At 64.8% G+C, this 57,179-nt stretch carries 52 protein-coding genes and 1 pseudogene (2 of these 53 running past the window's edge); 35 read left to right on the forward strand and 18 right to left on the reverse strand.

The genetic code is table 11. The features are described 5' to 3' along the window. From flgG to RFM40_RS01105, 8 genes are all read right to left on the reverse strand, one after another. On the reverse strand, positions 1 to 512 hold the 5' portion of the coding sequence (gene flgG, locus RFM40_RS01070; protein ID WP_126087856.1) for a flagellar basal-body rod protein FlgG. 277 nt of this gene lie to the left of the window's left edge; 512 of the gene's 789 nt are visible here — the first part of the coding sequence; it begins with the start codon at positions 510 to 512; the stop codon falls past the left edge of the window. A gap of 9 nt (positions 513 to 521) precedes the next feature. After that, positions 522 to 851: a flagellar hook-basal body complex protein FliE gene (fliE, locus tag RFM40_RS01075; RefSeq protein WP_320224848.1), complete on the reverse strand. Its 330-nt coding sequence runs from the start codon at positions 849 to 851 to the stop codon at positions 522 to 524. Continuing rightward, positions 851 to 1,267, reverse strand: coding sequence for a flagellar basal body rod protein FlgC (flgC, locus tag RFM40_RS01080; protein ID WP_320224849.1), 417 nt, complete (start codon positions 1,265 to 1,267; stop codon positions 851 to 853). Before flgC ends, fliE begins: the two co-directional genes overlap by 1 nt. A gap of 2 nt (positions 1,268 to 1,269) precedes the next feature. Then, complete coding sequence (flgB, locus tag RFM40_RS01085; protein ID WP_320224850.1) at positions 1,270 to 1,650, reverse strand: flagellar basal body rod protein FlgB; 381 nt, start codon at positions 1,648 to 1,650, stop codon at positions 1,270 to 1,272. Between the two features lie 103 nt (positions 1,651 to 1,753). After that, positions 1,754 to 2,410, reverse strand: coding sequence for a hypothetical protein (locus RFM40_RS01090; protein ID WP_320276999.1), 657 nt, complete (start codon positions 2,408 to 2,410; stop codon positions 1,754 to 1,756). Further along, entirely contained in the window at positions 2,391 to 3,812 is a 1,422-nt protein-coding gene (fliI, locus tag RFM40_RS01095) for a flagellar protein export ATPase FliI (protein WP_320224852.1), read from the reverse strand. The genes RFM40_RS01090 and fliI overlap by 20 nt, the downstream gene beginning before the upstream one ends. Before the next feature lie 4 nt (positions 3,813 to 3,816). Next, positions 3,817 to 4,539: a flagellar basal-body rod protein FlgF gene (gene flgF / locus RFM40_RS01100; protein WP_320224853.1), complete on the reverse strand. Its 723-nt coding sequence runs from the start codon at positions 4,537 to 4,539 to the stop codon at positions 3,817 to 3,819. Between the two features lie 7 nt (positions 4,540 to 4,546). After that, positions 4,547 to 5,323, reverse strand: coding sequence for a DUF1217 domain-containing protein (locus RFM40_RS01105; protein ID WP_320224854.1), 777 nt, complete (start codon positions 5,321 to 5,323; stop codon positions 4,547 to 4,549). Between the two features lie 145 nt (positions 5,324 to 5,468). On the opposite strand from RFM40_RS01105, the gene motA reads away from it, so the two are divergent. The 6 genes from motA to RFM40_RS01135 are packed head-to-tail and all read left to right on the forward strand — an operon-like array spanning position 5,469 to position 10,356. Further along, on the forward strand, positions 5,469 to 6,344 hold the full coding sequence (gene motA, locus RFM40_RS01110) for a flagellar motor stator protein MotA (RefSeq protein WP_126087864.1): 876 nt from the start codon (positions 5,469 to 5,471) through the stop codon (positions 6,342 to 6,344). Between the two features lie 34 nt (positions 6,345 to 6,378). After that, positions 6,379 to 7,314 (forward strand): FliM/FliN family flagellar motor switch protein, encoded by a 936-nt coding sequence (locus RFM40_RS01115; RefSeq protein ID WP_320224855.1) that lies wholly within the window; start codon positions 6,379 to 6,381, stop codon positions 7,312 to 7,314. 30 nt (positions 7,315 to 7,344) lie between these two features. Beyond that, entirely contained in the window at positions 7,345 to 7,731 is a 387-nt protein-coding gene (gene fliN / locus RFM40_RS01120) for a flagellar motor switch protein FliN (protein ID WP_126098123.1), read from the forward strand. Positions 7,732 to 7,771: 40 nt separating this feature from the next. Beyond that, entirely contained in the window at positions 7,772 to 8,791 is a 1,020-nt protein-coding gene (locus tag RFM40_RS01125) for a flagellar motor switch protein FliG (RefSeq protein WP_320224856.1), read from the forward strand. Positions 8,792 to 8,815: 24 nt separating this feature from the next. Continuing rightward, entirely contained in the window at positions 8,816 to 9,898 is a 1,083-nt protein-coding gene (gene flhB / locus RFM40_RS01130; protein WP_320224857.1) for a flagellar biosynthesis protein FlhB, read from the forward strand. Between the two features lie 20 nt (positions 9,899 to 9,918). Further along, positions 9,919 to 10,356, forward strand: coding sequence for a hypothetical protein (locus RFM40_RS01135; RefSeq protein ID WP_320219711.1), 438 nt, complete (start codon positions 9,919 to 9,921; stop codon positions 10,354 to 10,356). 30 nt (positions 10,357 to 10,386) lie between these two features. Here RFM40_RS01135 and RFM40_RS01140 read toward each other — a convergent pair whose 3' ends face one another. The 3 genes from RFM40_RS01140 to RFM40_RS01150 form a co-directional block, all read right to left on the reverse strand. After that, positions 10,387 to 11,157 (reverse strand): helix-turn-helix transcriptional regulator, encoded by a 771-nt coding sequence (locus RFM40_RS01140; protein ID WP_320224858.1) that lies wholly within the window; start codon positions 11,155 to 11,157, stop codon positions 10,387 to 10,389. Next, complete coding sequence (locus RFM40_RS01145; RefSeq protein WP_126098128.1) at positions 11,154 to 11,864, reverse strand: helix-turn-helix transcriptional regulator; 711 nt, start codon at positions 11,862 to 11,864, stop codon at positions 11,154 to 11,156. The genes RFM40_RS01140 and RFM40_RS01145 overlap by 4 nt, the downstream gene beginning before the upstream one ends. Positions 11,865 to 12,401: 537 nt before the next feature. Continuing rightward, positions 12,402 to 13,433: a histone deacetylase family protein gene (locus tag RFM40_RS01150; protein WP_320224859.1), complete on the reverse strand. Its 1,032-nt coding sequence runs from the start codon at positions 13,431 to 13,433 to the stop codon at positions 12,402 to 12,404. Between the two features lie 170 nt (positions 13,434 to 13,603). Here RFM40_RS01150 and RFM40_RS01155 point away from each other — a divergent pair, with 170 nt between their 5' ends. From RFM40_RS01155 to RFM40_RS01190, 8 genes are all read left to right on the forward strand, one after another. Then, positions 13,604 to 15,262, forward strand: a complete 1,659-nt coding sequence (locus RFM40_RS01155) for an amidohydrolase (RefSeq protein WP_320273655.1) — start codon at positions 13,604 to 13,606, stop codon at positions 15,260 to 15,262. 145 nt (positions 15,263 to 15,407) lie between these two features. Further along, complete coding sequence (locus RFM40_RS01160) at positions 15,408 to 16,508, forward strand: ABC transporter ATP-binding protein (protein ID WP_320224861.1); 1,101 nt, start codon at positions 15,408 to 15,410, stop codon at positions 16,506 to 16,508. Further along, positions 16,508 to 17,455, forward strand: a complete 948-nt coding sequence (locus RFM40_RS01165) for an ABC transporter permease (protein ID WP_320277000.1) — start codon at positions 16,508 to 16,510, stop codon at positions 17,453 to 17,455. Before RFM40_RS01160 ends, RFM40_RS01165 begins: the two co-directional genes overlap by 1 nt. Further along, positions 17,448 to 18,260, forward strand: a complete 813-nt coding sequence (locus RFM40_RS01170; RefSeq protein WP_320224863.1) for an ABC transporter permease — start codon at positions 17,448 to 17,450, stop codon at positions 18,258 to 18,260. Before RFM40_RS01165 ends, RFM40_RS01170 begins: the two co-directional genes overlap by 8 nt. 46 nt (positions 18,261 to 18,306) lie before the next feature. Beyond that, positions 18,307 to 19,335, forward strand: coding sequence for an extracellular solute-binding protein (locus tag RFM40_RS01175; RefSeq protein WP_320277001.1), 1,029 nt, complete (start codon positions 18,307 to 18,309; stop codon positions 19,333 to 19,335). 120 nt (positions 19,336 to 19,455) lie between these two features. Then, positions 19,456 to 20,652 carry a serine hydrolase domain-containing protein gene (locus RFM40_RS01180; RefSeq protein WP_320224865.1) on the forward strand — a complete coding sequence of 399 codons (1,197 nt, stop codon included), beginning with the start codon at positions 19,456 to 19,458 and terminating at the stop codon, positions 20,650 to 20,652. Positions 20,653 to 20,680: 28 nt separating this feature from the next. Next, on the forward strand, positions 20,681 to 21,859 hold the full coding sequence (locus RFM40_RS01185; RefSeq protein ID WP_320224866.1) for a serine hydrolase domain-containing protein: 1,179 nt from the start codon (positions 20,681 to 20,683) through the stop codon (positions 21,857 to 21,859). A 122-nt stretch (positions 21,860 to 21,981) separates the two neighbouring features. Beyond that, on the forward strand, positions 21,982 to 24,297 hold the full coding sequence (locus RFM40_RS01190; protein ID WP_320224867.1) for a Tex family protein: 2,316 nt from the start codon (positions 21,982 to 21,984) through the stop codon (positions 24,295 to 24,297). Here RFM40_RS01190 and RFM40_RS01195 read toward each other — a convergent pair whose 3' ends face one another. Then, positions 24,298 to 25,209, reverse strand: a complete 912-nt coding sequence (locus RFM40_RS01195; RefSeq protein ID WP_320224868.1) for a LysR family transcriptional regulator — start codon at positions 25,207 to 25,209, stop codon at positions 24,298 to 24,300. A 106-nt stretch (positions 25,210 to 25,315) separates the two neighbouring features. On the opposite strand from RFM40_RS01195, the gene RFM40_RS01200 reads away from it, so the two are divergent. The 8 genes from RFM40_RS01200 to amaB all read left to right on the forward strand — a co-directional run bounded on the left by RFM40_RS01200 (position 25,316) and on the right by amaB (position 37,950). Beyond that, entirely contained in the window at positions 25,316 to 26,506 is a 1,191-nt protein-coding gene (locus RFM40_RS01200) for an acyl-CoA dehydrogenase (protein WP_320224869.1), read from the forward strand. A gap of 105 nt (positions 26,507 to 26,611) precedes the next feature. Next, complete coding sequence (locus RFM40_RS01205) at positions 26,612 to 29,962, forward strand: transglutaminase family protein (RefSeq protein ID WP_320224870.1); 3,351 nt, start codon at positions 26,612 to 26,614, stop codon at positions 29,960 to 29,962. A 6-nt stretch (positions 29,963 to 29,968) separates the two neighbouring features. Then, the gene (locus RFM40_RS01210; protein ID WP_320277002.1) at positions 29,969 to 32,380 is read left to right on the forward strand and encodes a circularly permuted type 2 ATP-grasp protein; all 2,412 of its coding nucleotides are present in this window, start codon (positions 29,969 to 29,971) and stop codon (positions 32,378 to 32,380) included. Continuing rightward, positions 32,381 to 33,256, forward strand: a complete 876-nt coding sequence (locus RFM40_RS01215; RefSeq protein WP_320224872.1) for a transglutaminase family protein — start codon at positions 32,381 to 32,383, stop codon at positions 33,254 to 33,256. A 148-nt stretch (positions 33,257 to 33,404) separates the two neighbouring features. Then, entirely contained in the window at positions 33,405 to 34,496 is a 1,092-nt protein-coding gene (locus RFM40_RS01220; RefSeq protein ID WP_320224873.1) for a DNA topoisomerase IB, read from the forward strand. A gap of 110 nt (positions 34,497 to 34,606) precedes the next feature. Further along, positions 34,607 to 34,981: a YciI family protein gene (locus tag RFM40_RS01225; protein ID WP_320224874.1), complete on the forward strand. Its 375-nt coding sequence runs from the start codon at positions 34,607 to 34,609 to the stop codon at positions 34,979 to 34,981. After that, positions 34,978 to 36,252: an RNA polymerase sigma factor gene (locus tag RFM40_RS01230; protein WP_320224875.1), complete on the forward strand. Its 1,275-nt coding sequence runs from the start codon at positions 34,978 to 34,980 to the stop codon at positions 36,250 to 36,252. Before RFM40_RS01225 ends, RFM40_RS01230 begins: the two co-directional genes overlap by 4 nt. A 183-nt stretch (positions 36,253 to 36,435) precedes the next feature. Then, positions 36,436 to 37,950, forward strand: a complete 1,515-nt coding sequence (gene amaB / locus RFM40_RS01235) for an L-piperidine-6-carboxylate dehydrogenase (RefSeq protein WP_320224876.1) — start codon at positions 36,436 to 36,438, stop codon at positions 37,948 to 37,950. A 54-nt stretch (positions 37,951 to 38,004) separates the two neighbouring features. Here amaB and RFM40_RS01240 read toward each other — a convergent pair. Then, positions 38,005 to 38,868: pseudogene (locus RFM40_RS01240) on the reverse strand (hypothetical protein). Positions 38,869 to 38,985: 117 nt separating this feature from the next. Next, a complete protein-coding gene (locus RFM40_RS01245) occupies positions 38,986 to 39,852 on the reverse strand; it encodes a hypothetical protein (protein ID WP_320224877.1) in 867 nt (288 codons plus the stop codon). A 295-nt stretch (positions 39,853 to 40,147) separates the two neighbouring features. Between RFM40_RS01245 and RFM40_RS01250 the strand changes: the two genes are divergently transcribed. From RFM40_RS01250 to RFM40_RS01260, 3 genes are all read left to right on the forward strand, one after another. Next, entirely contained in the window at positions 40,148 to 40,981 is an 834-nt protein-coding gene (locus RFM40_RS01250; protein ID WP_320277003.1) for a GNAT family N-acetyltransferase, read from the forward strand. A gap of 118 nt (positions 40,982 to 41,099) precedes the next feature. Further along, positions 41,100 to 41,870, forward strand: a complete 771-nt coding sequence (locus RFM40_RS01255; RefSeq protein WP_320277004.1) for an SDR family NAD(P)-dependent oxidoreductase — start codon at positions 41,100 to 41,102, stop codon at positions 41,868 to 41,870. A 37-nt stretch (positions 41,871 to 41,907) separates the two neighbouring features. Next, the gene (locus tag RFM40_RS01260; protein ID WP_320277005.1) at positions 41,908 to 42,669 is read left to right on the forward strand and encodes an SDR family NAD(P)-dependent oxidoreductase; all 762 of its coding nucleotides are present in this window, start codon (positions 41,908 to 41,910) and stop codon (positions 42,667 to 42,669) included. Between the two features lie 34 nt (positions 42,670 to 42,703). Here the strand turns inward: RFM40_RS01260 and RFM40_RS01265 are convergent, their stop codons facing one another. The 4 genes from RFM40_RS01265 to RFM40_RS01280 form a co-directional block, all read right to left on the reverse strand. Then, complete coding sequence (locus RFM40_RS01265) at positions 42,704 to 43,807, reverse strand: alcohol dehydrogenase family protein (protein ID WP_320277006.1); 1,104 nt, start codon at positions 43,805 to 43,807, stop codon at positions 42,704 to 42,706. An 8-nt stretch (positions 43,808 to 43,815) separates the two neighbouring features. Continuing rightward, positions 43,816 to 45,195 (reverse strand): aspartate aminotransferase family protein, encoded by a 1,380-nt coding sequence (locus RFM40_RS01270; protein WP_320277007.1) that lies wholly within the window; start codon positions 45,193 to 45,195, stop codon positions 43,816 to 43,818. A gap of 34 nt (positions 45,196 to 45,229) precedes the next feature. Next, positions 45,230 to 46,723, reverse strand: coding sequence for an NAD-dependent succinate-semialdehyde dehydrogenase (locus RFM40_RS01275; protein WP_320224883.1), 1,494 nt, complete (start codon positions 46,721 to 46,723; stop codon positions 45,230 to 45,232). A 138-nt stretch (positions 46,724 to 46,861) separates the two neighbouring features. Then, a complete protein-coding gene (locus RFM40_RS01280; RefSeq protein WP_320273636.1) occupies positions 46,862 to 47,353 on the reverse strand; it encodes an Lrp/AsnC family transcriptional regulator in 492 nt (163 codons plus the stop codon). 82 nt (positions 47,354 to 47,435) lie between these two features. Here RFM40_RS01280 and ehuR point away from each other — a divergent pair, with 82 nt between their 5' ends. The 10 genes from ehuR to doeB all read left to right on the forward strand — a co-directional run. Further along, positions 47,436 to 48,821, forward strand: a complete 1,386-nt coding sequence (gene ehuR / locus RFM40_RS01285) for a MocR-like ectoine utilization transcription factor EhuR (RefSeq protein ID WP_320224885.1) — start codon at positions 47,436 to 47,438, stop codon at positions 48,819 to 48,821. A 137-nt stretch (positions 48,822 to 48,958) separates the two neighbouring features. Then, positions 48,959 to 49,744 (forward strand): ectoine/hydroxyectoine ABC transporter ATP-binding protein EhuA, encoded by a 786-nt coding sequence (ehuA, locus tag RFM40_RS01290; RefSeq protein ID WP_320224886.1) that lies wholly within the window; start codon positions 48,959 to 48,961, stop codon positions 49,742 to 49,744. 109 nt (positions 49,745 to 49,853) lie between these two features. Beyond that, a complete protein-coding gene (ehuB, locus tag RFM40_RS01295) occupies positions 49,854 to 50,705 on the forward strand; it encodes an ectoine/hydroxyectoine ABC transporter substrate-binding protein EhuB (protein WP_126098160.1) in 852 nt (283 codons plus the stop codon). A 209-nt stretch (positions 50,706 to 50,914) separates the two neighbouring features. After that, on the forward strand, positions 50,915 to 51,574 hold the full coding sequence (gene ehuC / locus RFM40_RS01300) for an ectoine/hydroxyectoine ABC transporter permease subunit EhuC (protein ID WP_320273634.1): 660 nt from the start codon (positions 50,915 to 50,917) through the stop codon (positions 51,572 to 51,574). A gap of 16 nt (positions 51,575 to 51,590) precedes the next feature. Next, a complete protein-coding gene (gene ehuD / locus RFM40_RS01305; RefSeq protein WP_320224888.1) occupies positions 51,591 to 52,250 on the forward strand; it encodes an ectoine/hydroxyectoine ABC transporter permease subunit EhuD in 660 nt (219 codons plus the stop codon). A 5-nt stretch (positions 52,251 to 52,255) separates the two neighbouring features. Continuing rightward, the gene (gene eutA, locus RFM40_RS01310; protein ID WP_320224979.1) at positions 52,256 to 53,032 is read left to right on the forward strand and encodes an ectoine utilization protein EutA; all 777 of its coding nucleotides are present in this window, start codon (positions 52,256 to 52,258) and stop codon (positions 53,030 to 53,032) included. A gap of 184 nt (positions 53,033 to 53,216) precedes the next feature. Next, entirely contained in the window at positions 53,217 to 54,209 is a 993-nt protein-coding gene (eutB, locus tag RFM40_RS01315) for a hydroxyectoine utilization dehydratase EutB (protein WP_320224889.1), read from the forward strand. After that, the gene (locus tag RFM40_RS01320; protein WP_320224890.1) at positions 54,206 to 55,198 is read left to right on the forward strand and encodes a cyclodeaminase; all 993 of its coding nucleotides are present in this window, start codon (positions 54,206 to 54,208) and stop codon (positions 55,196 to 55,198) included. The genes eutB and RFM40_RS01320 overlap by 4 nt, the downstream gene beginning before the upstream one ends. 134 nt (positions 55,199 to 55,332) lie before the next feature. Next, positions 55,333 to 56,511 carry an ectoine hydrolase DoeA gene (gene doeA / locus RFM40_RS01325; RefSeq protein ID WP_320224891.1) on the forward strand — a complete coding sequence of 393 codons (1,179 nt, stop codon included), beginning with the start codon at positions 55,333 to 55,335 and terminating at the stop codon, positions 56,509 to 56,511. A gap of 5 nt (positions 56,512 to 56,516) precedes the next feature. Further along, a protein-coding gene (gene doeB / locus RFM40_RS01330; protein WP_320224892.1) for a N(2)-acetyl-L-2,4-diaminobutanoate deacetylase DoeB crosses the window boundary here: on the forward strand, positions 56,517 to 57,179 show its 5' portion. Its footprint extends 339 nt past the window's final position; 663 of the gene's 1,002 nt are visible here — the first part of the coding sequence; it begins with the start codon at positions 56,517 to 56,519; the stop codon falls past the right edge of the window.

The following is a 57,179-nucleotide window of genomic DNA, read 5'->3' on the forward strand; positions in this document are numbered from 1 at the left end:
CCGAGAAGCTGCAGGTCGGTCTGGCCGTCGATGCGGGCAAAGACCTGGCCGGTCTTGTTGACGATGACCTCGACCGCGTCGGTCGGCACGGTGATCGCCGGAACGACGTTGGCGCCGTCGACGGTGACCAACTGCCCGGTGGCATTGGTGTTGAAGGCGCCGGCGCGGGAATAGAGCGTGCTGCCGTCGGCGCCCTCGATCTGGAACCAGCCCCGGCCGGTCAGCGCCAGGTCGAAGCTGTTGCCGGTGCTGGTCAGTTCGCCCTGCGTGTGGACGTTGCGCACGGCCGTCGTCTTGACGCCGAGGCCGATCGAGACGCCCTCGGGCACCAGCGAGGTGTTCGAGCGGTTGGGCACCCCTTGAGTGCGATCGACCTGATAGAGCAGGTCGGAGAATTCGGCCCGCGCACGCTTGTAGCCGGTGGTGTTGATGTTGGCGATGTTGTTGGCGATGACTTCCAGGTTGGTCTGCTGGGCGTTCATGCCGGTCGCGGCGATGGCAAGAGCTTTCATGACGCGGTCCTAGATATTCATGCGACTGATTTCGAGGTAGGCCGAGACGACCTTGTCGCGGATGGCGATGGTCGTCTGCAGGGCCTGCTGGGCGCTCAGCACCGCATCGACAACCTGACGGGTGTCGGCATCGCCCTTGAGCGCCTGGATCGACATCTGCTCGGCGCCCTGCAGCGTGTTGACGGTCTTGGTCGCCGCGTGGCTGAGGACCTCGGCGAAGCTGCTGCCAACGCTTTCGCTCGCCTGTGTCCCGATACCGCCCTGAAGCAGGCCCGGCGAGCCGGCTTCCGCGCCGTCGATTGCCGATTTGAACTGTAGTGCCCCGATACCGCCGATCATTACTGGTTCCTCATCAGGTCGATGGTCATGGAAATCAAATCGCGGGCCTGCTTGATGACCTGCAGGTTGGCCTCGTAGGAGCGGTTCGCCTCGCTCATGTCGGCCATTTCGACCAGCACGTTGACGTTGGGCATCTTGACGTAGCCTTTGTCGTCGGCGGCTTCGTTGCCGGGCTGGAACTCGATCGGGAAGTCGGACGGATCGCGCGCGATCGAGCTCACTTCGACCAGCGAGCCACCAGACGCGCGGTCGAGCTCGGATTGAAAGGTGATCGTCTTTCGCCGGTAGGGATCGGCGCCGGGCGTATTGCCCGTCGATTGCGCGTTGGCGAGGTTCTCCGACACCACGCGCAGGCGCTCCGACTGGGCGCCAAGGCCGGATGCCGCGACTTTGAGGGCTGCGGTCAGCGCGTCCATGGTCAGCTCTTCACCACCATGGTCATCATCGAATGGAAGGCCTTGACGATCGCCGTGTTGAGCTCGAAGGAACGGCGCACTTCGCCGGCCTTCATCAACTCGTCCTCGAGCACCACCGTGTTCTTCGACGGCATGATCGAGCCGGTGCCCTCCTCCGGCTTGACGTTGAAGCCGGCATTGGTCGCCTCCGCGCCGAGATGGCCGGCCTCGGTGGCCTTCAACGTCACCGCTGTGCGGTCGAGAACCTTTTCGAACGGCTCGACATCGTTTGCCGTGTAGCCCGGCGTGTTGGCGTTGGCGATGTTGGAGGCGATCGCCGACTGGCGCACGGCCAGCCATTGCGATTGCCGGGTGGCGAGGTCAAAGAGGTTGACGGGTTCCATGGGACTCTCCGGGCGAGTACGCACAAGACTAGGCCGCCAGTCTTGCGCGGACCTTGCGCGGGACGAGCCCGCGGGCCGCAAAGCGCCATCACCTGGGGCGCCTTCACCTGGAAAGCTCGAGCACCTTGTTGGCGTCCGTGACGATGACCCATTTGCCGCCGCACTGCTCGATCGAGGAGACGCGGCTGGAATCGGGCAGGACCGAGCCGCGCTGGACGATCCACAGGCCTGTATCGTCCTCGATCATGGCGCGGCCGTTGGCGACATGCACCATCTTGAATCCCGATACGGCGGGGAAGGGCTGCTCGCCGGGCGCCGGCGCGGGTTCGTCCTGCACCGTTCCGGTGGCAAGCAGGTCGATATCAGCATTGGGAACGTCCTTCGCCGTCAGCGGTCCGCTGCGTTCGGCTGCAACCCCGCCGCCCGTGCGACCGGAATTGCTGCCGCTGCCGCCGAATTTGATGGCCTGCACGCCGAACTGCTCCTGGTTGAAGAAAATGTACCAGGGAAACAGCGCGCAGATCAGCCCGAGCGTGATGCCGAGCGCTGCGATGACGAAATCGCTGCGCCGGTCCGCTTTCCTGTTGGCCAGGCGCGGGAATTCGGCTCGCGGCGGCTGCGGCCACTCCACCTTCTTCGGGAATAGGCCGTTGATGAGCGAGTCGCGGCTGGCGTCGGCCTCCTCGGCGGCCTTGGCCTCTGCGATCATCTCGCGCAGCATGCGCTCGGTGTGCTGAAGATCAGTCTCCTTGGTCGCCATTCTGCTTCCCCTTGAGATGGCGGGCGAGATCGGCGAACGGATCGGCCGACGCGCGGTCCTTCGGCGACTGCGTGAGCGCCTCGTAGATCAGCGGCACCTGGAGCACGGCGATGTCAAGCTCGGCATCGGCGCCGCCCTGATAGGCGCCGAGCAGGCGGATGTCGCGCGTGTCCTCGAAGCGCGCGATCATCGACTTCAGTCTGGTCACCAGCATGCGTTGCTCCGCGCTCCAGGCCTTGTCGGCGAGACGCGAGATCGACGACAGCGGATTGACCGGCGGATAGCGGCCCTGCTCGGCGATCGCGCGGTCGAGCACGACATGGCCGTCGAGGATGCCGCGCACCGAATCGGCGACCGGATCGTTGTGGTCGTCGCCGTCGACCAGCACCGAGATGATGGCTGTGATCGAGCCCCTGCCTTTAACCCCGGGGCCCTCGGCGCCCGGTCCGGCCCTTTCGAGCAGCTTCGGCAGGTCGGTGAAGACCGATGCCGGGTAGCCGCGCGCGACCGGCGGCTCGCCGGTTCCCGTCGCCACCTCGCGCAGCGCGTGGGCGAAGCGGGTGATCGAATCCAGCACCAGAAGCACGCGATGGCCCTGGTCGCGGAAATGCTCGGCCACGCACATGGCGGTGTCGGGCGCGCGCCGTCGCATCATGGCGCTCTCGTCGCTGGTGGCGACGACGGCAACGGTCTTGGCCATGCTTTCGGCGCCGATCGTGTCCTCGAGGAATTCGCGCACCTCGCGGCCGCGTTCGCCGATCAGCGCGACGACGACAGTGTCGAAGGCCTCGGCGCCGGCGAGCATGGCAAGCAGCGTCGACTTGCCGACGCCGGAGCCGGCGAAGATGCCGAGCCGCTGGCCGAAGCAGAGCGGCGTGAAGATGTCGATCACCCGCACGCCGGTCAGGAAGCTCGTGCCGACCCGCTGGCGCGACATGGCGCCAGGCGTCAATGCGTGCGCGCTATCGGCGGCGTTGGGCCTGGCCAGCGGCGGGCCGCCGTCGATGACGCGGGTCAAGGCGTCTATCGCGCGTCCGCGCCAGGAAGCGTGCGGCGCGACTGCGAGCGGACCGCGCCGGAACACGGCGTCGCCGATGCCGGCATCGGCGCTGCGCTCGAACGGCGCCACCACCACCTCGTCGCGGCCTATCCTGACGATCTCGCCGCGGCGCGTGCCGGCCTTGCCGCGCTGCTCGACGATGTCGCCGAGCCTGGCGATGTCGGAGAGGCCGCCCACCTTATAGTGGGTGGGCGAGACCTCGACGACGTGGCCGCCGCGGCTGAGCACATTTTGCGGATTGTCGAACCGCCGCCAGACGCGTTCGAGAGCGGCCAGCCGATCCGTCGGGCCGGCTTCGGCAAGCCTCTCTGGCGCGCGCAGCAGGGACGAGCCGGTCGCCATGCCGCTACTTCGAACCGAGCGTCTTGATGGCGTCGTCGGTGGAGGAAGCGCTCTGCCGGATCAGCGCCGCCGTGTTCTCGAAGGCGCGCTGCACCTGGATCAGCCGGGTCATCTCCAGCACCGGATTGACGTTGGACTCTTCCAGAAACCCTTGCGCGACACCGACGTCGGAACGGTCGGTGACCGGCTCCGGGGCGCGCGCGGGCACGATGCCCGAATTGCTGTAACGGACGAAATTCTCGCCGGGGTCGAAATCGTAGAGGCCGATGGCGCCGACAAGCTGGTCGTTCTGGCGGAGCGAGCCGTCAGCGCCGGCCTTGGGCGGGCCGTTGCGCGGATCGAGCTGGATCGGCGCGCCGCCGCCGTCCAGCACCGGATAGCCTTCGATCGACATCAGCTCGCCGTTCTCGTTCATGGAGAAGCGGCCGTCGCGGGTCATCACCGTTCCTGCCGGCGTCTCGATGGCGAACCAGGCGTCGCCTTGTATGGCGAAATCGAAAGGATTGCCGGTTTCGGTCATCGAGCCGTGGGCGGTGGAAAGATAGGTCTTGCCGGAGGACGCGAAGGAGACCGACTTCGGCCCGGTGCCGGAGACCACGTCCTCGAATTTCACGCCGGTGGCGCGAAAGCCGATGGTCGAGGCGTTGGCGACATTGTCGGCGATGGTGTCGAGGCGCCGCTCGAGCGCAATCTGCGAGGAGAGGGCGACATAGAGACTGTCCTGCATGGGGTTCTCAGAATTTCAGCTTCTGCATGGCCATCATCAGATCGGTCGAGATACCGATCGTGGTCGGTTGTGCGAAGAGCACGCTGACCGACGTCACGGCACTGGAGGTTGGGTTATTGATCTCCCACAGGCTGGTGAAGCGGGTCAGGAACTTGTTCAACTTGTCGGGGTCCTTGAAGTCGGCGATATCGAGCTTCTGCTCGAACGCCTGCGCCTGCTTGTCGATATCGGCGGAGGCGAAGGCGTCGGGCAGGCCGAGTGCGGTGCGGACCACGTTCGAAAGCGCGGTGTCGGCGAGCACGTCATACCAGTTGGTGATGTCCGGCGCCTTGCGCTGGAAATAGAGCGCCAGCCGCACGCCCTGATTGGTCTCGCCGGCATTCTCCTCCAGCGTCTGGCGCATGTATTTGTCGACGGCGCCTTGCTGGGCGGAAGGAAACAGCGTGGCGGTCGAGCCGTAGGCCGCGAAGTTGAAAGCCTTCACGAAGTCGGCGTAGCGCTTGTCGCTCAGCTTGTTGGCGAAGCTGTCGGAGTCGGACACGCCTTCCTTGAGCGCCTTGACCATGAAGGCCTTGGCATAGGCCATGTCCTCCAGCCCGTACGCCTTCATGGCGTAGTTGAAGAGCCGTGTGTTTTTGACGAAATCGTCGATGGTTTTGACGTTGCCGATATTGGCCAAATAGTAGTCGGTCTCGCGCTTCACGACGGGCTGCGACTCGACCTGGTCGATCGCCTTGGGGATGTCCCTGGCGATGAGCTGGTAGCTCGTATAGGTGTTCAACATAGGCGCCTCCGGCCGAAGCTATCCAGGAATGATAGCGAAGCTTCCTTGTGCGAAGCTGAATCGGTTTCCCGCGTCGCGATTCAAGCCTCACACAAGGCACGAGGACTATCCCTGATCCGCGACGTGACATGCGGAAGGACCTGTTGTGGGTATTCTGATCGGACTTGTAGTGACGCTTGGCTGCGTTCTCGGCGGCTTCATGGCCATGGGCGGCCATCTGCATGTGCTGATGCAGCCATGGGAAGCGGTGGTCATCTGCGGCGCCGCGCTCGGCACCTTCCTCGTCGCCAATCCGATGAAGACGGTCAAGGACACCGGCAAGGGCATTCTCGAAGCCTTCAAGCAGGCGGTGCCGAAGGAGCGCGACTATCTCGAAACGCTCGGCGTCCTGCACAGTCTGATGCGCGAATTGCGCTCGAAGTCGCGCAGCGAGGTCGAGGCGCATATCGACAATCCGGAAGAGTCCGCCATCTTCCAGGCGTTCCCGACCGTCTTGAAGAACCACGATCTGACGCATTTCATCTGCGACTATTGCCGCATCATCATCATCGGCAATGCCCGCTCGCACGAGATCGAGGCGCTGATGGACGAGGAGATCCAGACCATCCGCACCGACAAGCTGAAGGCCTATCACGCGATGGTCGCGGTCGGCGACGGCCTGCCGGCGCTCGGCATCGTCGCCGCCGTGCTCGGCGTGGTGAAGGCGATGGGCGCGCTCGACCAGTCGCCGGAAATCCTCGGCGGCCTGATCGGCGCCGCACTCGTCGGAACCTTCCTCGGCATCTTCCTCTCCTATGCCGTGGTCGGTCCGGTCGCCACCAAGATCAAGACGGTGCGCGAGAAGAAGAACCGCCTCTACATCATCGTCAAGCAGACGCTGCTCGCTTACATGAACGGCGCCTTGCCGCAGGTCGCGATCGAGTTCGGCCGCAAGACCATTTCCTCCTATGAGCGCCCGACGATCGATGCCGTCGAGCAGAGCACGATGAACACAGGCACCGCCGAGAAGAAGGCGGCCTGAGCATGCAGAACGTCAGTCAGGGCCGCTTGCCGTCATGACCAGTCCGGGCAGCCCGTCGCAAACCCGGGCTTTGATCATCGAGCGTCTCGTCGGCGACAGCGGCGAGGCCGCGCAGGTGATCGGGGTCGGCCGCGGCATGGCCGAACGCTCGCTGCCGCTGCTGCAGAAAGCGCTTGCGGGTGAGCTCGGCGCGCCGGTCACGGTCGACCTGCAAGCCGTCGAAGTGGGCCGTGTTCCCGATGCGCGCATGCGCGCCGGCGAAACCTTCGCCATGACGATCGTTTCGTCGCCGGCCTCGGCCGACGCCGTGACGCTCGTCATGGACGCGCCGGCGATTGCGGTCATGGTCTCAGCGCTGTTCGGCGGCGACCCGGACCAGCCGGTGGCGCCGATCCAGCGCGACCTGTCGCAGATCGAGACCGATGTCGCGACCACGGTCTTCCAGGAGGTCGCGGTGGCGCTGAACGGATCGGGCAGGCGTTCGCTCGACCTGCGTTTGCCGGTCCCCAGGGCGATGTCCGGCAACGAGGCAAAACGGCGCGTGCTGCGCGACGGGGCGGCGGTTCGCATCGTCTACGGCATCTCGACGCCGACCGACGCCGGCACGGTGACGGTGATGATCCCGCAGCGCATCCTGCTGGCGACGCGCGGCGCCACCGCCCATCGAGGCGACGACGACGCGAAGGAGTTCGACTGGCGGGCCCGGTTCTCGGAAGAAGTGATGCGCTCGGCCGTGCGGCTCGAGGCCACCATGCCGCTCGCCCGGCTGACGCTTGGCGATCTCGCCGCCTTCCAGCCCGGCCAGGTGATCGAGTTCGAGGAAAACGCGCAGCTGCAGGCCAGGCTCAGCGCGCGCGACAAGACGCTTTTTGTCTGCGAGTTCGGCAAGCTCGGACAGAATTACACGGTCCGAATCCGGCATCCCCACGACGGCGGGCAGGATTTTATCGACGGATTGATGCCGGGCTGAGGCCGGGCTTGGGAATATTGGAGACGAGGCATGGCAAAGACCAAAGTGGAAGCCGAACCCGAAGCCGACCAGCCGGACGAGCAGCTCGACCGAGCCATCGAGGAATTGCGCGGCGTGCTGCGGGAAGAGGAACAACGGCCGGACGCCGCCCTCCAGGCAGGAGCCAATTCCTCGATCATCATGACGATCCCGGTCGACGTGCAGATCATCCTCGGCAGCACCGAGATGCCGGTTTCGGAGCTGATGGCGCTGCAGAAGGGCTCGACCGTGGCGCTTAACCGCCGCATCGGCGAGCCGGTCGACGTGGTGGTCAACGGCCGCAGGATTGCACGCGGCGAGATCACTGTGCTGGAGCACGATCCGTCGCGCTTCGGCATCAGGTTGACCGAGATCATCGCCGCGACGAAGAGCGCCTGAGCGTGGACGGCGAGAGCACTGACCGGCAGCGGAGCAAAGCATGATGACGTCATTGACGCTGACGCGCCCGCAAAAGGCCGCCGCGATCCTGGTGGCGATGGGCAAGCCTTCGGCCAGCCGGCTGCTCAAATTCTTCAAGCAGGAAGAGCTGAAGGCGCTGATCGAGGGCGCCCGCCTGCTGCGCACCATCCCGCAAGCCGATCTGGAGCGCATCGTCGCGGAATTCGAGGCCGAATTCACGGAAGGCGCCGGCCTGCTCGATTCGGCCGATCGGATGGACACGATCCTCAACGAATCGCTGTCGCCCGAGGAAATGAGCGCCATCATGGGCGACAGGAAATTGGAATCGGCGCCGGAAGGACCGCCGCCGATCTGGCCGGATCTCGAAAAGCTCGAGCCCGCGCGTCTTGGGACCTTCCTCGCCGGCGAACACCCGCAGACGTCCGCCATGGTGCTGTCGAAGCTTGCGCCGCAGACTGCCGCCAATGTGCTCTTGACGATGGAAAAGCCGATACGCAGCCAGATCATCAAGCGCATGGTGACGATGGCCAATATTCCGGATGCGGCGACCAGGATCGTCGAGAACCAGCTGCGCGCCAGCGTGCTTTCCCAAAAAACGAGCAGGGACACGTCGGCCGGCCAGGAGCGCGTCGCCAGCGTGCTCAACGAAATGGCCAAGCCCGAGCTCGATGAGCTCATGCAGGATCTGGAAGAGGCCGGCACGCCCGACCTCGCCGGCGTGAAGTCGCGGCTCTTTGCCTTTGACGATCTGCCGATGCTCACCCAGAAGGCGCGCGTGCTTCTGTTTGACGGATTGTCGACCGAGCTCGTCACGCTGGCGCTGCGCGGCGCGCCGGCGGCGCTCACCGAATCGGTGCTGTCGGCGATCGGCGCACGCTCACGCCGCATGATCGAATCCGAGCTCGGACAGGGATCGGAAGGCATTGCGCTCACCGACATCATGGCGGCACGCAAGACGGTCGCGGTGGCGACCATCCGTCTGTCGCGGCAAGGAGCATTCGAGCTTCCCGCGACACAGACCGCCGCCGAAGCAGCCTGACGGCGGCAATAAGGTCAGGGCACCATGGCTGAGGCGGTCGACAAGGATTCCAAAACCGAGGAAGCCACAGAAAAGAAGATCCGCGACACGATCGAACAGGGCAAGCTGCCCCATTCGCGCGAAACGGCGATCTTTGCGTCCTTCCTCGCCATACTGGTGTTCACCGTCTTCTACGCCAAGGACGCCATCGTCAACCTCGGCATGTTCCTCGCCATGTTCCTGGAAAAGCCGGAAGCGTGGCCGATGGACACCGAGACCGATGTCATCACGCTCTACCAGCAAGTCCTGGCCGAGGTCGGCCGCGCCGTCGTCAGCCTGCTGGTGCTCCTGGTGGTTGCCGGCGTCGGGGCTTCGGTGTTCCAGAACATGCCGCAAATCGTCGGCGAGCGGATCAGGCCGCAACTGTCGCGCATCTCGATCGCCAAGGGCTGGAGCCGCCTGTTCGGCGTGCAAGGCTTCGTCGAGTTCGGCAAGTCGCTGGCCAAGCTTGCGTTCGCCATCGCGGTGCTCACCTTCACGGTGTCGGAGGATCATCGCAGGCTGCTTGCCGGCATGATCACCAACCCGATGTCGTTCGGCATGGTCATCCGCAGCATCTTTGTCGACATACTGGTGGCGATCGTCTTCGTCATGGGGCTGATCGCGGTCGCCGACATCGTCTGGTCGCGCTTCCACTGGCGGCGCGACCTGCGCATGACCAAGCAGGAAGTGAAGGACGAGATGAAGCAGTCGGAAGGCGATCCGATCGTCAAGTCGCGCCTGCGCTCGCTGGCGCGCGACCGTGCGCGGCGGCGCATGATGACGGCGGTGCCGCGCGCGACGCTCATCATCGCCAATCCGACGCACTATTCCATCGCGCTGAAATATGTCCGCGAGGAGGACTCCGCTCCGCTGGTGCTCGCCAAGGGCCAGGATCTGGTGGCGCTGAAAATTCGCGAGATCGCCAGGGAGCACAACATCCCGATCTTCGAGGACGTGGCGCTTGCCCGCTCCATGTACAAGCAAGTTTCGGTTGATAGCGTGATCCCGTCGCAATTCTACCAGGCCGTCGCCGAGCTGGTGCGGATCGTCTACTCGAAGAAGGCCGAGCGAAAAGCAACCCAATGAACGGACGCCGCTTGTAATCCATGAACCGGCAACCACACGCCAATTCACGCGAGCAGATCGTCGCCAGTTCCATCCAGGAGGTGGTCGGCGAGTTGCGCCTGATCGAGGTCGCCGACTACATCGCCTTCATCCGGCTGGAGCATTTCGCCTGCCTGTCGGACCTGGTGGACTCGGCCGCGGAACTTTACTTCCAGCCGGGCACGCTCAGGCTTGGCCATGGCGGCGAAGCGCATGTCGACTGGACGGGCCATCCGCGCATCGTGCTCGATCTCGAGCTTCGGCCGCGCGGCGTCACCGTCTACTTTCAGCTGACGCTGACCGGGCAGGGGGCGTCCGTGGTCGTCAACTACGTGTCTTTCGAGAAGCCGGGCGAGACGCCGGAGCACAACACGGCCCTGCTCGAGGGCGCGATCGATGAGGCGCGCATCCGCAGGACCGAGCCGCTCGCCTACCCCTGAGAATAGAGCGTGGACGCTGGCCCGAGCGAGCTACTCGATCAGGCCGAGACGCAGCGCCTTGGCGACCGCCTGGTTGCGGTTGACCGCGTTGAGCTTCTGCGTCGACTGGGTCAGATACTGGTTGGCGGTATGCACCGACAGTTTCAGGAGCTTCGCGATCTCTTCGCTGGTGTTGCCATTGGCGGTCAGCTTCAGGCATTCGAGCTCGCGCTTGGAGATGGCGCGCGTTCTGCCGGTCTCGCCTGGACGGATGCGGGCGATCGCGGCGAACAGCGCAAAGCAGCGCGCGTGGATTTCGCAAAGCGTGTCGTCCGACAGCGTGATGTCCGGTCCCAGGAAGACCACCAGCCCGCACTGGCCGCGATCCGCATGCACCGGAAAGGCGATGCCATTGGTGCCTGGCGCCGGCGATGAGGCTACCTCGGCCCATGTCAGGCTCTCCAGCGTCTGCCGCGAGCCGGCCATGTCGTCGTCGGCCCACCAGCGCGGCGTCGTCGAGATGCGGCTGTGGCGCACCATCTCCTCGCCGCTGGCGCCCGAGATGAATTTGGTCGTGACGGCGGTCGACGGATAGTCGGAATCGAAGCAGGCTACGAGGCGGGCGCGCTCCAGCGAAGGGCTGACGAAGAACAGCCCGAAGCTGGACGCGTTGATGTCGACGGCAATCCAGCGGCATCGGCGCACGGCATCCGGGATGGTCACCGCGTGATGCGTCTCCGATCCGAGCGAGAAGGCGCCGAACGGATTGCGCTGATCGTTGAAAAGGGCGGCCGCGGCCTCCCTGACCTGTGCGTGCTTCAAATGATGCCGCTCCTGATCGCGGTCGCAATCGCCATCGCGCGGTTGCTGGCCGCGAATTTCTGGATGGCATGCGTGATGTAGCTGTTGACGGTGTTCGACGAGACGCCAAGGATGAGTGCCACCTCGTCGGTGGTCTTGCCTTCCGACACCCAGAACAGGCATTCGCGCTCGCGGTCGGACAGCGGATCCTGCATCGATGCCTCGGCGATCAATTGCGGGATGCTGGACAGCGCGTAGCAGCATTTCAGCTGCGCCTTCATCAGGGCCGGGAGGTCGATCTTGTCGGGCTCGGCGGCGGAAAACAGCACGAACAGGCGCTGGCGGCCGACATTGAGCCTAAGCGAATAGATTTCGGCATGGCCGAGCACGTCGAGCAGCCTGGCCTCCTCGCCGCTCAGCAGCGCGCCGGCATCGGGCGCGTGGGCCGCGACCAGTGGTCTGGGACGTACGCCGGGAGCCGCCGTCAGCGGTCCCAGCGCAAGATTTGCAATCAGCCTTTTGCCGATCAGCTCGATGGCGTCGAAAATCCAGTTCGACGACACGATGCGCGCATCGTTGCGGTCCTGGTCGTGGACGATGGCGACCAGCATGTAGCTGTCGGCGCCGATGTCGGCGGCAAGCTGCATGAAGAAGCTGGTGAGATCGCCGCGGGACGCCAGGCGCGAGCCTGAAGCGTCGGGTTGAAGAAGCGCGGCGGGACTGCTCATTTTGATATTCTGGCCGGAATCGATCCCTGTGCCCGGTGCCGGCAGCAGCCAGCGTCCGGACCCGAAACGCGTCACGTTGACGAAAACACACTCAAGGGCGCGCACAGCGCCCAACCGAGCCGAATCCTTTTGGGGAACGCGAAGCCGTCCGCGTCTGGTGCCGGCCGAGCGCCGGAACAAGAGACCTTGGGTGGTTGCCGCGCCCCCCGTGGACCGGCTGATTCGGGTCTAATCTACCCGCAGATGAATCCGACATCAAACGCGATTTGACAAAATCGAATCCGGTGGACTCGTGTTGCGACTCAGAGGCCGCGTCTCGCGTTACTTGGCGATGATTTCAGGGTTGAGTTGAGCCGATGATTTCGCGGTAAAGCCGTCAAAAAATACGCCTCCGGTTGCATCCGAGGGCGCAACTCCTTTCGGCCGGATGTGGCTTAAAGCGCGTCGCGCAGAACGGATTCAGGCGACGCGCTTTAAAGTCTTTGTTTGATGCATGTCGTTCTCCCAAAACCGCTGCGCACTTTTGGGCGACATGCATCAGCGATCCTCGAATCCCGTCAGCACGCCAACGGCGTTGATGCCGATCTCCTCCACCGCGTAGCCGCCTTCCATGACGAACAGCGTCGTCAGGCCGAGCCTGGCGATGCGGCGGCCGATCCTGGGATAGTCCTCGCTCTTCAGCTTGAACTGACTGATCGGATCCTTCTCGAAGGTGTCGACGCCGAGCGACACCACGACGACGTCGGGTGCGTAGGCAGCAAGCTTGGCGCAGGCGTCCTCCAGCGATGCGTTCCAGCCGTCCCAGTCGGTGCCGAAGGGCATCGGATAGTTGATGTTGAAGCCTTCGCCTTCGCCCTCGCCGCGCTCGTCGGCATGGCCGAGGAAGAAAGGGTACTCGACCATCGGGTCGCCATGCAGGTTGAGCACCTGGACGTCGCCGCGGCGGTAGAAGATCTCCTGCGTGCCGTTGCCGTGGTGATAGTCGACATCGAGGATCGAGACGCGTTTGGCGCCCTGGTCGCGGAACCATTGCGCGACGACGGCGGCGTTGTTGATGAAGCAGTAGCCGCCCATGAAGGCGGCACCCGCGTGATGGCCGGGTGGACGGCAGAGCGCGAAGGCGGTCCGCTCGCCGGCCTTGACCAGGGCTGCCGCCGTCAGCGCGACGTCGTAGGATGATTTGATCGCCGCCCAGGTGCCTTCGACGAAGGTGGCGCCGGCATCGAAGGAATAATAGCCGAGCAGGGCGTCGATGCGCTTCGGCGGCACGTCGCCGCGCAGCCCGCGCGTCGGCCAGGTGAAGCCCATGGCCGAGCCCTTGAAGCCGGCAGCAACCCATTCCGGCCACACGGTCGGCAGGAAATCAATGTAGTGCGCCTCATGCACGCGCTTGGCGGCGGAGAGGTCGTGCTCGACCGGACCGATGATCGGCCCAAGCTTCTCGCTCTCCACCCGCGCCTTGATGAATTCGGCCCGCGACGGCTTCTCGAAACCAGGGACAATCGCCGACGTGACCAGTTCCATCTGCCCGGCATGACCGGCATGGAGAGGAGAGAAAACTGTCTTCATTTTGGGAGTTGGCTCGCTCTTCGGGTTGCGCTTTCGTGGGTCTCAAACAGCTTTGTGGCAGAGAGTTTCGGCGCCGCCAAGAGGCATTGCAAATTGTTCGCTCGGGCCAGTACGGGACGGCTTGCCAGACGCCAATACTCTGCTAGCCTAGGCACAAATGGGAGAAAATGATGCCGCAAACGGCCGATCTGATCGTCGAGAATGCCAGCATTTTGACGATGGATCCAGATACCCCAGCTGCCCAGGCCATTGCCATCAAAGGCAATCAGATAATTGCGATCGCAGATCGCGACAGCGTTCGGGACCATAAGGGTCCGGCCACCCGCGTCATCGATGCCCAGGGCGGCTCCGTCCTGCCGGGCTTCATCGAAGCGCATATGCATCTGTTCGGCGGCGCGGCCGAGCTCGACAACCTGCATCTGGCGGGCGTGCACGGCTTCGACGCGCTGCGCGACGCGATCCAGGGCTTTGCCGCCAAGCGTCCGAATGCCAGGCTGCTGATCGGCGCCGGCGTCGACTATGCGATCCTGCCCGAGCCGGTGACCCGCTATCATCTCGATCGCATCATCCCCGACCGGCCCTTCGCCATGTCGGCCTCGGACCACCATACAATGTGGGCAAACACCAAGGCGCTCGAAGAGGCCGGCCTGCTCAATGGCAAGCAGGTAGGGCCGGGCAACGAAGTCGTCATGGGTGCTGACGGACTTGCCGCCGGCGAGCTGCGCGAAGGCGAGGCATTCGGGCCGATCCTCGAGCATTTCGGAGCAAACCGGACACGACTCGGCCTGACTGGCGAGGAGCCGGATCCCTATCCGTCGGCCGAAGAACTGGCGGCCGACCGCGATCTGATGCATCGCGGGCTCGAGTGGTGCGCCAGGCACGGCATCACCTCGATCCAGAACATGGACGGCAACCTCTACCAGCTCGAGCTGCTCGCCGGCCTGGAAGAAGAGGAGCGGCTGATCTGCCGGACCAAGATTCCGTTCCACTTCAAGAATTTCATGAAGCTGGACATGCTCGAAAAAGCCTCGCGCATGGCGGCGACCTACAATTCCGAGTGGCTGTCGTCGGGCATGGTCAAGGTCTTCTATGACGGCGTCCTGGATTCCTGGACCGCGGTGATGGTTGACGACTATGCCGACCGGCCGGGTTGGCGCGGCGAGCCGCTTTTTTCGCCCGCGCATTTCGCCGAAGTGGCGGTCGAGGCCGACAGGCGCGGCTTGCAGATCGCCGTGCATTCGATCGGCGACGGCGCGGTGCGCGCCGTGCTCGACGGCTATCAGACGGCGCTGAAGAAGAACGGCAGGCGCGACAGTCGCCATCGCATCGAGCATATCGAGGTGACCACGCCGTCCGACGTGCCAAGGTTTGCCGAGCTCGGCGTGCTGGCGTCGATGCAGCCGGCGCATCCGCCGGGCGCCTTGAATTTCCCGCTCGAGCCGACGATCTCGCGTATCGGCAGGGCGAAGTGGCCGCTGAGTTATGCCTGGCGCACGCTCAAGCAAGCCGGCGCGCGCGTCGTCTTCGCGTCCGACTGGCCGGTTTCGCCGGTCGACCCGATCCTGAGCATCCAGGCGGCGGTTATGCGCAAACCTTGGGCAGAAGGCCTGCCGGACCAGAGCTTCTCGCTGCATGAATCGATCGCCGGCTACACGGTCGAGGGCGCCTATGCCGAGTTCATGGAACATCGCAAGGGCCGACTGAAGACCGGATATCTCGCCGATATCGTGGTGTTGTCAGCCGATATCGAGAAGACGGCGCCGGAAGCACTGCATATCGTTCGGCCGGTCACCACCATTTGCGGCGGAAAGGTCACTTACCAAGCCTAAGCATAGCCAGGCCTGAGGTTGTGGCATGGGAATTGCGTCTAGAAATCGAATAGCAGCTCCGCAGTTGCCAAGCCGGCTGGCTTATGGTGACAATCAAACAGGAACACACCTGCCGACAAGAGCAGGCTCTCTCAATGGGGTAATCGTGCCGGAACAGCCGGGTAAGAACGCGATCGAAGTTCGCGGTGTACGCAAAGTATTTGGAACCGGTGAAAATCAGGTAGCCGCTCTCGACACGGTGTCGGTGTCGATCCGTGAGAACGAGTTTTTCACCTTGCTCGGCCCGTCCGGATGCGGAAAGACGACGCTGCTGAGATTGATTGCCGGCTTCGATTTCCCAAGCGCCGGCGAAATCCTGCTGCACGGCCAGGACATCGCGCCGCTGCCGCCCTTCAAGCGCCCGGTCAACACCGTCTTCCAGAGCTACGCGCTCTTCCCGCATATGACGGTGGCGCAGAACATCGGCTTCGGACTGGAGATGCTCGGCCAGCCGAAGGCGGAGATCGAGGCGCGCGTCGCCCAGATGCTCAAGCTGGTCAAGATGGAGGCGCTCAGGGCGCGCCGCACCAGCCAGATCTCCGGCGGCCAGCAGCAGCGCGTGGCGCTCGCCCGGGCGCTGGCGCCGCAGCCGAAGGTGCTGCTGCTCGACGAGCCGCTCTCGGCGCTCGACTATAAGCTGCGCAAGGAAATGCAGATCGAGCTGAAGCGGCTGCAGCACGAGACCGGCATCACCTTCATCTTCGTCACCCACGACCAGGAAGAAGCGCTGACCATGTCCGACCGCATCGCGGTCATGTCGGCCGGCAAGATCCTGCAGGTCGGCGCGCCGCGCGACATCTACGACCGGCCGGCCGAACGCTTCGTCGCCGACTTCATCGGCGAAACGAATTTCTTGGCTGGCACGGTGGTGTCGAAGAAGCCCGGCGTGGCGACGGTCAAATTCGCCAGCAACGCGACGATCACCGCTGGCTATCCGGAAGGCTTCGAGCCGTCCGGCGACGTCACGCTGGTGGTGCGTCCCGAGCATGCCGACATGGTGCCCGATCCGGCCAAGGGCACGATCACCGGCACGCTCTCCAACATCGTCTATTTCGGCACCGACACGCACTACCACGTGAAGCTCGACGGCGGCGAAAACTTCATCGTGCGTCACCAGAACAGCCGCTCGTCCCCGGTCACCTATGAGACCGGCGCCAAGGTCGGCATCCAGTTCGAGGAGGACGCCGCCCGCGTCCTGAAAGACTGATGACGACAGCCACGCTCTCCACAACCACGCTCCCCAAGGCCGCGTCGTTCGAAGCTCAGGCGGTGAAAGCCGGCGCGCGGCGCAACCGGCTGCTGTCGCTGCCAGCGTTGATCATCATTGGCACTTTTGGCGTGCTGCCGCTGCTCATCATCTGCGTCTATTCGTTCCTGGTCGCCGCGCCCTATGGCGGCGTGCAGTGGCAGTTTTCGACCGACGCCTATCTGAACTTCCTGTTCCAGCGCGACATCTTCGACGACACGCTGCAGTTCACGCCGGACTTCCTGATCATCTATCTGCGCTCGTTCCTGTTCGCGGTGGTGACGACGGTGATCTGCCTGCTGCTCGGCTTCCCGACCGCCTATTTCATGGCGACGCGGCCGCCGGCGCAGCGCAACTGGTGGGTGCTTCTGATCACCATCCCTTTCTGGTCTAACCTGCTCGTGCGCACGCTGGCGATCATGTTCATCATCCGCGACGAAGGGCTGATCAACAACGCGCTCCTGGCGCTCGGCGTGATCGATAAGCCGATCACCATGCTTTACACCAACTTCGCCATCCAGCTCGGCCTGCTCTACGCCTTCCTGCCATTCATGGTGCTGCCGCTCTATTCGAGCCTGGAAAAACTCGACTTCCGATTGATCGAGGCGGCCTACGACCTCTATGCGACGCGCCGGCAGGTGTTGTGGCGGGTGATCATTCCGCTGTCCAAGCCAGGCATCATCGCAGGCTGCCTGCTGGTCTTCATTCCGGCGCTCGGCGCCTATGTCACGCCGCTGATCCTCGGTGGCGGCGTCCACCTGATGATCGGCGACCTCATTGCCCAGCAATTCGGTTCGGGCCGCAACTGGCCGCTCGGCTGCGCGCAGGCGCTGATCCTGATGGCCGCGGTGCTGGTGGCGCTCTTCTTCTACGTCCGCAACACGTCGGGGAAGATGCAGCATGGCTGAGCCCCGCACCATCGACATCAAGGACCAGCCGGGCTTCCGCTCGATCGCCGTCATCTGCCTTTTGGTGCTCTACGTGCCGGTGCTGATCCTGATGATCTTCTCGCTGAACAGCGGCTCGCTGGTCACGCATTGGGAAGGCGTCACGCTCGGTTGGTACGGCACCGCGCTGCTCAACGAGGAATTCCACAACGCAGCCCGCAATACGATGATCATCTCGGTCAGCGCCACGATCATCTCGACCGTCTGCGCCACGCTTGCGGCCATCGGCATGACAAGGGTGAAGCCGTGGCGCGGGCTTGCCGCGGCGTTCATGGTCATCAACCTGCCGCTGATGGTGCCTGAGATCATCACGGCGGTGGCGACGCTCTCCTTCTTCGCGCTGATCGCCGGTACGTTCGGACTGAATTTCGGCATCGGCAATCTGATCCTCGCCCACACCGTGTTCTGCATCCCCTTCGCCTATATGCCGATCCGGGCGCGGCTGGAGGACATGGACCTGACGCTGGAATATGCGGCGGCCGACCTCTACGCGACGCCATGGAATGCCTTCAGGCGGATCACGCTGCCCTTGCTGGTTCCCGGCATCATGTCGGGCGCGGCACTCGCCTTCATCGTCTCCTTCGACGATTTCACCATCACGCAGCTTGTCGCCGGCCCTGGTCAGACGACGCTGCCCCTTTACATCTGGAACCAGATCCGGCGGCCGATGACGCCGGAGATCAACGCCATCTCCACCATCCTTCTATTGGTGTCGATCCTGTTCGTCTCCGTCTCGTTCCTGATCGCGCGTCGGCGCGCCAAGTGACCAAGAGCTCCAACACAAAACAATGGGAAGGCAAGGAGAACATAAAATGTCTGGAAAACTGATGGCGGCCGTTTCCGCGGCCGTGCTGTTATGGGCCGTTCCGGCGCTCGCCGACGGCGAACTGCACATCTACAACTGGGGCGACTACACCAACCCCAAGCTGATCGAGAAGTTCGAGAAGCAGTACAACGTCAAGGTGACGCTGGACGACTACGATTCCAACGAAACCATGCTGTCCAAGGTGCGCGCCGGCAATTCCGGCTATGATATCGTCGTGCCGTCCGATTACACCGTGAAGATCATGATCGAAGAGGGCCTGCTCGAAAAGACCGAGCCTAACGCGATGCCGAACGGCAAGAACATCGATCCGCGCTTCGTCGATATCTATTGGGACTCCGGCCGCCATTACACCGCGCCGTGGCAATTCGGCACGACGGCATTCTCCGTCAATACGGACAAGTTCAAGGGCGAAATCAACACGCTGGCGATCCTGTTCAACCCGCCGGACGAACTTAAGGGCCAGATCAACGTGCTCGACGACGTCAACACCGTCATGCACGCGGCCGAGCGCTATGCCGGCGTGCCGCGCTGCGGCGCCGACAAGGCCAGTCTGAAAAAGATCAACGATCTGCTGATGGCCGCCAAGCCGTCGTGGAAGACCTTCAGCTACGACACCATCACCAAGATCACCTCCGGCGACGTCATCGTGTCGGAGCAGTGGAACGGCGCCAGCTACCGTTCGCGCCAGAAGATCCCGGCGATCAAATACGCCTATCCGAAGGAAGGCATCGAAGGCTGGATGGACAATGTCGCGGTGCTGAAGGGCGCCAAGAACCTCGAGAACGCCAAGCTGTTCCAGGACTTCGTCATGGCACCTGAAAACGCGGCGCTGATCTCCGAGTTCGCCGGCTATGACAACGGCATCGCCGGCAGCCACAAATTCCTGCCAGCGGAGTTCGCCAACTCGCCGGAGATCAGTCCGCCGGCCGGTTCGCCGACGCCGGAATTCGTGCCGCCATGCCCGCCGGACGTGGTGGAGATCTACAACAAGATCTGGACCAATCTGCGCAAATAACTCCGGCATAAAGCATGAAGGAGGGGAGGCTCCGGCCTCCCTTTCTTGTGGCTGTTTCTGTGCATGTCGCTTTCCCAAAACCGCTGTGCACTTTTGGGCGACATGCATCGGGAGGATTTGATGACATCTTATCGCAATTCCGATCCGCGGCCGCCGATCATGCAGGGCTCGCCGCCCGTCATGGTGCCACCCAAACTCGATTGGGACAGGGGCCCTTGGAACCGCTGGGCATTCCAGAACATCCGCGAGGTCCTGCCGACCGTCGAAGTCTGGCGCGGCCATGGTCATCGCCGCCGCATCGAGCGCGCCGAGGTCGATCTCGATGCACTGCCGGTGGTGGACAGCACGGGTGCTGCGACGACGCTCGCCGGGCTGCTCGACGAGACCTACGCCGACGGCTTCCTGGTGCTGAAGGACGGCAAGGTCGCCTATGAGCGCTACTTCAACGGCATGGACGAGCGCACGCTGCATCTGTCGCAATCGATGGCGAAGTCGGTGACCGGATCGGTGTTCGGCATCCTGGTCGGACGCGGCCTGATCGACCCGACCAAATTGGTGACCGATTATCTTCCGGAGCTCGGCGAGACCGGCTGGGCCGGCGCCACGGTGCAGCACGTGCTCGACATGACGACGGGCGTGCGCTTCTCCGAGGAGTACACCGATCGCTATTCCGAGATCGGCCAGGTCGACGTCGCCAGCGGCTGGAAGCCGGTGCCGCCGGGCAGCGATCCCAACTTCCAGTGGCCGACGCATATGTTCGAGTTGATCCTGCGGCTGAAGGACAAGGTGCGGGAGCATGGCGAGGCCTTCGAATACCGCTCGATCGAGACCGACGTGCTCGCCTTCATCATGGAGCGGGTGAGCGGCAAGCGCCTGGCGCAGCTCGTCTCGGAAGAACTCTGGCAGAAGCTCGGCGCCGATGAGAGCGCTTGCTTTACCGTCGACAGCGCCGGCTATGCACTGGCCGAGGGCGGCTTCAACGCGACGCTGCGCGACTATGGCCGCTTTGGCCAATTGATCCTCGACAATGGCGGCGGCGTGATCCCGACCGACTGGATCGAGGCGACGCGCACCGGCAAGCACGGGCCGAATTTCAGCCCGAGCCTTCCGGGCGGCAGCTATCGCAACCAGTTCTGGATCGAGGATCCACGCTCGCGCTCGCTGATGTGCCGCGGCGTGTTCGGCCAGATGATTCATATCAGCTGGGAGCACCGGATGGTCGTGGTGAAGCTTTCGACCTATCCCGATTTCCTCAACGCCGCTTATTCGGTGGCGACGCTGAAGGCCGTGCACGCTATCGCTGCGGCGCTCGCCTGAAATCAGAGACAAGGTCCGGGAGAAAATCGTGGCAGGCAAGACTGCGTTCGAGACCAAATACGGCTTTGCCCGCAAGGATGTGCGGCTCGACAATTGGCGGCTGAGGCCGTTCAGCCAATGGTCGTTCCAGAATGTCGGCGAACTGGTGCCGAGCGTGCACGTTGCGGCCGCGGCCAGCGGCGAGGAACAGGCGAAATCGCTCGGGGCGCTGCTCGATGAGAAAGTCACCGTAGCTGGTGGTGCTGAAACCGTCGAGACCTTCCTCAAACGCTCCGATACAGACGGGCTGACGGTCCTGAAGGGCGGCAGGCTGGTCGGCGACTGGTCGGCGCCGCACATGCCGTTCGGACAGCGTCACATCATCTTTTCGATCAGCAAGTCGGTGACGGCGGTTCTCGCCGGTATCCTGGAAGGCGAGGGGGTGTTCGACGCGGAAGCGCCGGTGACTGAGTACATCCCCGAGGCCAAGGGCTCTGCCTATGGCGATGCGAGCGTGCGCAACGTGCTCGACATGACGGTCAGCCTCGACTTCGAGGAGGCTTATCTCGATCCGGAAAGCGCCTTCGCCCGCTATCGCCGCGCGACGCTGTGGAATCCCGGCGGCGGCTCGGAAAGCCTTGCGGCGTTTCTGCTGACCCTGCAGCGTCTCGCCGAGCCGCATGGGCAGACCTATCGCTACCGCTCGCCCAATTCGGATATGCTCGGCATCCTGGTGGAGCGGGCATCCGGCAAACGCGTCGGCGACCTGCTAGCTGAGAAACTGTGGCTGCCGCTGGGCGCCGCGAGCGAGATGTCGGTGACAGTCGACATGGAAGGCACGGCGCGCACCGCCGGCGGCATGTCGATGACGCCGCGCGACCTTGCACGCATCGGCGAGATGATGCGGCAGGGCGGTACTGCCAATGGCCGCCGCATCGTGCCGGAGGCCTGGGTGCGCGACACGGTCGCCGCCGGCGGCAGCCATGAGGCCTGGCGGCGCGGCACCATGGCGTTCCTGTTCCCCAAGGGGCGCTACCGCAACAAATGGTACCAGATGGGCACGACAAGCGGCGCCTTCTGCGGCATCGGCATCCACGGGCAGTGGCTTTACGTCAATCCAAAGGCCGAAGTCGTGATCGCCAAGATGTCGTCGCAGCCGGAGCCGGTCGACGACCAGCTCGACGTCGATATCGTCGCTTTCCTCGAGGCGCTGAGCGGGATGGTCTGAGCCGCTTCGGCACTTCGCCTTACGGCTGTTTCCTGTGGACCTTTCGGGTCGGGTGAGCGCACCATGGTTGGCGCAGCCGCCATCCCGGCCTATGGTCGCCGCTCTTTTCGACAGGGACCAGTATGGCATCGGACATCAAGCGCATCGCAGCAATCATCGCGGCCGAGATCGGCTCGCGGCCGGAACAGGCTGCGGCGGCCATTGGGCTTCTCGACGAAGGTGCGACGGTGCCGTTCGTGGCCCGTTACCGCAAGGAGGTTACCGGCGGGCTCGATGACACGCAGCTGCGCGACCTTTCCGAGCGCCTTGCCTATCTGCGCGAGCTCGATGCGCGCCGTGAGACCATCCTCGGTTCCATCCGCGAGCAGGGCAAGCTGACCGAAGAGCTCGAGGCCAAGATCGCCGCGGCCGCCACCAAGGCCGAGCTCGAGGACATCTACCTGCCCTACAAGCCGAAGCGCCGCACCAAGGCCGAGATCGCCAGGGAGCGCGGGCTTGGACCTCTGGCCGAGGCGATCCTCGCCGATCGTTCGTTGGTGCCGGCAGAGCTCGCGCTCGCCTATGTCACCGAGGAAGTGCCTGACGCCAAGGCGGCGCTCGAAGGCGCGCGCGACATCGTGTCGGAGCAGTTTGCCGAGAATGCCGATCTGGTCGGCAAGCTGCGCGCTTATATGAAGGAGCGCGCCTTCCTGCGCGCTCACGTCGTCGACGGCAAGCAGGAGGCAGGCGCGAAATTCTCCGACTATTTCGAACATGCCGAGCGCTGGGCGGGCGTTCCCAGCCACCGCGCTTTGGCCATGCTGCGCGGCCGCAACGAAGAAGTGCTGTCCCTCGACGTCGAGGTCGATGCCGACGATCAATCGCCGGTGAAGCCGGTCGAGCGCATGATCGCCAACGCCTATGCCATCGGTGCCAGCCTGCCGGGCGATCGCTGGCTGATGGAGGTCGCCGGCTGGACCTGGCGGATAAAGCTGTCGCTGCACCTCACGCTCGACCTGATGCGCGACTTGCGTGAGCGGGCCGAGGAAGAAGCGATCCATGTCTTCGCCCGCAATCTGAAGGACTTGCTGCTTGCAGCGCCGGCCGGCTCGCGACCGACCATGGGCCTCGACCCCGGCATCCGCACCGGCGTCAAGGTGGCGGTGGTCGACGGGACAGGCAAGCTTGTGGCGACGACCACGGTCTATCCGTTTCCGCCGAGGAACGATGTGCGCGGCACGCAGGTCGAACTTGCCGCCCTCATGCGCCAGCACAAAGTCGAGCTGATCTCGATCGGCAACGGCACCGGCAGCCGCGAGACCGAGAAGCTGGTGGCCGACATGCTGGCGGACCTGCCCGCCGGGTCCGGACCGAAGCCGCTCAAGGTTATCGTCAGCGAGGCGGGCGCTTCGGTCTATTCGGCCTCGGCGACCGCAGCGGCGGAATTCCCCGGCCTGGATGTCTCGCTGCGCGGCGCCGTATCGATTGCCAGGCGCTTGCAGGATCCGCTTGCCGAGCTGGTCAAGATCGAGCCGAAATCGATCGGCGTCGGCCAGTACCAGCATGATGTCGACCAATACCGGCTCGGCCGTTCGCTGGAGGCGGTGGTGGAGGATGCGGTCAATGCCGTCGGCGTCGACCTCAACACGGCGTCGGCGCCGCTGCTGGCGCGCGTGTCAGGGTTGGGGCCGTCGCTTGCCGAAGCGATCGTTGCGCATCGCGACGCGACCGGGCCGTTTGCCAGCCGCAAGGAGTTGCTCAACGTGGCGCGGCTTGGACCGCGCGCGTTCGAACAATCCGCCGGTTTCCTGCGCATTGCCAACGGCAGCGAGCCGCTCGACGCCTCGTCGGTGCACCCGGAGGCCTATGGCGTGGCGAAGAAGATCGTTGCGGCCTGCGGTCGCGACGTGCGTTCGCTGATGGGCGACAGCGCGGCGCTCAAGGCGCTCGACCCGCGCGTCTTTGTCGACGAGCGTTTCGGCCTGCCGACGGTGCGCGATATCATTGCGGAACTCGAAAAGCCCGGCCGCGACCCGCGCCCTGGCTTCAAGACGGCGACCTTTGCCGAAGGCGTCGACGACATCAAGGATCTGAAGCCCGGCATGCTGCTCGAAGGCACCGTCACCAATGTCGCGGCGTTCGGCGCCTTCGTGGACATAGGTGTGCACCAGGACGGGCTGGTGCATGTCTCGCAACTGGCCGACCGCTTCGTCAAGGACGCGCATGAGGTGGTGAAGGCCGGCGATGTCGTGAAGGTGCGGGTCGTCGATGTCGACATCAAGCGCAAACGCATCGGACTGTCGATGCGCAAGGATGGTGATGGCGGTGCCTCGCGCGGCCAGCGGGACAGTGGCGGCGGCAAGCCCGTGTTGCGCTCGCCGGCGCCGCAGCGCCAGCCAGAGCGGCCGGCTCAGGGTGCTTTCGGCGCGGCGCTCGCTGAGGCGATGAAGCGGAAATAGCTACCACGCCAGAACAGCCGGCTCCTTCTCAACTTGGCCCAGCAGCCAGTCGCGGAAGCTGGCGATCGGCGGGTGGCCGCGCTTGTCATGCGGCACGACGAGGTAATAGGCGCTGCGGCTCTGCATCGGCAGGCCCGGCGCCGGCACCAGCTGGCCGCGCTGCAATTCGCCGGCAATCAGGATCTGTGGCAGGAGGGCCACGCCAAGTCCCGCCATGCAGGCCTGGGCGACGGTGCCGAACTGTTCGAACTGCATGCCGGGACCCGTCGGCGCGGCGAGCCCCTGATGCTCGAACCATTCGCTCCAGGCGCCGGGCCGCGTCGCCATATGCAGCAGCGGCAGGCGGCCGATGTCGGCAGGCGCGGTGACCTTCCGCTCGTCCAGGAACTCGGGCGCTGCGACCGGTGCGACGGTCTCGCGCATCAGAAGCGTGCAGTCGGCGTCCGGCCAGTCGGGCACGCCGTGGTGGATCGCCGCGTCGAGGCGCTCGCGGGTGAAATCGAAGCGGCCGATGCGCGTGGCGAAGTTGATGGTGATGTCGGGGTGGCGGCCGACGAAATCCGGGATGAGCGGCATCAGCCAGCGCGTGCCGAAGGTCGGCAGAATGGCAAGGTTGAGAACGCCGCTATGCCGATTGCTCATCAATCCGAGCGCGGCATCGCGCAATTGGCCAAGCGCCGATCGCACTGCTTCGGCATAGATCTCTCCCGCAGTCGACAGCCTAACATTGCGGCTGTCTCGCTCGAACAGCCGGCGGCCGAATTGTTCTTCCAAAAGGCCGATCTGCCGGCTGACGGCGCCTTGCGTCAGATCGAGCTCGCGCGCGGCGGCCGTAAAGGATCCAAGCCGCGCCACCGCCTCGAAGGCGGCAAGGGCGCTGATATTCGGCAAAAGGCGGCGCTGGACGCTCATGATCTATTACTAACGCTCATTGATCCGTGATGCAATTTTGTTTGATTTTTTCCATGTGGAGGCCGATAAGCCGGGCACATCAAAAATATGCCGGGAGACCAAGGTCATGGCCGCCGAGAAGAACGCCTTCGTCTGGAACGATCCCTTCCTGATCGAGGATCAGCTTTCCGAGGACGAGCGGATGGTACGCGACGGCGCGGCTGCGTTTGCCGCCGACAAGCTCGCCCCCCGCATCGAGGAGGCCTATGTCGAGGAAAAGACCGATCCATCGATCTTCCGCGAGATGGGCGAGGCCGGCCTGCTCGGCATCACCATCCCCGAGGAATATGGCGGGCTCGGCGCGAACTACGTGACCTATGGGCTGGTCGCGCGCGAAGTCGAGCGCATCGATTCCGGCTACCGCTCGATGATGAGCGTGCAGTCGTCGCTGGTCATGTACCCGATCCATGCCTATGGCTCGGAGGACCAGCGCAAGAAGTACCTGCCGAAGCTCGCTTCCGGAGAATGGATCGGCTGCTTCGGCCTCACCGAGCCGGACGCCGGATCCGACCCGGGCGGCATGAAGACGCGCGCCGAGAAGACGGCGAACGGCTATCGGCTTTCCGGCTCCAAGATGTGGATCTCCAACGCGCCGATCGCCGACGTCTTCGTCGTCTGGGCGAAATCGGCTGCGCACGACAACCAGATCCGCGGCTTCGTGCTGGAAAAAGGCATGAAGGGGCTTTCGGCGCCGAAGATCGGCGGCAAGCTCTCGCTACGGGCGTCGATCACCGGCGAGGTGGTGATGGAAGGCGTCGAGGTCGGCGAAGAGGCGCTGCTGCCCAACGTCTCGGGCCTGAAAGGGCCGTTCGGCTGCCTCAACCGCGCGCGCTACGGCATTTCCTGGGGCGCCATGGGCGCCGCCGAGGACTGCTGGCACCGGGCGCGTCAGTACGGCCTCGACCGCAAACAGTTCGGCAAGCCGCTCGCCGGCACGCAGCTCTTCCAGAAGAAGCTCGCCGACATGCAGACCGAGATCGCGCTTGGCCTGCAGGGTAGCTTGCGCGTCGGCCGGCTGATGGACGAGGGCAAGATGGCGCCGGAGATGATCTCGATCGTCAAGCGCAACAATTGCGGCAAGGCCCTCGACATCGCCCGCCAGGCCCGCGACATGCATGGCGGCAACGGCATCCAGATCGGCTACCACGTGATGCGCCACGCGCAGAACCTGGAGACAGTCAACACCTATGAAGGCACGCATGACGTGCATGCGCTGATCCTCGGAAGGGCTCAAACGGGTATCCAGGCGTTTTTCTAAGCTGGCAACGCTGCCTAAATTAGGTGCAGCGCAACATCTCTGCTTGGAGATTGGTCTTCATTTGTGTCAGGGTTCGGCGAATGAAACGCCGTTCCTCGGGGCACCATGGCAATTCTGGCAGCCGTCCACCACCTGACTCACTACAAATATGACCGGCCCGTGGTTCTCGGCCCCCAGGTGATCAGGCTGCAGCCGGCGCCGCATTCGCGCACTAAGGTGCTCAGCCATTCGCTGAAAGTCGAGCCGAAGAACCACTTCGTCAACCTGCAGCAGGACCCTTATGGCAACTTCCTCGCCCGCTTCGTCTTCCCGGAGCCGGTAAGGGAACTCAAGATCGAGGTCGATCTCGTCGCCGACATGACGGTCTACAACCCGTTCGACTTCTTCGTCGAGGAGGCTGCCGAGACCTTCCCATTCGACTATCCGGAAGTGATTAGAGAGGACCTCGCCATCTACCGGACGCCGGAGTCGGCGGGGCCGTTGCTGTCGAAATTCTTGCAAAGTATCGACCGCAGCCCGAAGAACACCGTCAATTTCCTCGTCGACCTCAATGCTCGGCTGCAGCGCGAGATCGCCTATATCGTGCGGATGGAGACCGGCGTCTATTCGCCTGAGGAGACGCTTGCAGCGGCCAAGGGCTCGTGCCGGGATTCGAGCTGGCTGCTGGTGCAGATCCTCAGGAATCTCGGCATCGCCGCGCGCTTCGTCTCCGGCTACCTGATCCAGCTTAAGCCCGATCTGGTTTCGCTCGACGGACCGCCCGGAACCTCGGTCGATTTCACCGACCTGCACGCTTGGTGCGAGGTCTATATTCCGGGCGCCGGCTGGATCGGCTTCGACCCGACCTCAGGCCTGCTCACCGGCGAAAGCCATGTGCCGCTGGCGGCGACGCCGCATTACCGCAATGCCGCGCCGATCTCCGGCATGGCGAGCTTCGCCAATGTCGATTTCGGCTTCGACATGCGTGTCGACCGCATCGCCGAGCATCCGCGCATCACCAAGCCGTTTTCGGACGAAAGCTGGGAGGCGCTCGATGCGCTGGGCAACAAGGTCGATGCGGCGCTCGAGGCAGGCGACGTGCGGCTCACCATGGGCGGCGAGCCGACCTTTGTGTCGATCGATGATTTCGAGTCCGCCGAATGGAACACGGCCGCCGTCGGCCCGACCAAGCGCGACAAGGCGGATGAGCTCATCGGCCGACTGCGCGAACGCTTCGCGCCGGGCGGTTTCCTGCATTACGGTCAGGGCAAGTGGTACCCAGGCGAAAGCCTACCACGCTGGACGTTCTCGCTCTACTGGCGCGCCGATGGCGAGCCGGTGTGGCGCGACCCGTCGCTGATCGCGCGCGAGGGCAGCCAATACGCCATCGGGCCCGAGCAGGCCGAAAGCCTGCTCACCGCGATTGCCGGCGAGCTCGGCATCGACAAGACGATGGTCGGCGAAGCCTATGAGGATCCGGCCGAATGGCTGCTCAAGGAGGGCAAGCTGCCGGACAACGTCGATCCGTCGAATTCGAAGCTGGAGGATCCGGAAGAACGCAGCCGCATGGCGCGCGTGTTCGAGCGCGGCCTGACCAAGCCATCCGGCTACGTGCTGCCGGTCCAGCGCTGGAACAGCCAGGCCGCGGGGCAACGCTGGCGTTCGGAGAAATGGAACACCCGGCGCGGCCGGCTGTTCCTGGTGCCAGGCGATTCACCGGTCGGCTATCGCTTGCCGCTTGGCACGCTGCCTTATGTGCCGCCGGCGCAATTCCCCTATATCGTGCCGGTCGACCCTTCGGTGCCGCGCGGAGCTTTGCCGGCGCGCGAGGCCATCCTGCCGGGGGTGCCAGCGGGCGGTGCCGATGAAACGGCGCGACAGCAGGCGGAAGCCTCGTTCACGGCGGCTACCGCCCAGCAGGATCGCGTCGAGCAGCATCTCACCGAAATCGGCGGCGCCGTGCGCACCGCGCTCACCGTCGAGCCGCGCGACGGGCGGCTTTGCGTGTTCATGCCGCCGGTCGAGGCTCTGGAGGATTATCTCGAGTTGGTGGCGGCGGCCGAGAACGCGGCCGAGGCGATCGGCCTGCCGGTGCATATCGAGGGCTATGCACCGCCGCACGATCCGCGCCTCAACGTCATCCGCGTCGCGCCCGATCCCGGCGTCATCGAAGTGAACATCCATCCGGCCGCCAACTGGCAGGAATGCGTCGCCACGACGACCGCGATCTACGAGGAAGCCCGGCAGTCGCGGCTCGGCACCGACAAGTTCATGATCGACGGCCGCCACACCGGGACCGGCGGCGGCAACCATGTCGTGGTCGGCGGCGCGACACCCAACGACAGTCCGTTCCTGCGCCGGCCCGACCTGTTGAAGAGCCTGGTGCTGCAATGGCAGCGGCATCCCTCGCTCTCCTACCTGTTCTCGGGCCTGTTCATCGGCCCGACCAGCCAGGCGCCGCGCATCGACGAGGCGCGGCACGATTCGCTTTATGAGCTGGAAATTGCGCTGGCGCAGGTGCCGCATCCCGACAAGGGCGAGGCGCCCTTGCCGTGGCTGGTCGACCGGCTGTTCCGCAACCTCTTGACCGACGTGACCGGCAACACGCATCGCTCGGAAATCTGCATCGACAAATTGTTCTCGCCGGACGGCCCCACCGGCAGGCTTGGCCTGGTCGAGTTCCGCGGTTTCGAGATGCCGCCCAATGCGCGCATGTCGCTGGCCCAGCAGTTGCTGGTTCGCGCGATCATCGCACGCGCGTGGAAGAACCCGCTCGACGGCCGCTTCGTGCGCTGGGGCACCTCGCTGCACGACCGTTTCATGCTGCCGCACTATGTCTGGGCGGATTTCCTCGACGTGCTGGAGGATTTGAAGCTCAACAGCTTCGAGTTCCGCCCGGAATGGTTCGCCGCGCAGCTCGAATTCCGTTTTCCGTTCTGCGGCGAGGTTAGCCAAGGCGGCGTCAAGCTGGAACTGAGGCAGGCGCTGGAGCCGTGGCATGTGATGGGCGAGCAAGGCGCCATCGGCGGCACCGTCCGCTTCGTCGACTCTTCGGTCGAGCGGCTGCAGGTGAAAACGGAGGGCCTCAATCCGGAGCGCCACGCCGTTGTCTGCAACGGCCGCTTCTTGCCGATGAAGGTGACCGACAGTCGTGAGGTCGCGGTGGCGGGCGTGCGCTTCAAGGCCTGGCAGCCGGCCTCCGGCCTGCATCCGGCGCTGCCGGTCAACACGCCGCTGGTCTTCGACATCTACGACCGCTGGTCGGGCCGCTCTATCGGCGGCTGCGTCTACCATGTCGCGCATCCGGGCGGCCGCAGCTACGATACCTTCCCCGTCAACGGCAACGAGGCCGAGGCGCGGCGGCTGGCCCGCTTCGAGCCGCGCGGTCATACGCCCGGCGGCTATGTGCTGCACGCCGAAGAAGCTTCTGAAGACTTTCCCATGACCCTTGACCTGAGACGCCCGGCGAGACTCTGATCGACCATGGCAAAGGGGAATCAGAAACGGGCGGGCGGCAGGCCGCGGGCGCGAAGCCTGCTGGGGCTCTATCGGCCGATCGACGGCGTCGTCGACGAGATGGTCGACGCCACAGGCAATCCCCGCCCGGCCTGGCGGTCCTTCATCGAAGCGTTGGATGGTCTGGGAGCGGAAACGCTCGGTCAGCGTTTTATCCGCGCCGACCAGTATCTGCGCGATGCCGGCGTCTATTACCGCGTCTATGACAAGGCCGGGGCCAATGAGCGGGAGTGGCCGCTGGCGCATGTCCCGCTGCTGATCGACGAAATGGAATGGGCCGAGATCAGCGCCGGTCTCGTCCAGCGCGCCGACCTGTTCGAAGCGATCCTGGCCGATCTCTACGGGTCGAACCGGCTGATCGAGACCGGCATCTTGCCGGCAGGGCTGATTGCGGCGAGCCCCGAATATCTGCGCCCGGTCGTCGGCGTCCGTCCGGCCAGCGGTCATTTCCTGCACATGGTCGCCTTCGAGCTTGGCCGCGGACCGGATGGCCGCTGGTGGGTGCTGGGGGACCGCACGCAGGCGCCGTCGGGCGCCGGCTTTGCGCTGGAAAACCGCGTCGCCACCACACGCGCTCTGTCCGACATCTATGGCGAGATGCATGTGCACCGGCTTGCCGGATTCTTCCGCCGCTTCCGCGACGCGCTGAACGGCATGGCGAAGGATTCCGGCGGCCGCGTCGCCATCCTGACGCCCGGCCCGCTCAACGAGACCTATTACGAGCATGCCTATATCGCGCGCTATCTCGGCATCATGCTGCTCGAGGGCGAGGACCTGACGGTGTCCGGCGGCCGGCTGATGGTGCGCACGGTTTCGGGGCTGATGCCGATCGGCGTGCTGTGGCGGCGGCTCGATGCCGCCTTTGCCGATCCGCTCGAGCTCAGACCGGACTCGCAGATCGGCACGCCGGGGCTGGTCGAGGCAATCCGCCGCGGCACGATCTCGGCCGTCAATGCGTTGGGTTCAGGCCTGATGCAAACGCGGGCGCTGCTTTCCTTCCTGCCGAGGATCGCGCGAGAGTTGCAGCGCGAAGAGCTCAAACTGCCGAGCATCGCCACTTGGTGGTGCGGGCAGGAGATCGAACGCGACCATGTGCTGGCCAATATCGACCGCCTGGTGGTTGGCCCGGCGCTGTCGACACGGCTCGCTTTCGAGGACGACGGCGCGACGCAGCTCGGTTCGGCGCTTTCGGCAGGGGAACGGGCGGCGCTGATCGCGCGGATCGAAGCCGACGGCGCCGGCTTTGTCGGCCAGGAAGCGGTGACGCTCTCGACTACGCCGGTCTTTGTCGGCGGTGTGCTGGAGCCTCGGCCTGCTAGCCTGCGCGTCTACCTGGCGCGAACACAAGAAGGCTGGACCGTCATGCCCGGCGGCTTTGCCCGCGTCGGCTTCTCGCTCGACCCGACGGCGATCGCCATGCAGCGCGGCGGCCAGGCGGCGGATGTCTGGGTGGTCAGCGACAGGCCTGTCGAACGCGAGACGCTGCTGCCGCAGGAGACTGACGGCTTCACCCGCACCATGCCCGGCAGCCTGCCGAGCCGCGCGGCGGAGAACCTGACATGGCTCGGCCGTTATATCGAGCGCTCGGAAGACACGGTACGCATCCTGCGCGCCTATCATGTACGGCTGGCGGAGACGTCCGACCCCGAGATGCCGCTGCTTGCCGACATCAGGGACTATCTCGAACCGTTCGGCATCGAGGTCGAGCCGGCGATCCCGCTCGGGCTGATCAGCACGCTGGACAGCGCCGTCTACAGCGCTGGCCAGATTCGCGACCGCTTCTCGCCGGACGGCTGGCTGGCGCTGAAGGACCTGTCGAAGACCATCCATCAGTTCGCCGACACCGTGGCACCCGGCGACGATGCGACGCGGGCGATGACCGTGATGCTGCGCAAGCTTGCTGGCTTTTCCGGCCTGCTGCACGAGAACATGTACCGCTTCACCGGCTGGCGCTTCCTGGAGATCGGCCGCCGGCTGGAGCGCGGCATCCAGATCGCCCGCACGCTGGCACGGCTGACCGGAAACGGCGCGCCGGACGGCGCGCTCGACATGATGCTGGAGATCGGCGACAGCGTGATGACCCACCGTCGGCAATATCCAGTGCAGGCCGGGCGGCGCACGGTGATCGACCTTCTGGCGCTCGATCCGCTCAACCCGCGCTCCATTCTGTTCCAACTCGAGCGGTTGAAGGCCGAGATCGGCATGCTGCCGCCCGTCGGCGGCGAGGGACACATGTCGCCCGCGGCGAAAGAAATCCTGCAGCTCAACACGGCAATCGCGGTCATGGAGCCGTCGGACATGACCGTGAAGGTGCTCGACGAACTCGCCAACCAGATCGGCGATCTCTACAACAGCCTCGCCAAGGCCTATTTCGGTTAGATGCTTTACGACGTCAGGCTCCATCTGCATTACGACTATGCCGCTGCCGCCGGCGGCGGCAGGCACCAGGTGCGCGTGCTGCCGCAGACGGTTCCCGGCGTGCAGAGGGTTATCGCCGCCTCGTTGTCCTTCGCGCCGACGCCGGCCGAGCGGGCGGATTTTTCCGATTTCTTCGGCAACAACGTCACCGCGATCGCCTTTCGCGACGCGCATGAGAAGCTCGACATCAGGATGAGCGCGCGGGTGTCGGTCCTGCGGCCGGAACCCGGCCTTGACGTATCGCCGGACATTCACGGCTTGAGGGCGGAACTTGACGCGGTGCGCTCGCTGTCGCCTAGCGCGCCGCATCATTTCCTCGCCGCCAGCGATCACGCCGGCATCGACGCAGCGATCAGCGCCTATGCGCAGGAGAGCCTTGCCGGTTCGGCCGTCGCCACAGCGGTCGATCTCTGCAACCGCATCCACCGCGATTTTGCCTATGACGGCGAGGCGACCACCGTGCAGACACGGGCCAGCGACGCCTTCGCGCTGAAACGCGGGGTCTGCCAGGATTTTTCCCACATCATGATCGCCGGGCTGCGCGGGCTGGGTATCCCCGCCGGCTATGTCAGCGGCTTCCTGCGCACCATTCCGCCGAAAGGCAAACCGCGGCTCGAAGGGGCGGATGCCATGCATGCCTGGGTCAAGGCCTGGTGCGGCCGCGACGCCGGCTGGCAGGAATTCGACCCGACCAACGGCATGCGGGCGAGCAACGACCATATCACCGTCGGGTACGGCCGCGACTATTCCGACGTGGCGCCGATCGTCGGCGTGCTGAAAACCACCGGCGGCCAGGTCGGCGAGCAGGCCGTCGATGTCATCCCGGTCGCTGCCTGAAAGCTGCGTGACCGGCATCGGTCGCGTGGGTTGCTTCTCAAATCGAGATCCGGGCTGCGCGATCGACGGGCTGAGGGTACTCTTTGGGAACGGTGGAACCAGCTGCCTGTTGCGCGGCTTATCTACGGACCAGTTCCTTGGAGCCGTCATGCTGCAACGAGCACAATCGTCCTCCGGCCGCCTGACGGGTGGGGAGGAAATGCAAAGGAACGGCGCGCAAGGTTCCGCCGATCGCGCCTCGCTCAGCTATGTCAGCGACGCCGATCCCGGCATTCGACGCCTGAGGCAAGGCAAGGGATTTCGTTACGTCGGCCCGAACGGGAGCCCGGTGAGCGCGGCGACGCTCGACCGCGTCAAGGCGATCGTCATTCCGCCGGCGTGGACGGATGTATGGATTTCGCCCGACCCGAACGGCCATATCCAGGCGACCGGCCGGGATCAGCGCGGACGCAAGCAGTACCGCTATCACCGGCAATGGACCGAAGAGCGGGACGGTGTCAAATATTCCAGTCTCGTTGCATTTGCCGAGGCGTTGCCCGATCTCCGGAACCAGATCGATGCTGACCTGCGCCGGCATGGCCTGCCGCTGGAACGTGTGGTCGCCTCTGTGGTCTGGCTGCTCGACAACACCATGATCCGCATCGGCAATGCCGCCTATGCCCGCGACAACAAGAGTTTCGGTCTGACCACTTTGCGCGACCGCCATGTCGAAATCACCGGTTCCAGCCTGCGTTTCGCCTTCAAGGGCAAATCCGGCAAGGAGTGGAAGCTGAGGCTGGTCGATCGCCGCGTAGCCAAAATCGTGCGCGGCGCCCAGGACCTGCCCGGCCAGAAATTGTTCCAATATCTCGACGAAGACGGCGATCGGCGGCCGCTGCGGTCGGAGGACGTCAACCGCTACATCCGCGAGGCGTCTGGCTCCGAGTTCAGCTCCAAGCACTTCCGCACCTGGGGCGGCACCATCCATGCGGCAGCGCTGTTTGCGCAGGCAGGGCTTCCAGAGAGCATGACCCAGCGAAAGCGGTTGATGAACAGCGTCGTCGACAAGGTTGCCGAACGGCTCGGCAACACGCGAGCCGTCTGCCGCCAGTGCTATATCCACCCACTCGTCTTCGAGGCGTGGTCGCGAGGCAAACTGCTCAGCGAAATGGCGGAAGCCAACAGGCGAAAGCGTCTTATACCGGGCCTCGACGAGGAGGAGACGCTGGTGCTCAGATGGCTTAAGGCGCGCGGAGCCTGACGAATGGCAGGCGGACAAGGTAAGCCTGTGATCGCCCTACAAATTTTTTTATCGACGTCGTGTCGGGAAGGGTCCTACTGTCTCGTCCTTTGATACGGAAAGGACGCACCATGCTCTATGCCATCCTCTGCTACGCCTCCGAAGACGTCGTCTGCTCCTGGAGCAAGGAACAGGACGACGAGGTGATGGCAAAGCTCCTCAACGTACAGGACAAATACGCCAAGGCGGGCCGGCTGGGGCCTGTGGCGCGTCTCCTGCCGACCACCGCCGCGACGACGCTCCGCAAGGTTAAGGGCGAGTCTATGGTGCTCGACGGGCCGTTCGCCGAGACCAAGGAGCAGTTCCTCGGCTTCTACACGCTCGAATGCCAAGACTTGGATGAGGCCGTCGAGTTCGCCCGCGAGCTCTCCGAGGTCAATCCGAGTGGCGGCTCCTACGAGATCAGGCCAGTCTCCGTCTTCAATCCGACCAAGGTTCCCGCATGACCGAACTTGCCTGGATCAGCAACGCGATCAGCACCGCCCGTCCGCAGGCGATGGGCGCGCTGCTGCGCTATTTCCGCGACCTCGACGCCGCGGAAGAGGCTTTCCAGGATGCCTGTCTCAGGGCACTGAAGAACTGGCCGAAAAACGGTCCGCCGCGCGATCCGGCGGCATGGCTGATCTTCGTCGGCCGCAACAGCGGCATCGACGCGGTGCGCAAGCGCGCCAAGCAGGCGCCGATGCCGGAAGAGGACCAGATTTCCGATCTCGAGGATGCCGAGGGCGATATGGCCGAGCGGCTGGACGGCGCGCATTATCGCGACGACATATTGCGGCTCTTGTTCATCTGCTGCCATCAGGACCTGCCGGCGACGCAGCAGATCGCGGTGGCGCTGCGCATCGTCTCCGGCCTCACAGTCAAGCAGATCGCGCGCGCCTTCCTCGTCGGCGAGAGCGCCATGGAGCAGCGCATCACCCGCGCCAAGGCGCGCATAGCGGACGCCGGCGTGCCGTTCGAGACGCCGGGCGCGGTCGAGCGCTCCGAGCGGCTCGCGGCGGTTGCCGCCATGGTCTATCTCATCTTTAACGAGGGCTACTCGACCAATGGCGGCGAGGCGCCGGCCCGCGTGCCGCTCTGCGAGGAAGCGATCCGGCTCGCCAGGCTGCTGCTCAGGCTGTTTCAGCAGGAGCCGGAGATCATGGGACTGACCGCGCTGCTGCTGCTACAGCATGCGCGCGCGCCGGCGCGCTTCGACGAGAATGGCGAGATCGTGCTGCTCGAGGACCAGGACCGGTCGCTGTGGAGCCGCAAGATGATCGACGAGGGCCTGGCCCTGGTCGACAAGGCGCTGCGCCACCGTAAGCCGGGCCCTTACCAGGTGCAGGCAGCGATCGCAGCGCTGCATGCGCGGGCGGCAACGCCCGAGGATACCGACTGGACCGAGATCGACCTGCTCTACGGTCTGCTCGAGCAGATGCAGCCGTCGCCGGTGGTGACGCTCAACCGCGCCGTCGCGGTGAGCAAGGTGCGCGGTCCGGAGGCGGCTTTAGCCATGATCGAGCCGCTGGAAGACCGGCTGTCCGGCTATTTCCACTTCTTCGGCCTGAAGGGTGGCCTTTTGATGCAGCTTGGCCGTGACGAGGAGGCGCGGGTGGCCTTCGATCGCGCCATCGCGCTTGCCAACACCGCCGCCGAGGCCGCTCATATCCGCATGCATATCGACCGGCTGATCAAGGAAAGCGCCGAGAAGTCGTCGATCCAGAAGGCACACTAACCCCTCCTCCACCGTCTGGCCCAATTTTGCGAGCCGGGCTTAGACCATGCCGGGGTGGCGGTTTTTTCCTGAAACGAGTAATGCCACGCCATCAAAGGCGCCTGGGCGTGCCCAAGGCGCGCCTAGACATGGCGCAAGGCTTCGACGCTCGCCATATCCATGCGGGATTTGAAAGGGACAAAAATGACGATAGCGAAGGAAACGGCCTCACTTCTGGAGAAACTGGGCGTTGCCAAGGATGCGCTTTCCGGCGGCGACCTCATCGCGCGCAGCCCGGTGACTGGGGAACAGATCGCGGCGCTGAAGCAGATTTCGGCGGCCGATGCCGGCAAGGCCATCGATGCCGCGCACAAGGCCTTCCAGGCCTGGCGGCTGGTGCCGGGGCCGAAGCGCGGCGAACTGGTGCGCCTGCTCGGCGAGGAACTGCGCGCGCATAAGGCAGAGCTCGGCCGCCTGGTGTCGATCGAGGTCGGCAAGATCCCGTCCGAGGGCCTCGGCGAAGTGCAGGAGATGATCGACATCTGCGATTTCGCCGTCGGCCTTTCCCGCCAGCTCTACGGCCTGACCATCGCCACCGAACGTCCTGGACATCGCATGATGGAGACCTGGCATCCGCTCGGGGTCGTCGGCGTGATCTCGGCCTTCAACTTCCCGGTCGCTGTGTGGTCGTGGAATGCAGCGCTGGCCTTGGTCTGCGGCGACGCGGTGGTGTGGAAGCCGTCGGAAAAGACGCCGCTGACCGCGCTTGCCTGCGAGGCGATCTTCAAGCGCGCCGCCAAGCGTTTCGGCGCCGACGCGCCGGAAGGCCTGCTCCAGGTGCTGATCGGCGACCGCGCCGTCGGCGAGGTGCTGGTCGACCATCCGAAGGTGCCGCTGGTTTCGGCCACCGGCTCGACCCGCATGGGCCGAGAGGTCGGTCCGCGGCTGGCGAAGCGCTTCGCTCGCGCGGTGCTGGAGCTCGGCGGCAACAATGCCGGCATCGTCTGCCCGACCGCCGATCTCGATATGGCGCTGCGGGCGATTGCCTTCGGCGCCATGGGCACGGCCGGGCAGCGCTGCACGACGCTCAGGCGCCTGTTCGTGCATGAGAGCGTTTATGACGCGCTGCTGCCGCGCCTGAAGAAGGCATATCAGAGCGTCTCGGTCGGCAATCCGCTGGAGACGTCGGCGCTGGTCGGCCCGCTGATCGACAAGGCCGCTTTCGACAACATGCAGAAGGCGCTCAAGGAGGCGCAAGCGCATGGCGGCAAGGTCACCGGCGGCGCACGGTTCGAGAATGGCCACGCGGAAGCCTACTATGTGCATCCGGCGCTGGTCGAGATGCCTGCCCAAGTCTCGCCGGTGACGGAGGAGACTTTCGCACCGATCCTCTATGTGATGAAGTACTCCGATTTCGATGAGGCGCTCGACCTGCACAATGCAGTCGGCGCCGGCCTGTCGTCGTCGATTTTCACGCGTGACCTGCAGGAATCCGAGCGCTTCCTGGGCGTCGACGGCTCGGACTGCGGCATCGCCAACGTCAATATCGGCACCTCGGGCGCCGAGATCGGCGGCGCGTTCGGCGGCGAGAAGGAGACCGGCGGCGGCCGCGAGAGCGGCTCGGATGCCTGGAAGGCCTATATGCGCCGGGCCACCAACACGGTGAACTTCTCCAAGGCGCTGCCGTTGGCGCAAGGCGTCTCCTTCGACATCGACTGAGGATGCAAGCACGGTTGGAGCGGATCAGCCTTGGCAGTGCGGATCCGCTCCAAGTCAGTTGGCCTCTTTCGCCATGCAAGCGGCGAAGGCCGCGTCGATGATGGCGAGCTTGACCGCCTGCGCCGTCACGTACTCGCCGTAGAACTCGTTCGAGATCCACATCACCGAATGGCCGCGCTGGCCGAGCCAGCCGACGCTGCCGAGCGCCTCGGCGTCACGCAATTTGCGCGCCAGGTGGGTGCGCGACAGCTTCAGCCATCTGGCGAAATCGCCGATCGAGAGGATACCGGTCGGGATATGTTCCCGGCCAACGTCCTCGAGTTCGACGCCGGCTATCAGCTAGTCCATGACGACGCCGCCATTGTTGAGCCAGGTGAACAGCGAGAAGGTCTGTTTCGGCTCGCGCACCGGCACGGACGAGACCAGCCCGTCCGCGATCAGCGGCTGCAGCTGCGCAAGCATTTGCGGCCGTGCCTGGAATGTCGCCAGCCGGTTCGCGCCATCGAGATCGTCAAGCGTCTTGAGATGCATGAGAACCCAACCTGTCAGCTCCACCAATGCCGCGGCCGTTGGTTGCAACGGGCGAATGCGGCCGTCGTCACTGCCAGGCGCATCCACGATGAAATTGTAGTGCTGCTTTTCCTTGATGAAGGCATGGGTGGTGTTGCGGCTGGCCACCGAATGCTGAAGGGTGACGTCGACGAAACGCGCGGCCGTCAGCTCCTTTCGATAGTCGCTGGGGTCCCTGCGGAAATGCAGGGCAAGACCGATATGGGCCATCAGCCAGCGCTGCTGGGTGGCAAAGACCGAGGACGCCCGCGGGTTCCCTTCATAAGCCCGCAAAAGAGCCCGCGCCTGTGCCTGGATGCAAGCGCGCAGCGCAGGATGGCCGGCAATGTCTTCGAAGTTCAGCGCCATCCCCCCAGAATCCGCCAAATATCGCCCTAGCCGGATGCGGATAGCAGTTTTGACCGGCGCACGCCAGTGCAACCGCCGGTTTTGCTGTTTGGGCCTGCGGTGCAGGCGCGGCGGCGCTCAGCTTTCGTCTGCGGGGGGAAAACAGGTTTCGAAGGCCGCGTCGACGACAGCGAGCTTGGCTGCCTGAACGGCCATGTATTCGTCGTAGAACTGTCGCGAAACCCACATGACGGAATGTCCGCGCTGGCCGACCCAGCCGATGCTGCCGAGCGCTTCGGCATCATGAAGCTTGCGCGCCAGATGGGTGCGCGAGAGCTTGAGCCAATGCGCAAACTCGCTGATCGAAATGACGCTGGTCGGTATCTTCTCGAGGTCGGCGTCCTCCGGATCGATGCCAGACATCAGCCAGTCCATGACGATGCCGCCGTTGTTCAGCCAGATAAACAGCGAGAAGGTTTGTTCGGGTTCCCGCACCGGATCGGATGCAAGCAGTCCGTCGCAGATCAACGGCTGCAGCTTCGCCAGCATATCGGGTCGCTCAAGGAAGGTTGCCAGCCGGTTCCCGCCATCGATGCGATCGAGCGTTCTCAAATGGGCATGGATCCAGCTGGTGAAGGTCTCAATGGTGGCCGCGCTCACCCGCAAGGGGTGGGCGCGGCCATCGCCACTCTTCGAAACATATTCGGCGATGTTGTAATGCAGCATTTCCTTGACAAACGCCTCGGCGGTGTTGCGGCTGGCCACTGAATTGCGGCGCACGACCTCGATGAAACGCGCCACCGTCATTTCGGTGCGGCGGTCATTGGGGTCGCGCCTGAAATGAAGGGCAAGCCCGACATGGCCGAGCAGCCAACGCTGCTGGGTGGCAAAGACGGCGGCAAGGCGCGGGCTGGTTTCGTAGACATGAATGAGCGCGCGCGACTGTTCCTGAACATGACGAAGCGCTGCCGGATGACTGGCGATCTCTTCGGCACTCAGCGGCATTTCCTTCGGCACTCCATTCGATTCCAAGCAACGGCAAATGAAGATTCCCAGCCTACGACGGTTGTGTCCAGTTGCCTATTGGAACAACAGCAGATGTTTTGCCACGTTCCTCACTAACCCATTGCATCGGTTCGGAAAAACCCGTTCCAACAATAGTCAGGCCCGTCGCCCGCGCGACACGTGCCTTTCGCCGCACGGGTGAGCGGGCGTCCAAGCATGGCCCTTGCAACCCGCGAGCGACGACCTATCGTGGTGGATCGAGCTCCTTCGGCCGAGGCCGCCGCCGAGTGAAACAATGCCGAGAACGATCCGAACGCTGACCGCCAGCGAGGTGGAAATGCTCGTCGCCTGGGCGGCGGGGGAGGGCTGGAATCCAGGCGTTGGCGATGCCGCCGCTTTTCGGGCGGCTGATCCGGAAGGCTTTGTCGGCGCTTTCGACGACGGCGAAATGGTGGCCGGCATTTCGGCCGTTGCCTATGGCCCGGGTTTTGGCTTCATCGGCCTTTACATCTGCCGGCCCGATCGGCGGGGCGAAGGCCACGGCAGGGCGGTCTGGGATGCCGGCATGGCACGGCTCGGCAACCGCATCATCGGCCTCGACGGCGTGGCCGAGCAACGGGCCAACTACCAGCGCAAGGGGTTCCTACCCGCCTATGGGACCGTCCGCTTCAGCGGGCGCGCCATCGGGCTGGCTGGCGGCAGAGACGTCCTGCCCGTGACGGCCGCCAGCCCGGCCGAGATCCTGGCTTACGACCGCCAATGCTTCCCGGCGCCGCGCGAGACCTTCCTGCGGGAATGGCTGCAGCCGCCCCGGATCGCGCTCGTGTCCGCCGGTCCGGCCGGCATTGCCGGCTATGGGGTGGCGCGCCGGTGCCGGGAGGGTTTCAAGGTCGGGCCACTATTCGCCGACGACATGGACATAGCCCTGGCGTTGGTGGCGGAACTGGCGGGCAGGACAGAGGGCGAAGCGTTGCATATCGACGTGCCGGCCACCCAGGTCGAGTTCACCGCAATGCTTCAAGCGGTCGGCCTGGTCCCAGGCTTCACCACGACCCGCATGTACAAGGGCGGCAAGCCCGGCAATGCGCCGACGAAGGTTTTCGGCATTACGACGCTGGAGTTGGGGTGATCGCGACTCGAGCGGCTTCGGTCTCCCGTGATCATTGTTTATTCGAGGTGGTCCATGCGACATGTCTTCTGGACATGGTTCGCATGTCGTCGCGGCTACGTTTCGTGGAGGTTATCGAATGGCTGGCAGGACGGTCCTGATCGCGGGCGGCGCCGGAGGGATGGGTCTTGCGACCGGACTTCGCCTCGCGGCTGACGGCGAGCAGATCGCGCTCGCCGACCTTCCTGGTCCGAAACTCGACGACGCCGTGGCTAAGATTGCCGCGATAGGCGCCAACGCGATGGGTCTGCCGCTCGACATCCGATCCGTCGCCGCCTGCCGCGAAGTGGTGGATAAGGCCAGCGCGTGGGGAGGCGGCCTGGATATTCTCGTGAACGCCGCAGGCGTGTGGCTCGAGGGACCGGCAAGCGAGGTCCGCGAAGAGCAATGGGACCTTGTGCTGGACGTCAATCTCAAGGGCGCGTTCTTCCTGATTTCAGCAGCGATTCCGCATCTGTCGGCGGCACACGGTGTCGTGATCAACGTCGCGTCCGACGCGGGCATTGTCGGCAACAACGGCGCGGCGGTCTACTGCGCCTCCAAGGGCGGGCTGGTGCTGCTGACCAAGGCGCTTGCCCTGGAACTTGCCCCGCACGGCATCAGGGTCAATGCCGTCTGTCCCGGCGACACGGCGACGCCTATGATCGAGTATCAGGCGACGACCTATGGCGGAAATGACCCGGACGGCTACAAGCGGAAGCTTCTCGGGCATTACCCGCAGGCGGAAAGGGCGCGGTTCATCACCGTGGAAGAGATCGCTTCCTTCATCCACTATCTTTGCCAGCCCGGCGCGGCGCCGATTACCGGGGCTGCGCTTTCGATCGATTTCGGCGTCAGTGCCGGCTACTGAAGCGCGGCGGCATCGGCTTCATCGGCTCGGAGGGTTCATGGTCGTGTTTCGCAAATCCCGCACCGCGCTGGTGACCGGCGCGGGCGCTGCCGACGGCATCGGCATCGCCGTCGCGCGCGCCCTTGGCGATGCCGGGCTCTCTGTCGCCATCACCGCCTCGTCGCAGCGTGTCGAGCAACGCGCCGAAGAGCTGCGGGCGGACGGGCTCGACGTGCGCGCCGTGGTGGCCGACCTGACGCGTTCGGCGGATGTCGCGCGACTATGCTCGCAGGTCGGCGAGATCGACATCCTCATCAACAATGCCGGGATGGGGACGGTTGCCCAGCCGGCGCAGCAGCGGCGATTTCTCGATCTCAGCGAAAGCGACTGGGACCGGGGCATCGATGTCAGCCTGAAGACCGCGTTCTTGAGCACACGCGGATTTTTGGCCGGCATGGTTCGGTGCGGCCATGGACGCGTGGTGAACATGGCTTCGGTCACCGGACCCTACGTCTCCAACGAAGGGGAGGCAGCCTACTCCGCCGCCAAGGCGGGCATGGTCGGGCTGACCTATGCGCTTGCGCTGGAGGTCGGCCGCAGCGGCGTCACCGTGAACGCCGTGGCGCCGGGCTGGATTGCGACCGGCGCCTCGACACCGGAAGAGCTCGTCGCCGCGCAGAACACGCCGCTCGGACGCGCCGGCACTCCGCAAGAAGTCGCAGCCGCTGTCCTGTTCCTGGCCTCCGACGGCGCCAGCTACGTCAACGGCGCCGTTCTGGTCGTGGACGGCGGCAACATCCTGCAGGAGCGCAAAGGCTGACCGCGAAGGTCGAGCCCTCGGCCGCCATCGACGGTTATTTGCTCGTGTTCGCTATCGCGTCCGGCACCACCACCAGCTTGCCGACGAAGTCCTTGCCCATGAAGTCCGTCTGGGCGCGGTGGAAGTCCGACAGTTTGTACACGCCGCCGACCAGAGGCTTGATCTTCTTCTCCTCGATGTAGCGCACGATGCGGCGGAAATCCGCCCGCGTGCCCTGGCTCGAGCCGTGCAGTTGCAGCTGCTTGAGGTACATCGTGCGGAGATCGAGTTGCACCACCGGCCCGGCAATGGCGCCCGCCGTGGTGTAGCGGCCTTCGGGCCTGAGGATCCGCAGCAGGTCGTTGAAGATCGCGCCGCCGACGAGGTCAGCGACCACGTCGATGGGTTGGCCAGCAGTCGCCTCGGCGACGGCGGCCGGCAGATCGGCCACGCCGCGCGTGATCACCTTCTCAGCGCCGATGTCGAGCACCGCCTGCTCCTTGCCCTTGCCGACGACCGCATAGGGAATGGCGCCGCGGGCGCGTGCCAGCTGCACGATGCCGGAGCCGACGCCGCCCGATGCGCCGGTGACCAGAACCCGTTCGCCGGCCTTCAGCGCCGCGCGCTCCAGCATTTGCTCGCCGGTCAGATAGGCGCAGCAGAAGGTGGCGAGCTCGACATCGCTGAGATCGGTGTCGACGACATGCGCATTCTCGGCCGGCAGGGCCTGGTACTCGGCATAACCACCATCGCGGCCATGGCCCATATAGTCGATATCGGCCAGCGAATCGTCGTCGCGGTTGTAGATGGAGAAGTCGACCATCACGCGCTCGCCGATGCGGACGGCAGGCACTCCGTCACCGACGGCGACGATGGTGCCCACCGTGTCGGTGCCCTGGATGCGCGGGAAGGTCAGCGTGTTGGCTTGCCGGCGCCAGGTCGAGACGGCAGCAGCGTCTTCCTCAGTGCCATAGGCGCCCTGGCGCACCCACACATCGGTGTTGTTCATGCCGCAGGCGCTGACCTTGACCAGCACCTCGCCGGCAGCAGGCGAGGGCACCTTCACGTCGGTACGGTAGACGAGCTTCTCCATGCCGCCGTGGCCTGTAAGCTGCACGGCGGCCATCGTTGCGGGGACGGTTCTGGTCATGGCATTCATGTCGCTTCTCAGACGCTGGCCAACCCGCTCTTCACGGCGTCGGCGGTCTTGGCGACGATCGTGTCGGCCTCCTCGCGCGTCAGGCAGAGCGGCGGCGCGAAGCCGAGGATATCGCCCTGCGGCATGGCGCGGCCGATGACGCCGTTTGCGGCAAGCGCGGTGGCGATCTGCGGCCCGACCTTCAGTGAGGCATCGAAGAAGACGCGGTCGTCGCGATCCTTCACGAACTCGACCGCAGCCAGCATGCCGTCGCCGCGCACCTCGCCAACGTGTTTGTGACCGCCGACGGCCTTGACGAGCTCGGCGCGGAAATAGGCGCCGGTCTCGCCGGCGTTCTTCACCAGGTCCATCTCGTCGATCAGCTCGAGATTGGCGACGCCCGCGGCAACGCAGATCGGATGCGCCGAATAGGTCCAGCCATGACCGAGCGAGCCGAGCTTGTCGGAACCCTTGACCAGCACCTGCCAGACCTTGTCGGAGACGATGACGCCGGAAAGTGGCGCATATGCCGAGGTCAGGCCCTTGGCGATGGTGATCAGGTCCGGCTTGATGCCGTAATGGTCGGAGCCGAACATGGTGCCGAGGCGGCCGAAGCCGGTCACCACCTCGTCGGCGACCAAGAGCACGTCGTATTTGTTCAGCACCGCCTGGATCTTCTGCCAATAGCCGGCCGGCGGCGGCACGATGCCGCCGGTGCCAAGGATCGGCTCGCCGATGAAGGCCGCGACCGTGTCCGGGCCTTCGGCCAGGATCATCTCCTCGAGCTTGTCGGCGCAATATTGCGAAAACTGCTCCTCGCTCATCGAGCGGTCGGCGCGGCGGAAGTAATAGGGCGCCTCGGTATGCATGATCGGCGCGCGCGGCAGGTCGAAGGCGTTGTGGAACAGCTCGAGCCCGGTCAGCGATCCGGTCATGACGCCCGAGCCGTGATAGCCGCGCCAGCGCGAGATGATCTTCTTCTTCTCCGGCCGTCCGAGGACGTTGTTATAGTACCAGATCAGCTTGATGTTGGTCTCGTTGGCGTCGGAGCCGGAGAGGCCGAAATAGACCCTCGACATGCCCTTCGGCGCCCGGTCGATGATCATCTTGGCGAGCGTGATCGAGGCCTCGGTGCCGTGCCCGACATAGGCATGGTAGTAGGCGAGGTTCTTCGCTTGGCTTGCGATGGCATCGGCGATCTTCTGACGGCCATAGCCGACATTGACGCAATAGAGGCCAGCGAAGGCATCGATGCTCTTTTTGCCGGTGTTGTCCCAGACGGTGACGCCTTCGCCTCCGGCCATGATGCGCGCCGGGGACTCGCCACGCGCATGCGTGCCCATATGGGTCGAGGGATGGAAGAAGTGGTCGCGGTCCCAGGCCGAGAGTTCGTTGGATTGTTCGAGCATTTTTTTCTCCTTCAGGGAATTCTTCCGGCGTGCGTTAGGCGACGTCCAGACAAACGTATTTCAGATCGGTGAAGGCTTCGAGGCCATGGCGCGAGCCTTCGCGGCCGATGCCCGATTGCTTGACGCCGCCGAACGGGATCGGCGCGCCGGTGATCTTCACCCGGTTGATCGCGACCATGCCGTATTCGAGCGCGCGGCCCATGCGTGCCTGCCGGGCGCCGTTTTCGGTGACGACATAGGCGACGAGGCCATATTCGGTGGCATTGGCGCGGGCGACGACTTCCGCTTCGTCATCGAACGGCGTCACTGCAGCAACCGGGCCGAAGGTTTCCTCATGCATGATCAGCGCTGCGTCCGTCACGTCGACGAGCAGCGTCGGCTGGTAGAACAGCGGCCCGGCCTCGTGACGCCTTCCGCCGGTCAGGCAACGCGCGCCGCGGGCGAGGGCGTCGGCCACCTGCTCCTCCACCTTCTCGACCGCCCGCTCATGCATCAGCGGTCCGATATCGGCGTCGCCGGAAAGCCCGTTGCCGGTGCGCAGCCGCTCGACGCGGCGGGCGAAGGCGGCGCAGAACCGCTCATAGATCGGGCGATGCACATAGATGCGGTTGGCGGCCAGGCAGTCCTGGCCGGAGGTGGCGAATTTGGCGTCGAGCGCGATCGTTACTGCCTTCTCGATGTCGGCGTCGTCGAAGACGATCAGCGGCGCATGGCCGCCGAGCTCCATGACCAGCCGCTTCATCGTCGGCGCGCTCTGCGCGGCGATCAGCCTGCCGACTTCGGTCGAGCCGGTGAAGCTCATGGCGCGGACCCTGGCGTCCGCGCACATCGCACCGACAATGGTTCGCGCATCGCCGGTGACGACGTTGAAGACACCAGCGGGAAGGCCGGCGCGCTCTCCGAGCTCGGCCAGCGCCAGCGCCGAAAGGGGCGTCTCGGAGGAAGGATGCGCCACGACAGTGCAGCCGGCGGCGAGGGCCGCCGCAGCCTTGCGGGTGAGCATGGCCGACGGAAAATTCCACGGGGTGACGACGCCGACGACACCGAGCGGCTCGCGGCGCACGCTCATTTCGGCATTGGGCAAATGGCTGGTGACGCTTTCGGCGTTGAGGCGTTTTGCTTCCTCGGCATACCACTCGACGAAGGAGGCGGCATAGTCGATCTCACCGAGCGATTCCTTCAGCGGCTTGCCTTGTTCCAGCGTCATCAGCAGCGCCAGGTCGTCCTTGGCGGCGACGATCAGGTCGAACCATTTTCGCAAAATTTTGGAGCGCGCCTGCGGCAGCGCCGAGCGCCAAGCCGGCAGGGCGCGCGCTGCCGCGTCGACCGCCTCCGTCGTCTGCTTTGAGTCGAGCGCGGCGACGAAGGCCACGGTGGAGCCGGTGGCGGGGTCGGTGACCTCGAAGCTCGCGGCCGAGTGGCCGGCCGTCCAGTGGCCGCCGACATAGCCGAGATCGCGCAGCAGCCGGCGATCGGCAAGACGGTCGAGTGCTTCGTGGCGGTGCGGGCGTGCAAAATGCGCGGACATCGTTATCTCCCTCGATTGGGATATCTCCCTCGATTGGGTGAAGCATCGGACGTGCCGAGCAAAAAAGGAGACTGTTTCGATGCCCGTCCGTAGAGAGATTGTCTCTATTGGCTTGTCCGGGGAGAGGATCTCTCTGCCTTACGCTTGTCCGGGCAGCAGATCGGCCACGGGCAGAACGGTCTCCTCCTTCACCGTCTTGGTGACGATGTAGGTGAAGTAACGGTCGATGCCGATCTCGCGTTCCAGCAGGGCGTCAACCAGCCGCTGATAGGCGTCGATGTCGCGCGCCATCACCTTCAGCACATAATCGACGCCGCCGCCGACCGACCAGCAGGCGACGATCTCGGGGATGTCACGGATGACCCGCTCGAAACGGTCAAAATCGGCCTGGCGGTGGCTGGCCAAGGTCACCTCCATCAGCACGGTCGCCACCGGCGCGATCATGCGCATGGCGATCGCGGCGTGGTAGCCGGAAACGATCCTCGCCTTCTCCAGCTTGCGCAGCCGCATCCAACAAGGGGTCGGCGACAGGCCGACCTTCTCGGCCAGCGCCAGCTTGGTGATGCGCCCGTCGCGCTGGATCGCGTCCAGGATCTTGAGGTCGATCGGGTCGAGTTTCACCGCCGCCATGCCGGCTCCATGTTTTTCCAAAGCACCATGACGATGCATTATTTCGATTGTCAATTGCACTGATTTCGATCTCTAATAAGTCATGACATTATGGCAGCCAGATCCTGCTCTCATTCGCCGGCCGGCCTACCTCTCGCTGGCCGACCAGTTCGCGCGCGCGATCCATGACGGGCGGCTCGCCAATGGCGCGCGGCTGCCGACGCACCGCCGCCTTGCGGACGACTTGAAACTTTCTGTGCAGACGGTCAGCCGCGCCTATGAGGAACTGATCCGTCGCGGCCTGATCTCCGGCGAGGTCGGGCGCGGCAGCTTCGTGCAGACGCAGCGCCGCGAGCCGGAGCCGCCCTATCTTCCGGAACGGCTGGGCGAGGTCATCGACCTCTCCATCCTGAAGCCGGTCTGCGAGCCGATGCATCTGGAGAAGCTGAAGCAGGCGCTGGGCTGGCTGGCCGAGAACCTGCCATCGAGCTCGGCGCTGTCGTTCCGGCCGAACATGGTGTTCCCGCGCCATCGCGCGGTCGCGGTCGAGTGGCTGAAGCTTTGCGGCCTCGAAGCTTCGCCGCAGAATATCAGCCTCACCAATGGCGCCACCGCCGGCATGACGGTGGCGCTGATGAGCGTGGCCCCACCCGGCTCGACTGTCGCCACCGAGGCGATCGGCCACCACACGCTGGTGCCGCTGGCCCGCTATCTCGGCTTCAACCTCGAAGGCCTGCCGATCGACGACAACGGCCTCATTCCCGAGGCGCTCGACGAGGCCTGCCGTCTCTCCGACATCCGCGCCGTCTTCGTCCAGCCTTCGGTGATCAACCCGACGGCGACGCTGATGGACGCCGCCCGCCGCGAGCAGATCGCCGCGGTCGCGCGCAAGCACGATATCGCCATCATCGAGAACGATGTGCTTGGGCCGTTGGTCGAGGGGCGGCCTCCAGCTGTCGCCGCCTTTGCGCCCGAGCGGACGCTCTATGTCACCTCCTTCACCAAGATCGTCGTGCCGGGCCTGCGCATCGGCTATCTCGCCGTGCCGGACCGCTATGTCGCGGCCGTTGCCAACCGCCATCTCGTCTCGAACTGGATGGCGACGCCAATGGTGGCGGAGATCGCGACGCGCTGGGTCACCGACGGCACGGCGATGGAACTGGTCACCTGGCAGCGGGGGGCGCTGAGACGACGTCAGGAGATCGCCGCGGAAGTACTTGCCGGTGTCGACTATCGCTGCCATCGCGACGGGTTGCATATTTGGCTCGAACTGCCTGGCGACCGCGCCGAGGAGAGCTTTGTCGCGCAGGCGCGCCTGCGGGGGGTGGCGATCGCGCCCGGCACTTCGTTCCGTATCGCCGTGACGCCCTGGCGTCCCGCCGTGCGCATCTCGCTCGGATCGACCGCCGAGGGGGAACTGCGCGCGGGCTTGAGCGTTGTCGCCAAGCTCCTGCTTGGCGACCCGGAACATCTCCTGCTCGCCATCTGATGCACAACGGGAGCGCAAATTGCCCCGAAATTGTGCCGCGGCGGAAAATATTGTCATGATATTATTTTCATAATTGACATGATTTCTGCTGTTCCGCATCGTTAAGGGCATAGGCTTCTCCAGAACGGGGAAATGGATTGCCCGCGCCCATCATCAAGGTCGACGCCATCACGAAGAGCTTTGGCACCTTCAAGGTGCTGGACGGCCTGTCGATGCAGGTCATGCCGCGCGAGAAGCTCGCGCTGATCGGTCCCTCCGGTTCCGGCAAGACGACGATCCTGCGCATCCTGATGACGCTGGAACGCATCGACGGCGGCCACATCCAGATCGACGGCGAACAGCTCTATCACATGGAGCGCAACGGCCAGTTGCTGCCGGCCGACGAGCGGCACCTGGCGAAGATGCGCCAGAAGATCGGCATGGTCTTCCAGCTGTTCAACCTGTTCCCGCACAAGAGCGTCATCGACAACGTCACACTGGCGCCGATGCTGACCAAGGGTGTTTCGCGCACCGCCGCCGAGAAGCGGGCGATGGAGCTGCTCGACATGGTCGGCATGGCCGACAAGGCCAGGAGCATGCCGGCTCAGCTCTCCGGCGGCCAGAAGCAGCGCGTGGCGATTGCCAGGGCGCTCGCCCTGCAGCCGAGGATCATGCTGTTCGACGAGGTGACGTCGGCGCTCGATCCGGAACTGGTCGAGGAGGTGCTGAACGTGCTGTGGCGACTCTGCTCCGAGACCGACATGACCATGCTGCTCGTCACCCACGAGATGGGCTTTGCCCATGACTTCGCCGACCGGGTGCTGTTCTTCGACCGCGGCAGGATCGTCGAGGAAGGCAAGCCCGACGAGATTTTCCGCCATCCCAAGCAGGAGCGCACGCAAAGCTTCCTGAAGAAGATCATCGCGGCCGGACATCGCGTCTGACCGCAATGCCCCAGGGACGGCGAAGCCTTCCCTGAAAACCGGACACGGGCGGCGGGAACGCCGTCCCGAACCGGGCAAACCAAGAAGAGAAACTAAGGAGTTGGGAACGATGAAGAAACTTGGCATTCTGGCTGGCGTCGCCGGCCTCGCGGTGAGCGCAATGCTGCTCGCCTCCGGTGCGCGTTCAGCAGACGACGCAAAGCTCGAGCAGCTCAAGGCGCAAGGCTTCGCCCGCGTCGCCATTGCCAATGAGCCGCCCTACACGGCGGTGGCCGCCGACGGCAAGGTCTCGGGCGCGGCGCCCGACGTGGCGCGCGAGATCTTCAAGCGCCTCGGCGTCAACGACATCGTCGCCTCCATCTCCGAATATGGCGCCATGATCCCCGGCCTGCAGGCCGGCCGCTTCGACGTCGTCACCGCCGGCCTGTTCATGAAGCCGGAGCGCTGCGCGGCGGTCGCCTATTCCGAGCCGGTGCTTTGCGATGCCGAGGCGATGCTGGTGAAGAAGGGCAATCCGAAAGGCTTCAAGAGCTATGAGGATATCGCCAAGGATACTTCCGCCACCGTCGGCGCGCCGGGTGGCGGCACCGAGGAGAAGCTGGCGCTCAATGCCGGCGTGCCGCGCGATCGCGTCATCGTCGTGCCGGATGGCCAGAGCGGCCTGAAGATGGTGCAGGACGGCCGTATCGACGCCTATTCGCTCCCTGTTCTGTCGATCAACGACCTCATCAAGAAGGCCAATGATCCGAACCTCGAAGTGATCGCGCCGGTGCAGGGCGCGCCGGTCTATTGCGACGGCGCCGCCTTCAAGAAGGGCGATGAGGCGCTGCGCGATGCCTATGACGTCGAACTCGCCAAGATGAAGAAGTCCGGCGAGTTCGCCAAGATCATCGAGCCCTACGGCTTCTCGGCCAAGGCAGCGATGTCGACGACGCGCGAGAAGCTCTGCGCGGCGAAGTAAGGAGCTTTCCTTCTCCCCGTTCACGGGCAGAAGGTGGCCCGAAGGGCCGGATGAGGGGCGGCGCCACGCTTCCATAAGTTCGCGCTGCCCCTCATCTGCCTGCCCATCCTACGCAGCAGCTGCGCTGGAGCTACGGAGGGCGAGCCGGCATCTTCTCCCCGTGAACGGGGAGAAGGGGCCAAGACGAAACGTTGGAAACATCTAATTCAATGACCCAGTGGTCCGGCTATCTCGGCCTGATATTGCAGGGAGCGCTTGTCACCATCGAGCTGACGCTGATGGGGTCGGTGCTCGCGCTCGTCATGGCCTTCCTCGCCGGCATGGGCCGTGTGTCGCGCTTCTTCATCGTGCGCGCCTTGGCCACGACCTACATCGAGTTCTTCCGTGGCACCTCGATCTTCGTGCAGCTGTTCTGGGCCTATTTCGTGCTGCCCTTCGCCGGCCTGTCGCTGACGCCCTTGCAGGCCGGCGTGCTGGCGCTGGGTTTGAATGTCGGCGCCTATGCCGCGGAAGTGGTGCGCGGCGCCATCCTGTCGATCGGCCGCGAGCAATACGAGGCCTGCACGGCGCTCAATCTCGGCCGCTGGCAAGGCATGCGCCACGTCATCCTGCCGCAAGCGCTGCTGGTCATGCTGCCGACCTTCGGCAACAACGCGATCGAGCTGCTGAAGGCGACGTCGGTCGTGTCGCTGATCTCGCTCGCCGATCTCACCTTCCAGGCGCAAGTGGTGCGCTCGCAGACCGGCAGCACGCTGATGCCCTTCGTTTCCGTGCTCGTCATCTATTTCGCGCTCGCCCTTATCCTCTCATGGGGCGTGCGCTCGCTGGAGCGCCGCATGGCGCGCGGCCTCGATGGAGTGCGCGTCTGATGGAATGGGCCCTCTGATGGAATGGGATTGGAACTTCGTCCGCGAGATCATGCCGACCCTGATCCAGGGCGTGAAGATCACCATCCTCGCGACGCTGCTCGGCTCGGTCCTTGCCGCGATCGTCGGCCTGGCCATAGCGCTGGCGCGGCGTTCGCCGAACCGGGCCGTGTCGCGCAGCGTCGGCTGGTTCGCCGAATTCATCCGCGGCACGCCGCTCCTGGTGCAGCTCTATTTCATCTTCTACGTGCTGCCCGATATCGGCATCCTTTTGCCGCCGCTGGTGGCGGGCGTTATCGGGCTCGGCCTCCACTACGGCACCTATACGGCGGAAGTCTATCGTGCCGGCATCGACAACGTGCCGCGCGGCCAGTGGGAGGCGGCCAAGGCCTGCAATCTGAATGGCCGCCATACCTGGACCCATGTTATCCTGCCGCAGGCGATCCCGCCGATGATACCGGCCTTGGCCAACTACTTCATCGCCATGTTCAAGGAGACGCCGCTGCTTTCGGCGATCACCGTGCTGGAGCTGATGAACCAAGCCAAGAGCGTCGCCAACAGCTACTACCGCTATATCGAGCCGATGACGCTGGTCGGTGCCTTCTTCCTCGTCATCAGCCTCTGCTCCGTCGTACTCTTGCGCTGGCTGGAGCACCGCTACGGCAGGATCGAAAGATGAAAGTCATGAAACCGCTTCCCGAAATCCGGCTGGCATCGGCCCGGCCAGCCCTCGATGCGCGTCCGCTCGAAAAACGCGTGGGGCTGATCGCCCTTGCCACCGATCATACCAGCGAGGTCGATTTCCGCCGCATGGTGGCGGGCGAGCGGATCGGCGTCTATGTCGCGCGCATTCCCTATGCCAACCCGACGACGCCGGAGAACCTGCGCAAGATGCAGCCGTCGTTGACGGCGGGCGCGGCGCTCATCCTGCCGGACGAGCCGCTCGACGCCGTCTGCTATTCCTGCACCTCGGCCTCGGTGGTGATCGGCGATGCCGAAATCGAGGCCGCTATCCGGGCGGCCAAGCCCGGCGTTGCCGTGGTCACGCCGCCGATGGCAGGCGTGCGCGGCCTGAACGCGTTCGGGGTGAAGCGGATCAGCATTCTGACCCCTTACACCGTCGAGACCAGCCGGCCGATGGCAACCTATTTCGCCGCGCAAGGTTTCGATATCGAGAGCTTTACCTGCCTCGGCTTCGAGGACGATCGCGAGATGGCGCGGATCCCACCGGCTTCGCTGGTCGAACTGTCGCGCAAGGCCATGCATGCGCAGGCCGATGCGCTGTTCGTTTCGTGCACGGCGCTGCGCGCGGCGCTTGCGGTTCCCGGTATGGAAGAGGCGACCGGGCGCCCGGTCGTCACCAGCAACCAGGCCAGCGCCTGGAACTGCCTGCGGCTCTGCGGCGACGACGCACCGCGGCCGGAATTCGGCCGGCTGATGACGAAGCCGCTTGGACAGTAAAAATTATGTCCTGCGTACAAGAGCGACCCCTTCTGGCCTGCCGGCCATCTCCCCCTCAAGGGGGGAGATTGGCTGCTGCTACGCTTTCGCCAATCATCGACGTTGCAGGAAGAGAGACAGCATCGAAGCTGCTGATCTCCCCCCTCGAGGGGGAGAGGGCCGGCAGGCCAGAGGGGGTCGCCCGATGACGCGCGCCATCGCCCTCGTGGACATCCGTACCGCCCGCGAGCGTATCGCTAACAAGATCGAGCGGACGCCAACCGTCTTGTCCCAAAGCCTTTCGGACCGCGCCGGCCATCCAATCCACCTCAAGCTGGAGCATCACCAGACCACTGGCGCGTTCAAGCTGCGCGGCGCGTCCAACGCGATCGCCGCGTTGAGCCCGCAAGAAAGATCGCGTGGCGTCGTCGCGGCGTCGACCGGCAATCACGGCCGCGCGCTCGCTCACGCGGCAAAGCTCGAAGGCATGCGCGCGGTGATCTGCATGTCGAGGCTGGTGCCCGAAAACAAGCTCGACGCCATCCGCCGCCTCGGCGCGGAGATCCGCATCGTCGGCAACAGCCAGGACGATGCCCAGCAGGAGGTCGACAGGCTGGTCGCGGAAGAGGGGCTCGTCATGCTGCCGCCCTTCGACCATCCAGACATCATCGCCGGGCAAGGCACGCTGGGGCTCGAGATCATGGAGCAGGTTCCGGGCACAGCAAGCGTGCTGGTGCCGCTCTCCGGCGGCGGATTGGCAGCCGGTGTTGCCGCTGCCGTCAAGGGCGTGAGCCCGGCTACGAAAGTCATCGGCATCTCGATGGCGCGCGGCGCCGCGATGAAGGCGAGTCTCGATGCTGGCCGCCCTGTGCAGGTCGAGGAACTGCCAACGCTGGCGGATTCGCTCGGCGGCGGCATCGGCCTCGACAACCAACTGACCTTCGGCATGTGCCGTGGGCTGCTCGACGACGTCATCCTGCTTTCCGAGGATGAGATCGCCGCCGGCATCCGCCATGCGTATGCAGAGGAGCGCGAAATCGTCGAAGGCGCCGGCGCCGTCGGCATCGGCGCGCTGCTTTCCGGAAAAGCGAAAGCGAATGGCCCGGCCGTCCTCATCCTGTCGGGCCGCAATATCGACATGGGCCTGCATCGCCGCATCGTCTGCGGCGACCCTGCACTGACGGAGCGCGTCGCATGAGCCGCATGACCATCCTCACCGAAACGGAACTGCGCAAGATCGTGACGCTCGATCTCGATGCGGTTGCCTGTGTCGAGAACGCCTTCCGAGCTTTGGCCACGTTGCCGGTGGCGATGCCGCCTATTCTCAGGCTCGACATTCCCGAGCATCGCGGTGAGGTCGACGTCAAGACCGCCTATGTGCCCGGCATAGACGGCTTCGCCATCAAGATCAGCCCCGGCTTCTTCGACAATCCGAAGCTCGGCCTGCCCAGCGTCAACGGCATGATGGTGCTGCTCTCGACCAAGACGGGACTGATCGAGGCGCTGCTGCTCGACAATGGCTATCTCACCGACATCCGCACCGCGGCGGCCGGCGCCGTCGCGGCCAAGCACCTGTCGCGCGAAGACTCCACCGTAGCCGCGATCTTCGGCGCCGGTTTGCAGGCCGGCCTGCAATTGGAAGCCTTGCGCCTTGTCAGGCCGATCGCGGAAGCACGCATCTGGGCACGCGACGCAGCCAAGGCCGAGGCGACCGCCGCCCGGTTGCGCGAGAGACTGGGCATCATGGTGCGGGCCGAGCCGGATGCGGCGAACGCGGCAGCCGGCGCCGACATCATCGTCACCACCACGCCGTCGACCGAGCCGCTGATCAAGGCCGGTTTCGTTACCGCCGGTCAGCACATCACCGCCATGGGCTCGGACGCCGAGCACAAGAACGAGATCGCGCCGGCGATCCTGCGCATGGCCGATCTCTACGTCGCTGACAGCGCGAAGCAGACGCGGCGTCTCGGCGAGCTTCATCACGCCATCGAGGCGGGCGTCATGGGCGCCGATGCCGAAGTCACCGAACTTGGCCAAATCATAGCCGGCAAAAAGCACGGACGACACTCGGCGAGCGACATCACCATCGCCGACCTCACCGGAACCGGCGTGCAGGACACCGCGATCGCCACTTTAGCCCGCGACCGCGCGCGGGCGGCGAAGGCCGGAACGATTTTCGAAAGCTGATACCCGGCCAGAGCGTGATCCGGAAAAGTGGGAACCGGTTTCCGAAAGGATCACGCTCAATCAGAAATAGGCGAGGAGCCTGGTTCAACGAAGTTGAACCAGGCTCTGGGCCCAAAAAAACGAGGACCAACAAAATGCAGCCAAACCTGAAATTCTCGCGAAGCGAATTTGCCGATCGCCTCGCCAAGACGCGGCAAGCCATGGAGGCCAAGGGGGTCGATCTGCTGATCGTCAGCGATCCCTCCAACATGGCCTGGCTGACCGGCTATGACGGCTGGTCCTTCTATGTGCACCAGGCGGTCATCGTGCCGCCTTCGGGCGAGCCGGTCTGGTACGGCCGCGGCCAGGATGCCAACGGCGCCAAGCGCACCGCCTATCTCGCTCACGACAACATCGTCGGCTACGCCGACCATTACGTGCAGTCGACCGAGCGCCACCCGATGGACTACCTCGCCAGCGTGCTTGCCGATCGCCGCTGGGACAAGCTCTCCATCGGCGTCGAGATGGACAATTACTGGTTCTCCGCCGCCGCCTTCGCCTCGCTGCAGAAGCATCTGCCCAATGCCCGTTTCGTCGACGCCACCGCGCTGGTGAACTGGCAGCGCGCCGTGAAGAGCCCGACCGAGATCGGCTACATGCGCAACGCCGCCCGCATCGTCGAGGCTATGCACAAGCGCATCGTCGACAAAATAGAGGTCGGCATGCGCAAATGCGATCTGGTCGCCGAGATCTACGATGCCGGCACGCGCGGCGTCGAAGGCATCGGCGGCGATTATCCGGCGATCGTGCCGCTGCTGCCGTCGGGCGCCGACGCTTCGGCGCCGCATCTCACCTGGGACGACAAGCCGATGAAGGCGGGCGAGGGCACGTTCTTCGAGATCGCCGGCTGCTACAACCGCTACCATTGCCCGCTGTCGCGCACCGTCTTCCTCGGCAAGCCGACGCAGGCCTTCCTCGATGCCGAGAAGGCGACGCTGGAGGGCATGGAGGCCGGCCTCGCCGCCGCCAAGCCGGGCAACGCCTGCGAGGACATCGCCAACGCCTTCTTCGCCGTGCTGAAGAAGTACGGCATCGTCAAGGACAACCGCACCGGCTACCCGATCGGCATTTCCTATCCGCCGGACTGGGGCGAGCGCACGATGAGCCTGCGCCCCGGCGACCGCACCGAGCTCAAGCCCGGCATGACTTTCCATTTCATGACGGGTCTCTGGCTGGAGACGATGGGACTGGAGATCACCGAGTCGATCCTGATCACCGAGACCGGCGTCGAATGCCTGGCCAATGTGCCGCGCAAGCTGTTCGTGAAGGATTGAGGCCGATGTCAACTCTGCGTCCATCGCCGATCACGCCCACCGTCGATTTCGAGCGCGACGGCGTCCAGCACGGCTTCCTGCGCCTGCCGTACAGCCGCGACGATTCCGCCTGGGGTTCGGTGATGATCCCGATCTGCGTGATCCGCAACGGCAGGGGGCCGGCGGCTCTGCTCACCGGCGGCAATCACGGCGACGAATATGAGGGGCCGCTGGCGCTCTACGAGCTTGCCCGCACCCTCGACCCGAAGGATGTCTCCGGCACGGTCGTCATCGTGCCGGCGATGAACTATCCGGCGTTCCGCGCCGGTACGCGCACCTCGCCGATCGACAAGGGCAACATGAACCGCAGCTTCCCCGGTCGGCCGGACGGCACGGTGACGGAAAAGATCGCCGACTATTTCCAGCGCGAATTGCTGCCGCGCGCGGACATCGTGTTCGACTTCCACTCCGGCGGAAAGACACTGGACTTCGTGCCGTTCTGCGCCGCGCACACTCTGCCTGACAAGGCGCAGGAGAAGAAGGCCTTCGCGGCGGTCGAGGCCTTCTCGGCGCCGTTCTCGATGCGCATGACCGAGATCGATACGGTCGGCATGTACGACACGGCGGCCGAGGAGATGGGCAAGGTCTTCGTCACCACCGAGCTCGGCGGTGGCGGGACATCGCGAGCC

The organism is Mesorhizobium captivum, from assembly GCF_033977165.1.
Taxonomy (GTDB): Bacteria; Pseudomonadota; Alphaproteobacteria; order Rhizobiales; family Rhizobiaceae; genus Mesorhizobium; species Mesorhizobium captivum.

Bases quoted from the DNA above. Each gene is read 5' to 3' on its own strand.
- RFM40_RS01270 (WP_320277007.1), bottom strand. From the start codon at position 45,195: ATGCTCGAACAATCCAACGAACTCTCGGCCTGGGACCGCGACCACTTC.
- flhB (WP_320224857.1), top strand. From the start codon at position 8,816: ATGGCTGAGGCGGTCGACAAGGATTCCAAAACCGAGGAAGCCACAGAA.
- RFM40_RS01090 (WP_320276999.1), bottom strand. From the start codon at position 2,410: ATGGCGACCAAGGAGACTGATCTTCAGCACACCGAGCGCATGCTGCGC.
- RFM40_RS01255 (WP_320277004.1), top strand. From the start codon at position 41,100: ATGGCTGGCAGGACGGTCCTGATCGCGGGCGGCGCCGGAGGGATGGGT.
- RFM40_RS01175 (WP_320277001.1), top strand. From the start codon at position 18,307: ATGTCTGGAAAACTGATGGCGGCCGTTTCCGCGGCCGTGCTGTTATGG.
- RFM40_RS01195 (WP_320224868.1), bottom strand. From the start codon at position 25,209: ATGAGCGTCCAGCGCCGCCTTTTGCCGAATATCAGCGCCCTTGCCGCC.
- RFM40_RS01190 (WP_320224867.1), top strand. From the start codon at position 21,982: ATGGCATCGGACATCAAGCGCATCGCAGCAATCATCGCGGCCGAGATC.
- RFM40_RS01105 (WP_320224854.1), bottom strand. From the start codon at position 5,323: ATGTTGAACACCTATACGAGCTACCAGCTCATCGCCAGGGACATCCCC.
- RFM40_RS01320 (WP_320224890.1), top strand. From the start codon at position 54,206: ATGAGCCGCATGACCATCCTCACCGAAACGGAACTGCGCAAGATCGTG.
- flgC (WP_320224849.1), bottom strand. From the start codon at position 1,267: ATGGACGCGCTGACCGCAGCCCTCAAAGTCGCGGCATCCGGCCTTGGC.
- eutB (WP_320224889.1), top strand. From the start codon at position 53,217: ATGACGCGCGCCATCGCCCTCGTGGACATCCGTACCGCCCGCGAGCGT.
- RFM40_RS01155 (WP_320273655.1), top strand. From the start codon at position 13,604: ATGCCGCAAACGGCCGATCTGATCGTCGAGAATGCCAGCATTTTGACG.
- eutA (WP_320224979.1), top strand. From the start codon at position 52,256: ATGAAACCGCTTCCCGAAATCCGGCTGGCATCGGCCCGGCCAGCCCTC.
- RFM40_RS01250 (WP_320277003.1), top strand. From the start codon at position 40,148: ATGCCGAGAACGATCCGAACGCTGACCGCCAGCGAGGTGGAAATGCTC.
- ehuC (WP_320273634.1), top strand. From the start codon at position 50,915: ATGACCCAGTGGTCCGGCTATCTCGGCCTGATATTGCAGGGAGCGCTT.
- RFM40_RS01115 (WP_320224855.1), top strand. From the start codon at position 6,379: ATGACCAGTCCGGGCAGCCCGTCGCAAACCCGGGCTTTGATCATCGAG.
- flgB (WP_320224850.1), bottom strand. From the start codon at position 1,650: ATGGAACCCGTCAACCTCTTTGACCTCGCCACCCGGCAATCGCAATGG.
- RFM40_RS01170 (WP_320224863.1), top strand. From the start codon at position 17,448: ATGGCTGAGCCCCGCACCATCGACATCAAGGACCAGCCGGGCTTCCGC.
- RFM40_RS01145 (WP_126098128.1), bottom strand. From the start codon at position 11,864: ATGAGCAGTCCCGCCGCGCTTCTTCAACCCGACGCTTCAGGCTCGCGC.
- fliE (WP_320224848.1), bottom strand. From the start codon at position 851: ATGATCGGCGGTATCGGGGCACTACAGTTCAAATCGGCAATCGACGGC.
- RFM40_RS01150 (WP_320224859.1), bottom strand. From the start codon at position 13,433: ATGAAGACAGTTTTCTCTCCTCTCCATGCCGGTCATGCCGGGCAGATG.
- RFM40_RS01230 (WP_320224875.1), top strand. From the start codon at position 34,978: ATGACCGAACTTGCCTGGATCAGCAACGCGATCAGCACCGCCCGTCCG.
- RFM40_RS01200 (WP_320224869.1), top strand. From the start codon at position 25,316: ATGGCCGCCGAGAAGAACGCCTTCGTCTGGAACGATCCCTTCCTGATC.
- flgF (WP_320224853.1), bottom strand. From the start codon at position 4,539: ATGCAGGACAGTCTCTATGTCGCCCTCTCCTCGCAGATTGCGCTCGAG.
- RFM40_RS01260 (WP_320277005.1), top strand. From the start codon at position 41,908: ATGGTCGTGTTTCGCAAATCCCGCACCGCGCTGGTGACCGGCGCGGGC.
- fliN (WP_126098123.1), top strand. From the start codon at position 7,345: ATGGCAAAGACCAAAGTGGAAGCCGAACCCGAAGCCGACCAGCCGGAC.
- RFM40_RS01265 (WP_320277006.1), bottom strand. From the start codon at position 43,807: ATGAATGCCATGACCAGAACCGTCCCCGCAACGATGGCCGCCGTGCAG.
- RFM40_RS01225 (WP_320224874.1), top strand. From the start codon at position 34,607: ATGCTCTATGCCATCCTCTGCTACGCCTCCGAAGACGTCGTCTGCTCC.
- ehuD (WP_320224888.1), top strand. From the start codon at position 51,591: ATGGAATGGGATTGGAACTTCGTCCGCGAGATCATGCCGACCCTGATC.
- RFM40_RS01180 (WP_320224865.1), top strand. From the start codon at position 19,456: ATGACATCTTATCGCAATTCCGATCCGCGGCCGCCGATCATGCAGGGC.
- RFM40_RS01245 (WP_320224877.1), bottom strand. From the start codon at position 39,852: ATGCCGCTGAGTGCCGAAGAGATCGCCAGTCATCCGGCAGCGCTTCGT.
- RFM40_RS01280 (WP_320273636.1), bottom strand. From the start codon at position 47,353: ATGGCGGCGGTGAAACTCGACCCGATCGACCTCAAGATCCTGGACGCG.
- RFM40_RS01125 (WP_320224856.1), top strand. From the start codon at position 7,772: ATGATGACGTCATTGACGCTGACGCGCCCGCAAAAGGCCGCCGCGATC.
- RFM40_RS01205 (WP_320224870.1), top strand. From the start codon at position 26,612: ATGGCAATTCTGGCAGCCGTCCACCACCTGACTCACTACAAATATGAC.
- RFM40_RS01220 (WP_320224873.1), top strand. From the start codon at position 33,405: ATGCTGCAACGAGCACAATCGTCCTCCGGCCGCCTGACGGGTGGGGAG.
- ehuB (WP_126098160.1), top strand. From the start codon at position 49,854: ATGAAGAAACTTGGCATTCTGGCTGGCGTCGCCGGCCTCGCGGTGAGC.
- doeA (WP_320224891.1), top strand. From the start codon at position 55,333: ATGCAGCCAAACCTGAAATTCTCGCGAAGCGAATTTGCCGATCGCCTC.
- RFM40_RS01210 (WP_320277002.1), top strand. From the start codon at position 29,969: ATGGCAAAGGGGAATCAGAAACGGGCGGGCGGCAGGCCGCGGGCGCGA.
- RFM40_RS01165 (WP_320277000.1), top strand. From the start codon at position 16,508: ATGACGACAGCCACGCTCTCCACAACCACGCTCCCCAAGGCCGCGTCG.
- amaB (WP_320224876.1), top strand. From the start codon at position 36,436: ATGACGATAGCGAAGGAAACGGCCTCACTTCTGGAGAAACTGGGCGTT.
- RFM40_RS01135 (WP_320219711.1), top strand. From the start codon at position 9,919: ATGAACCGGCAACCACACGCCAATTCACGCGAGCAGATCGTCGCCAGT.
- RFM40_RS01215 (WP_320224872.1), top strand. From the start codon at position 32,381: ATGCTTTACGACGTCAGGCTCCATCTGCATTACGACTATGCCGCTGCC.
- RFM40_RS01275 (WP_320224883.1), bottom strand. From the start codon at position 46,723: ATGTCCGCGCATTTTGCACGCCCGCACCGCCACGAAGCACTCGACCGT.
- ehuR (WP_320224885.1), top strand. From the start codon at position 47,436: ATGACATTATGGCAGCCAGATCCTGCTCTCATTCGCCGGCCGGCCTAC.
- fliI (WP_320224852.1), bottom strand. From the start codon at position 3,812: ATGGCGACCGGCTCGTCCCTGCTGCGCGCGCCAGAGAGGCTTGCCGAA.